We start from the raw sequence: 57,173 nt of genomic DNA, 5'->3' as shown, positions 1-57,173 counted from the left end.
AGCCGGTCTCCGGGCCTCCCCAGCCGGTATCGGGCGGTCCTCAGTCAGTCTCCGGTCCACCCCAGCCGGTGCCGGGTGGACATCAGCCGGTTTCGGGCGCTCCCTTCCCCGGCCAGAGCACTCCGACCTCCGCGACCCCGCAGCCGCAGTGGCACGGGCCGGTGAGCCCGGCCCCGCTGCAACTGCCCACCTCGGGCCCGGTCTCCGGCGCGCCGCAGGGCCCGGTCTCCGGCGCGCCCACGTCGCCGGTCTCCGGAGCGGGTGGTGACGAATTCGGTCTGGACCCGTTCACCGCACCGGTACGACGGATCCAGCCCTCGGCGCGTCCCAAACGACGCACGGGCCTCTGGGTCGGCGTCGCCGCGCTCGCACTGGTGGCGGCCGTCGGTGCCGGTGCGGCCGTTTGGGCACTCACCGGCGACGATGACCCGGAGCCGCCGCTGACGGCACCGACCGGAGTCGAGAGCTCCGGCAGCGTTCCCAATCCCACTGAGGTCAACCCGGGGATCAAGCCGTGGGCGCAGGTCGCGCCATACAGTCCGGAAGAGCGTGCGCTGGCGATCGCCGCGCCCTCGCTGGTCTTCGTGGAGGCGGTGTTCACCGGATTCGTGCGGGAGGCCAAGTCCAACGTGCCGCTGAGCGCCACGCCCGTGACGTTCAAGAGGCGGTGCAGCGGCTTCGTGGCCAACCCGGACGGCCACGTGGTGACAAACGGTCAGTGTGTGCAGCCGAGCGCAGAGGTCGCCCGTGAACGCGCTCTGTACACGCTCGGTCGCATTCTCATCGAACAGAAGAAGCTTTCCGCCGACGAGCTGGACGAATACGTACGCAGCAAGATGGGGGCCACCACCTTCACGGGCGACCAGCCAGACGAAGCCCCGGCCACGCAGGTGTTCACCCAGTTCAACATCGCACGAGGTGACCTGACCGCCAGCCCTGCGGTGCCCGCGCAACTGGTGCATGTCCTCGCGGCGGACGGCGGCAACTTGGCGCTGCTCAAGGTTGCGCAGTCCGACCTGCCCACGGCGGAGGTCGACCCGGCGGCCAGTCCCGTTCCCGGCGCCGCCCTGCTGCTGATCGGTTACCAGACGGGGGACAGCGACTTCCGGGCAGCGACCTACACCGTGGAGTCCAAGCAGGTTCAGGTGTCGAGCACCGGGAAGCAGGGCACCGTCGAGGTGGCCCGGGTCAACGAGGACCTCGGCATCTACTCACACGGTGGCATCGCGATCGATGACCAAGGGCGGGTGGTCGGAGTCATCGACAACGACCGAGCGGTCAACGGTGGTGCGAACCGAGCCGTCGTGTCGGTGTCCGCCGTGACCGGGCTACTCGCCGAGAAGGGTGTCGAAAACGAGATCGCCGACGCCGACCGGGCCTACCGGAGCGGGCTCGACGCCTTTTTCGCCGGCCGCAGTGGCGATGCGATCGCGCAGTTCAACACGGTGGCCGAGACGTCGCCGACGAATCTCGTCGCCCAGGCATACCGGCAGAACGCCATCGACCGGAGTCGACTGGAGCAGGAGTCGTCCGACTCGTCGAACCTGGTGCCGATCCTGCTGGCCGGGCTCGGCGGCGCCCTGGTGGTCGGTCTGATCGGTGCGGCGGTGCTGGTGCTGCGCCGCCGGTCCACGTACTGACCGGCAGGCGCAGCCCGGATCGTCAGCGCGTGGAGTCGTCCCGTCCCCAGGCATCACGCGGATGACGGCGGGCACGCATCGCGGCAAGCAGAGTGATCGCGACATACACGATCGACGCAGGCGCAAGCCACGGTCGAGGCAGCACGACATGCCGCAGCCAGGACGAGGGCACGGACGCTCGAATCCCATCGTGGCTGGCGCGCAGCATGTTGTTGCCGGCCCGGACCCGGGCCAGGGTACGGACCAGGTCGCCGGTGCGCCGGGGGGCCTGCACGAAACTCGTCGCGGCTACCACCTCCCGCTTCTCTGCCGAGCTGAACTGCGAGTCGAGGAAGAGGTCGTCCGCGATCTGCTCCGGGAAGCGCTCGAAGCGTTCCCGGCCTGCGGCCGAGATCGCCATCGCGCCCCTACCGAACAGCGCGTCGGCGAAGATCGGAAGCCGCGTGTTGATCGCGTAGTAGGCCCGCACCGCGAGCGGTCGATGCTCGGTCACCATGGCCCGGCGGGGCATCACCGCGAGTGGTGGCCGGTCGCTGACGGAAAGCTCCCCCGCCATCGCGCGTAGGGCGCCGGGGGAGAGGACCACGTCCGCGTCGAGGTACACCCGGGGAAACGCGCGGGCAGCGGCGTCTCCCAGGTTCAGGGCGTTGGCCTTGCCCGGCTCGGCGACCTCGATCACCCGTACGCCCGGGCGTGCCGCTGCCACCTCCGCGGTGTCGTCGGTGCAGCCGTTGGCAACCACCACGATGTCCAGCTCGCCGGGTGCGGCATCGGCGAGCAGCGCGTCGAGGCAGCCGCCGATCACCGCAGCCTCGTTGTGGGCTGCGATCACCACGCTGATCATCGGTCGCTCCTGGCTCATCGCACCAGCCTCACCCGTTATGCGAGGTGTCGCCGACTACCTCGATCGGCGGACCACCATTGGTCGGCGTGCCTGTTCGCCTGGCACACACGGCCGTTCAGCTTGCCGGAGCCGGTCGGCCGGTCGCAAGCAGGCACCAGTGGGGTCGGCTTGCCGCCGGGTGAATTGCCCATGTCTATCCCTCTTCCATAGTGCGAGTCGTGACTGTGCTGCCGATCACAGCCGTTCGGGCAATCGGCCGGGACTCCGGAGGCAGTCAACCCGCTGGTATCGTCCTCGTGTTTTCCGAGGCAGCGCGGGGGCTGACCACAGTGGGCGCTGTAGTCGTGTTCCCCAGTCCCCGTCGTCACCGCGGCGGATACTGATGGGAGACGCACCCGCATGGGAAGCTTGACCGCTCTGGCTCGCTGGCCCTGGTCCCGGCAGCCTGACCAGAACGGTGCGGTATCCGCACATCTGCGGCTGGCACGCAACCTGGCGACCGCCGCGCTGGTGCTCGTCGCGGTCAAACCGCTGGCCGACATCGGCGAGGGCCGGGGAGACGGCCTCGACCTCGGTGCGCTGCTCACTGCCCTGGGGGCGGTGCTGATGGTGGCTGCCCTCGGAGTCTTCGCGCTCGGCTCCCGAAGACTGCCGCCTCGATCGCTGTTGCTGATAGGTGCCGGAATCGGGTTGCTGCTGGTCCTGTCCGTGGCCAGCTACCTGGCGGTGGACGCTCGGGCAGACCTGTTGGCGTCCTTCGACGTCCGGCGGTACTCGATCTACGGCCCGGCGCAGGAGGCGACGAGTGCGATACCCGCCGAGGCCATGCGACTGGTCGTCGGCTTCGCGCCGCTCGCCCTGATCGGCCTGATGCTGCTGCGCCCGGACTGGTTCTCCGTACGCCGTCTCGCGCTCGTCGCCGGAGTCGTGGTGCTCGGTGCGGTCGTGCACTCCGTTCTCGCCTGGTTGCAGGTCGCTGAGGTGATCCCCTACTCCTTCCACTTTGAACTCGCGGGGTGGCAGAAGATCGGCCGCGCCTCCGGCGGTTACTTCCATCCGATGTCCCTCGGCCGATTGCTGATGTTCTCGGTCTTCCTCGTCTACGTCCTGGGCGAACGGATGGGTGTTCCTGCCGCAGTGCGGTACGGGCTGATCGGGCTCTTCTTCGCCACGGGTGTCGTCTCGCTGCACCGCTTCACCATTCTGTGTCTGGTGCTGATCGTGGCGGTGTTCGAGCTGCGGAGGGTGCGCACGCTGGTCACGGCGCGTCGCCGGGGCAACGTGAACCGCCGGGGTGCGCTGGTCGCCGGTGGTGGAGTCGTCGTCCTGGCCACCCTGGTGGGCACGCTCTGGGGAGAGGCGATCTGGCGCAGGGCCGAGGTCGTCGTCACCGAGGTCGGTTCCATGGACGTGCGGTCCGACACCTTCATGCACGGCCGGGGAGCGATCTGGAACGACGTGGCGGAGATTCTCGGACGGGCCCCGATCGACGTGTGGCTGTTCGGCTTCGGTTACGAGCCCTGGGACATGCACAACGACCTGCTGCGGCTGATGATCGTCTGGGGGCTCGTCGGGGTGGTCGTGACCGCGGCGATCCTTGTGGCGACGTACCGGATCGTCCGGGGCCGCGCGGATCGTTCGCACCGGACGGCGTTGTTGGTGCTCTTCGCCATCCTGGTCATCTTCGGTCTCACCCAGAAGCCGCTGGCGTACCCGTACTTCCTCTGGCTCTTCTTCTTCGGACAGATGGTGATACTCGCACTCGCCCCCGCTGAGCCGGACGACGCCAGAGAGGCATCGTCCGCTGTGACCGAGCCGGCGGCGGCGTGAGGCCGCCGTCGTCCGCCGAGGTGCGCGGACACGATCAGAAGCAGCAGCCCCGTGACCTCGTCCACAGGCCAGTGGAGCACGACGAGTCCGAGGACCGAGGCGAAAGCGTGGTGCGGCCCACCTTCACGGTCTGCATCGTGGTGCGCGACCGCGCCGTGTTGCTCGTCAACGCGGTGCGTAGCGTGCTCGCCAACACCTTCGAAGACTTCGAGCTGGTGGTCGTGGACGACGGCTCACGAGTACCGGTGACGACCGTGCTGGCAGAGGCGAAACTTGCCGGCGACCACCGGGTGCGGGTGGTGTCACAACCCCCGACCGGGATCGCCGAGGCACGTAACCTGGGCCTGCGCACCGCGACGGGTCGGTACCTGACCGTGCTGGACTCCGACGACGAACTGACCCCTGACGCGCTCGCCCACCTGCACCGGCTGCTCTCCGCGACCGGTGGTAGCTGGGTGTACGCCGACTACACCGAGGTCAGTCGTGGTTCCGGCCGGCTGATTCGGCTGCCTGAGTACGCCTCGCCGCAGCGGATGCTGGTCGGGGTCCTGACCCGGCCTCGGTTGCCGTTCAAGCACTCCGGCACGACCATCGACCGCCGTCTGCTGGACCGGATCGGCGGGTACGACGAGAGCTTCCGGCTCTTCGAGGACATCGAACTGATGCTGCGAGCGTTGAAGTCCGGCGTACACCCCTGTCACCTGGCCCATCCCATCGTCCGTTTCCACCGGCATGACGGCAACGTGACCAGGGGCAGACTCGCCGGTCTGGTCTTCTGGTTCCGCCTGATCGAGATGTACCGGCCGGTGCGGTGGCCGGGTGTGGGGCTGGCCTTCAAGGCTTTGCGTACGTTGAGCGAGACGGGCAAGTGGCTTGTCACCCTCGGCCGCTGATCGACTGACTGGTGAGCGACCGCGGCAGCGAGCCGCCGCCCCGAACCGTCTCGTCCGGATCCTCGTAAACCTGGGCATGTTGGGTCTGAGTCAGGTCGGTGTCACCGTCGCCGCGTTCTGCGCGCAGATCCTGCTGGCCCGCACCCTTCCGCAGAGCGCCTTCGGCACGTTCAGCGCGGCCCTGGCTGTCATGGCGTTGGCCGCACCGCTGGTGGTCTTCGGCGTCTCCGAACTGTGGTTGCAACGATTCGGGCTGGAGGGCCACGCGGCCAGGCGCTGGGTGCGACCGTCATTGCGGCTCGTCGGGAGTATCTGTGTCGGGGTGCTCGCCGCGGCGGTCCTGTGGAGCCTCGTCGGGAGCGCGGAACCCGACACGACGACGGTCCGCATGCTGCTCCCCAGTGTCATCGTCGCCCAGGTCGGACTGACCCTGGTGGCATCGGCGCAACAGCTGCGCGGTGACTACCGAGGGCTGTCGGTACTTCAGGTGGCACCGCACGTCGGACGAGTGCTGGTGGTGTTCGCCGCCTGGGCCATCGGGCTGTCAGTGGTGGATGTCGCAGCGGGTTACGCCGTCGTCGCACTGCTCACCGTGGTCGCCTGCGTCAGGGTGCTGCGACCGTTCGTCGCCGGCACGGCGCAGTTGGAGGGGCATCAGAGCACCGAGGTCACGGCGATCACCGACGTTCCGGTGAGTCGCGTGGTCGGGGCCGCCACCCCGTTCGTCCTGGGCAACGTGTTCTACCTGATGGGCATCTATCTCGGGACCGTCGTCGCAGCCGAGGTGCTGGGTACGGAGGCTGCCGCGGTGCTGGCCGTACCGATGGCGGTGCTCACTGCGGCGTATCTGGTCCCAAGGGTCGTGTACCAGCAGTACTTTCTGGCCAAGCTGCACCGGTGGGCCCATGGTGACCGGGACGCGGTGCTGCTGGCGTACCGGTTCGGCACGTCCGGCATGATCGCGCTAGGGATCCTTGTCGCGGCGCTGGTCGCGCTCGGCGGGCAGCTGCTACCGGTCCTGCTCGGGGCCGAGTACGGCGACTCGGCGGCGGTGCTGGCGCTGCTGGCCCTGGCCATACCCTTCCGGTTCGGCGGTGCCGCGGTGGCCGCCTTGCTCACCAGCGGCGGTTTGCTTCGCCGGAAGGTGGTCCAGCAAGGAATTGGCGCCCTGGTGCTGCTGGCGGCCCTCGCTGTAGCCACCCCGCTGTGGGGGTTGCGTGGCACCGCCTCCGCCACGGTGGTGGCCGAGGCGGTGCTCTGTGTGCTGTTCTGGGTCACGGTCCGGCGCCGCGTCGTGCGCGGCGCGGATCTGCCGTCGTGGCGCGATCTGCGTCAGCGTCTGACGAGGGGGATTCCGAGTGCGTCCTGAAGCCGATCTCGCTGCTCGGCGGCCACTCGTCGTCGGCTACTACGGGATGGAGAACGTCGGCGACAACGCCTTCTGTGTGGTGATCGACTGGGCCAGTCGGATCTACTGGGGTAGCGAACGACCCGTGTTCGCGGCACCACCCATGGTGGACCTGCCGCCCGAGCTCACTGGGATGAACCCACGCTGGTACCGGTCTCGCAGTGTGCCGGACCGCGTGGGGTGGGTGTTGAACAAGGCTGCGTTGTTGCGCGACTCCTCGATGGTCGTCTTCGGTGGTGGCTCGGTCTTCCGGGACATGGGGCCGCTCAGCGAGAAGCGACTGTTCACCCTCTTCTCCCGTCTCTCCGGACATCCGATGGCCGCGATCGGCGTCTCCGTCGGGCCGTTCCTGTCGCCTGCGGCGCAGCGGCGACTGCTGGAGGTGCTCCGCCAGGTCGAGTTCATCGGCGTACGCGACCAGGCGTCCGCGGAACTCCTCCGGAGTGCGGGACATCCCGGAGCGCTGGTCGCCGCCGGAGACCTCGCAGGGCTGCTGCCAGAAGCGCTCGGGGAGCGCCTGCCGCCGCAGTCTGGTCCGGTGTCGGGGTCCCGGGCGAGACTGGGCGTGACGTTGCTCGGGGTCGACTACGAGGCTGCTGCTCCGCAGGTACGGCGGCGCGAAGACGCCCTGATCGACGGGGTACGCGAACTGGTGCACAGGGAACCGGTGGACGTGACGGTATTCGTCTTCAACACTCACCCCGTACACGGGGACGAGCGGGTCAGCGAACGCCTTCGCCGTGCCCTCGACGGGCGTTGCGATGTCCGTGTGGTGACCGCCCGGGACGGCGTGCGAGCGTGCTGGGACGAGATGAAGCGCTGCGACCTCGGCCTTCATATGCGGCTGCACGGGGCCGTCTTCGCGTACCTGGCAGGCGTTCCGTTCGCTCTCGTTCCGTACCAACAGAAGTGCGATGATTTCCTGGACGACATCGGCCAGCCGGACTCGCGACGACTGGTTCGGGTGCCGGAGGATCCGGTCGAGGTGACGAAGGTGCTGGCCGACATGATCAACGATCAGGCGGTCCCACGGCTGGCTCGGGAGGAGTTCGCCGAGCGTGCGCGGTGGAACTTCACCCGGGCGCCCTGGGCGCTCGCCGGATCGGCGCGGACGTGATCGACCAGATCCCCACCCGGAGCGACGTTGCGCGGCAACCCGCGAACTCGGTGCGGCCACCTCCCGGCTGGCCCGGAACGCTCCGGCTAGCTGCCGTGCTGGTGTCACTGGCGGTGGTGATCGCAGCGCTCTTGGCGGCCGGTTTCGCGCTGGTGGTCAAGTCGCGCGGTGGTGAGGCGGCCGGAGCGGCCGACGCGCAGCCGGTGGCATCCGAGCCGGCGGCACCGGGCCGCAAGACTCTCCGGGAACTGACGCCGCCGGGAATGCGGATCGGCTCGGCAGTCGATGGTCGCAGCCTCAGCCTGGATCCGGCCTACAGTTCGCTGCTCGGTGCCGAGTTCAACGCCGTGACCACCGAGAACGCCATGAAGTGGCGGAACCTGGAGCCACTGCCCGGTGTGTACGCGTGGCCCGGCGCGGATCAGCTGATCGAGTTCGCCGAGCGCCACGGTCAGGCGGTGTACGGGCATACCCTCGTGTGGCACAGCGATGTGCCGACCTGGGTGTCGCCGGACTGGCCGGCGGAGCGGCTCCGGACGGAACTGCGGGACCACGTGACCGAGGTCGTGTCCCGTTACCGGGGCCGGGTGTGGGCCTGGGATGTCGTCAACGAGGTACTGGACGAGGACGGTTCGCTGCGGGAGACACTGTTCCTACGCAAGCTGGGTCGCAGGTACATCGCCGACGCATTCCGCTGGGCGCACGCGGCCGACCCTGGAGCGCGCCTGTTCATCAACGATTACGGCATCGAGGGGCGCACCAGGAAGGCCGACGCTCTACTTAAGCTGGTGAAGGAACTGCGCCGCGAAGGGGTGCCAGTGGACGGTGTGGGATTCCAGAGCCATATCGCCTGGGACCAGCCACCCCGCGATCTCACCGGGAACCTGCGTCGCTTCGCGGACGTGGGAGTGTCGGTGGCGATCACCGAGCTTGACGTCAGGGTCGAGCTTCCGACGACGCCAGAGAAGCTCGAGCGGCAGGCGGCGGTCTACCGGCAGGTGCTGAGGTCGTGCCTCACGGTGCCGGCGTGTGTGTCCTTCACCGTGTGGGGCTTCACCGACGCACGTAGCTGGATACCCGGCTACCACCGCGGGTATGGCGCGGCCTGCCTCTTCGATGGCAATCTCGCGCCGAAACCCGCTCACCAGGCGTTGATCGACGAACTCGGTAGGCATGCCGGCACCGACAGGGCCAGCCCTACCACCAACTGAACCTCGTCCGGAATCCAGGGCAGACGTTCCCGCCGTCCTTGCTGCCTCGCATATGAGGTCCGGTGAAAGGAAGATCGTGTCCGCGCACACTCAGATCCTGGCGACCGTCGTACCCTCGCCGAGGTTCGACCCGGACCTCGGCGTGATCACACCGCCGTCGAACGGGATGCCGCGTTCAGTGTTCGGCCGTCCGGTCGCCCCACGGGCGAAGTGGCGACGTCGGTACGCGGCCTGCCTGGTCGTACTCGACTTCGTCGCCGCGGTGGCGGCGAGTCGAACGGTTGTGGCGCTCTTCGAGGACGCTGACGCCGGGTTCTGGGACGAGCGGGTCCTCGGTGACGCGGTGACCACCTTTGCGTTGGTGGCAAACCTCGGCGTACCCCTGCTGTGGTTGACGATCCTGGCTGGCGCCGGCGCGTACGACCGGCGGGCCCTCGGCCGTGGCACCGAGGAACTCAACCGGGTGGTGCGGGCCAACATCGCCATGGCCGCCGCCGTCTCCTTCCTCGCTCTCGGCTTCAAGAAGGACGTCTCCCGGGCGACAGTCGCCGCCATCATCGTGGGTCTGCTGGTCTACACGGTGTTCGTGCGGTTCGTGGCCCGGGTCGTGTTGCGGCGGATCCGCCGGGTGCACCAGCGGGCCTCCCAGAAGGTGCTGCTGGTCGGGCGGTTGGCTGACGCGTTGGCCGTGCACGAGGTGGTCACCCGCAACGCGGGTGCGGGGCTGCGACCGGTCGCCATTCACCTGCCGCAGCATCCGCGAGCGGGCGAGCGCGTCAACGCGCCGGTGCCGGTGTACGTGGGCTGGGACCTGGTCCCGCTGGTGCAGCAGTTGCGTGCGGACACCATCGTCGTCTGTGGGCCGGCCAGCCTGGAGTCGTACGAGTTGCGCAAGCTGGCCTGGCAGCTTGAGGGGACCGGTCTCGACCTGGTGGTGGTGCCCCAGGTCACCGACGTCACCGGGCCGCGTATCCATGTCCGGCCGATCGAGGGACTGCCGCTGCTCAACGTTGAGGAACCCACCATCTCCGGGTTGTCTCTCCTGGCCAAGAGCGTCATGGATCGGGTGGCCGCGCTGGTCGGACTGATCGTGCTGAGCCCGCTTCTGGCCGGTATCGCGCTGGCTATCAAGCTGACCGACCCCGGCCCGGTGCTGTTCCGCCAGACTCGCATCGGCCATCAGGGCAAGGCATTCAAGGTGTGGAAGTTCCGCACCATGTACACCGACGCCGAGCAGCGCCTGGAAGCCCTGCGCGACCGCAACGAGAGCGACGGCCTACTGTTCAAGATCAAAGATGATCCCCGGGTCACTCCGATCGGTCGACACCTGCGCGGGCTGTCACTGGACGAGTTGCCACAACTGGTCAACGTGCTGATGGGGCAGATGTCGCTGGTGGGTCCTCGGCCACTGCCCACCGAGGACGACGACTACCAGGGCGACGTGCGCCGGCGACTGCTGGTGCGACCGGGCATCACCGGACTGTGGCAGATCTCCGGACGCTCGGATCTCAGTTGGGACGACGCCGTCCGCCTGGACCTGCACTACGTCGACAACTGGTCGCTCATCTACGACCTGGGCATCCTGTGGCGAACGGTCAGGGTGGTCCTTGCCCGGCGCGGCGCCTACTGAGCGGTGCCGGACCGAGCACGTCCGCGGCCCGCCACCCGCCTACGTGGCGGGTGGCGTGGCGTCGGACTACCTCCGATCGGCACGGGCGATGATCTCCTGGGCCGCGTCGTCGCGAACCGCCTCGTAGAGGGCGCGGGACCGTTCCAGGTCGGCGAAGACCACGCTTTCCGACCCGACCCGTCCGGTGCCCTTCGTCGGGGTGGTCAGGAAGAACAGGTTTCCGCTGCGCAGGTTGCGGTTCTCGGTGGCCATGTCCAGCAGGGAGAGATCCCGGTCGACGGACAGACTGTCCGAGGTGGCTTGTAGGAAGGAGTTGAGCTTCGCCGGGTTGGTGAGCAGGCCGCCTGAGGTGGCCTTCTCCATGATTGCCCGGATCACCTGCTGCTGGTGCCTGATGCGGGCGAAATCCCCGTCCGGGAACTGCTTGCGCTGGCGTGCGTAGTCCAGAGCCGTCGCGCCGTCCATCCGCTGTGATCCCTTCCGGAAGGTGCGGAAAGGCGGGTGGATGGATGTGAACTCCTTCTCCGAGTCGATCTCGATGCCGCCGAGGGCGTCGATGATCTCTTTGAATCCGGCGAAGTCGACCATCACCACATGGTCGACGCGTACCTTGGTGAACTGCTCCACGGTCTGCACCATCAGCGGCACGCCACCCCAGGCATAGGCCGCGTTGATCTTCGCGTCGCGACCGCCCCGGCCTTCCTTCGATCGAGGTACCGGAACCCAGGTGTCCCGGGGGATGGAGATGAGCTGTGCGCTGGAGCGGTCCTTGGGTAGATGGGCCAGGATGATCGTGTCGGCTCGGGAACCACCGGTGCTCTCCGGGTCGCGGGAGTCACTGCCCAGTACCAGGATGTTCACCGCACCGGTCGCCACGACCTCCGGCCGGGTCTCCTCCGGCACGCCGTCGAACGCGTCGACTCGCTCGATATCGGACTCCATCGAGCGTAGGTACAGCCCGGCAGCCACCGTTCCGCCGACACCGACCAGCGCAAGCACCAGCAGGCCGATCAGCGTGAACCGGAGCCACCGGCGTCGCCGCACAGGCTGCGGTGCGGTGTCCTCCGCGTTCGTCTCCGTAACCTCGGTGCCCCCCGACGGCGGGGTGTCCGCCGAGTTCCCCGCCTGCTCACCACTTGACATGCCGGTGATGCTACTGATTTCACGTTTCGGGCGTGCACCCGCAGGTCGGGCCGCACCCCACCACTGGTGTGAAGTGGACCCGCGTCGTCGCCATCACGTCTGGTTGGAAGTAGATTGCCCGATTGCGCATCAGACGAGGTATTCAACGAGTTGCCTGGTGGTGAGGCGCGAGAGTCACCCAACTGGCTCCCTGGGTCTGGTAGAACGCAGCGGTGGATGCCGTCAAGCTGCGGCGGGCGATCGCCCGCACCCGCCTCGCCTCCGTCGCCGCTTTCCCGAAGCGCCTGGTCACTGTCGCCCGGCACGACGCGAAGGTGCTGCGCACCTCGGCTCGCTGGCTGGTGGCCTCGCGGGAGCATCACAACTACACGTATGAGCTGACCAAGCTCAGTCGTAACCATCTCGCCTGGTTCGTCAGTGTGGTCTGCGAACTGCCGGTCAAGCAGGTCCGTGGGTACCTCAACGAGATCGAGTCGGACGACGCGTTGCGGGAGCACATCCGTTCGACGATCGCGGGCGCGGCCCGGCGTGGTCTGGCCGACCAGCAGGTCCGGTACGCCCGCCGCATCGGTTGGTACGCCATCGTCCGGGCTCGGCGACCGAAGCACATCGTGGAGACCGGCGTCGACAAGGGGCTGGGCAGTTGCGTACTGGCCGCCGCGCTGCTGCGCAATGCCGCCGAGGGGCACCCCGGTCGGGTCAGTTCCATCGACATCAACCCCGAGGCCGGGTATCTAGCCCGCACCGCGCCCTGGTCGGAGGTGATCGACCTGGTGATCGGCGACTCGGTCGAGTCGATCACCGCGCTGGACCGGCCGGTCGACCTGTTCCTGCACGACAGTGACCACAGCCGTGCCTACGAGCGGCGCGAGTTCGCCGCGGTCGAGCCGAAGTTGGCTCCGGGGGCGATGCTGCTCACCGACAACGTCACCCACACCAATGTGCTGGCCGAGCACGCGGAGCGCACCGGGCGGCGGTTCCTCGCCTATCGGGAGACCCCGGCGAACCACTGGTACCCCGGGGACGGCATCGGCGTGGCATGGTGACCGGGTGCGGTTGAGCGGGATCAGCACCTATCCGGTGAAGGGCTGTCACGGCCTGGTGCACGACGAGGCCGGGGTACGGCCGTGGGGCCTGGACGGGGACCGACGCTGGATGCTCGTCGACGACGAGGGAATCGGCATCACCCAGCGTGACCTCGCGTCGCTGGTCCGGGTGCACGCCCGGCCCGGCCCCGAGGGGCTGCTGTTGCACGCCGACGGCCATTCCGACCTGGTGGTGCCGGAGCCGACCGACGTCACGCCGGTGCCGGTGCGGACCTTTCGGCGGCGGGTGCTGCGGGTCGACGCGTTGCCTGCCGGTCCGGTCGCCGACGCCTGGTTCACCGACGTGCTCGGTCGGCCGGTCCGGCTGGTTCGGCTCGCCCGGCCGGCTCGGCACATCCCCCGGGGCGAGAGGGAGTACGACCCCGGTGACCAGGTCAGCTTCGCCGACGCGTACCCGGTGTTGTTGACCAACACGGCGTCGCTGGCCGCGCTCGGCGACTGGCTCGACGCGAGCGGTGCCCAGCCGGTGCCGATGACCCGCTTCCGGCCCAACCTGGTGGTCGACGGTGCTGCCGCCTGGGCGGAGGACGACTGGCCCGGACGCGGCCTACGCATCGGAGGAGTCCGGTTCCGCGCCGCCGGTCCGTCGGCACGCTGCCTGGTCATCACCACCGACCAGGAGACCGGGGTACGCGGCCGTGAGCCGTTGCGTACCCTCGCCCGGCACCGCAACATCGGTCGGAAGCTCCTGTTCGGACTCAACCTGGTGCCGCTGGAGGCGGGCCGGGTGCGGCTCGGTGACCCGGTGGAGCTGCTCGACTGACCGGGGTGGCGACGCGCCGCCGCGACGAACCTCTTCATTAGCTTTCGCTTAGCTCGCTTGTTCGGGCGGCTGACGCTCGGGCAGCATGTCTGCACGTGACCGACGGAACCGACGGCCCTGCCGCCCAGACTCCGATCCGGCGTTTTCCACCGCGTCGTTGGTTGGCTGGCGGGGCCGTCGCCGTGCTCGCCACGGTCGTCGGGCTCAGCCTCGCTCTCCAGTCCGGTGCCGCTCCGGCCTGCGCCGCACTGGTCCGTCCCGCTGTCGCGCTGCCGGCCGCCGACGTGCTGCTCGCTCCGCCGGCCGCCGGCACCCTCCACAAGGGAAAGGCGACCTTCTACGACTCGAAGGGCGCGGGCGGGAACTGCTCCTACCCCGCCGCACCGGCCGACCGGCGGTACGTCGCGCTCGGCCCCTCGGAGTACGCCGACGGTGCCGCCTGCGGCGGGTATCTCGACGTGACCGGGCCGAAGGGCACGGTGCGGGTGATGGTGATGGACCAGTGCCCCGAGTGCCCGCCCGGCCACATCGACCTGTCCCGGGAGGCTTTCGCCCGCATCGCCGACCCGGTCCAGGGTGTCGTCGACGTCAGCCACCGCTTGGTGGTCGACCCGCCGCTGTCCGGCCCGCTCACCTTCCGGATCAAGGAGGGCGCGTCGCAGTGGTGGTTCGCGGTGCTGGTCGCCGGGCACGGCAACCCGCTGCGCTCGGTCGAGGTGCGCCAGGGCAGTTCGGGTGCGTGGCGGTCAGCGGCTCGGGAGAGCTACAACTACTGGTTGATCGACTCCGGGGCCGGGCCGGGCCCGTACCAGATCCGGGTGACCGACACCCGGGGCCACCGGGTCACCGCCACCGGCATCAAGATGGCGCCGGGCCAGGTGCAGCGCAGCTCCGTCCGGATGTACGGGGGCGGTTCCAGTGGGTCGGTCGCGGCTACCAGTTCACCGTCGGCGCGTCCGTCACCGTCGGCCAGCGCGTCGACCCGTGCCTCGGCCCGGCCGACGCCGTCGGCCACGGTGACGGACGGTGCGACCGCCTCGGCCGAGCCGAGCGCGGTCGAGGCGGTCGCTGCTGCCCCCGCCCCCTCACCCGGCTGCGGCTGAGATCGTGGCCGGGCTTTCGACAACCTGGGGAGCCGGTCTGGCAGGGATTGCTGCTGGTACGGGAGAGGGGATTTGAACCCCCACGTCCTTTCGGACAATAGGACCTAAACCTATCGCGTCTGCCAAGTTCCGCCACTCCCGCTGGCCTGAGTGATTCTAGAGCGAACCCCGGCCGGGGCGAACCCGGCCTCCCTCGGGATGAGCCGGCCGTCGCGCCTTCCGGCCGAGACGACGGACGCGGCGCGACGACGACTCAGTCCAGGCCGAGGTCGCGGCGCAGCTTGGCGACGTGGCCGGTGGCCTTGACGTTGTAGAGCGCCCGTTCGATCCGGCCCTGCTCGTCGATGACGAAGGTGGAGCGGATCACGCCGGTGACGGTGCGGCCGTACATCTGCTTCTCGCCGTACGCGCCGTAGGCGGTCAACACCGTCTTGTCGGTGTCGGCGACCAGCGGAAAGGTGATCGCGTCCCGCTCGCGGAACTTCGCCAGCTTCTCCGGCTTGTCCGGCGAGATACCGACCACCTCGTATCCGGCGGCCTGCAACGAGGCCAACGAGTCGCGGAAGTCGCACGCCTGCTTGGTGCAGCCGGGAGTCATCGCGGCGGGGTAGGCGTACAGGATGATCTTGCGGCCGTGCAGGTCGGCAAGGGTGAGCTGCCCGCCGGTGTCGGTGGGCAGGCTGAATCCGGGCGCGGGGTCTCCGGGGGACAGGCGGGCGGGTGCGGTCATGACACGACCCTATCGCCGGGCGACTCCGGGTCGGTCGGCACGGCGTACCGATGTTGTTGCCAGCTCTTGGCAACAGCACAGTATGGGAAATAGGCTCACCCCTGCCGGCGGGCACGGGCTCGTCGACACGTGGGAGGTCACGTGGAAACCCTGGCGATGCACATCTCCAACGGCATCATCAACGGTCCGGTCGCCGCGGTCTTCGCGGTGATCGCCCTGGCCGCCATGGCGTACTGCGTCAGGCGGGGACGGCAGGACCTGGACGACCGGCTGGCGCCGATGGCCGGTCTGGTCGCCGCGTTCATCTTCGCCGTGCAGATGCTCAACTTTCCGATCTTCACCGCCGGGGTCAGCGGCCACCTGCTCGGCGGTGCCCTCGCCGCCATGCTGGTCGGGCCGTGGGTCGGCGCGCTCTGCGTCGCGGTGGTGCTCGTGGTGCAGGCGCTCGTCTTCGGCGACGGTGGGGTGGCCATGCTCGGGCTCAACATCACCAACATGGCCGTCATCGGCATCGTGGTGGCGTACCTGCTGATCGTCCTGCTGCTCCGGGTGCTGCCGCGCAACCCGGCCGGGTTGGCCGTCACCGCCTTCGTCTCCGCGCTGGTCAGCGTGGTCGTCGCGGCGATGGGCTTCGTGCTCCAGTACCAGCTCGGCGGCACCACCGATCTCGGCGGGAACCTGACCGGTCTGGCCTCCACCATGGCCGTGTCCCACCTGTTCATCGGCATCGGTGAAGGGCTGATCACCGCCACCACCGTGGTCACCGTGGCGAAGGTCCGACCCGATCTGGTGTATGCGCTGCGCGCCCGGAAACCGGCCGCGTCGGTGACCGTTCCGACCGTCGGAGGTGTCCGGTGAGGAAGTGGGGTTTCATCGTCGGCGGGCTCCTGGTCGCCCTGCTGCTGGCCGGTGTGGTCAGCAACTTCGCCTCGTCGCATCCGGACGGGCTGGACTCGTCGCTGCGGGAGGGCTGCACCTTCGACGCCAACGACGAGATCATCGGCGGTAGCTGCCCCGCGCAGCAGGCGCGGGAGCACGAGATCGGCGGACCGTTGGCCGACTACGGCATCGCGGGTGTGGACAACGACTTCCTCTCCACCGGGCTCTCCGGTGTCCTGGGTGTCCTGCTGACCTTCGCGGTGGCCGGTGGGGCGTTCTGGCTGGTCCGCCGCCGGGATCCGGTGTCGCAGGAGCAGACCGACACGCAACGCTTTGACCCGGCCACCACGAGCGGGGGGTAGGCGGCGGTGGGGGCCGGTCACGCCCACGTGCTGTACCGGTCGGCCGACTCGCCGGTGCACCGGCTGCCGCCGGAGGTCAAGATCGCCGCGATGGTGGCGTTCACGCTCGCCGTGGTCGCCACCCCGCGCGAGGCGCTCTGGGCCTTCGGCGCGTACGCGCTGCTGGTCGCCGCAGTCGCGGCGCTGGCCCGGGTGACCGCCCGCTGGCTGTTGCTGCGGTCGACCATCGAGCTGCCGTTCGTGCTGTTCGCCTTCGCCCTGCCCTTCCTCGGCGCGGGCGAACGGGTGGACGTGGCCGGTTGGCAGCTGTCGGTCGACGGTCTCTACGGCGCGTGGAACATCATCGCCAAGGGCACCCTCGGCGTGTGGGCGTCGCTGCTGCTGGCCGCGACGACCAGCACCCGTGACCTGATCGTCGGGCTGGACCGGCTGCGCTGCCCGCAGATCCTCACCCAGATCGCCACCTTCATGCTGCGCTACCTCGACGTGCTGGTCGGCGAGGCCCGACGGATGCGGCTCGCCCGGATCTCCCGGGGCGACGACCCGCGCTTCGTGTGGCAGTTGCGCGGCTTCGCCGCCGGCATCGGCGCGCTGTTCCTCCGCGCCTTCGAGCGCGGCGAGCGGGTCTACCTGGCGATGGTGTCGCGTGGCTACACCGGTCGGATGCCGCCGGTCTGGCAGGGCACGGCGACGGCGACGACCGGGCAGTGGCTGATCGCGGCCACCGTGCCGGTCATGGCCGCCACCGTCGCCGCCACGGCGGCCGTCCTGACATGATCGAAGCGTGCAGCCCACCCCACCGAGCCTGGACGTGCGTGGCGTCCGGTACGCCTACCCGGACGGCCATGTCGCACTGCACGGCATCGACCTGACGGTGGCCAAGGGCGAGCGGGTCGCACTGCTCGGCCCCAACGGTGCCGGCAAGACCACGCTGGTGCTGCACCTCAACGGCATCCTGACCCCCAGCGAGGGGCACGTCGTGGTCGGTGGCCTCGCCGTCGACCAGGACCGGGCGACGTTGGCGGAGATCCGCCGCCGGGTGGGCATCGTCTTCCAGGACCCCGACGACCAGCTCTTCCTGCCCACCGTCGCCGAGGACGTGGCGTTCGGGCCGGCCAACCTCGGGCTGCGCGGGCCGGAACTGGCCGCCCGGGTGGACGAGGCACTGGCCGCGGTCGGCATGTCCGGACACCGTGACCGGGCGCCGCACCACCTCTCCTTCGGCCAGCGTCGCCGGGTGGCGGTGGCCACCGTGCTCGCGATGCGCCCGGAGATCCTGGTCCTCGACGAACCGTCGTCCAACCTCGACCCGGCAGCCCGGCGGGAACTGGCCGACATCCTGCGTAGCCTGCCGGTGACCCTGCTGATGGTCACCCACGACCTGCCGTACGCGTTCGAACTCTGCGACCGCTCGGTCATCCTCGACGGCGGGCGGATCGTGGCCGACGGACCGACACCGGTCCTGCTCGACGACGAGGAGCTGCTCGCCCGTCACCGCCTCGAACTGCCCTACCCGTTCCGCCCGATCCGGGGACGAGCCCCGGCCGACGAGTAGCCCCCCACCGACGGCGCGGATCGGTAGCGGTCGTCGCTCAGGAGGTGCCGGCGGGCGCGCGCCGACCGGCGGCGTGCAGCCGCAGCAACGCGGCGGCCAGTGCCCCGGCCCCGCCCACCACGACGAGGACGACCAGGATCCGGGTGACGGTGGGCGGCCACGGCGTCGGAAGCACCGCACGGGCGAACCCGGCGACGTTCGGCACCCCGGCGAACAGGGCCAGGCAGGCACCGGCGAGCGCCACGACGAAGTCGGCGTGGGACCGCTCGGCGACCACCACCCGGGCACCGGCGACGATCGCGCCGACGCCGGTCACCAGAGTCCACAACGGTCCGGTCAGCAGCGCCGGCAGAACCGCGCCCCCCTCGGCCCCGCCGTCCAACGCCCGCCCGACGGCGAGCGCCACCGCGGCCACCCCGCCGACGGCGAGCACCCCGCCGATGGCGGCCAGCGCCCGCCGACCGGGGGCGGAGGCGGCCGGCAGCACTCCGAGCGCACCGACCGCCAGCGCCCCGACGACGGCACCCACCCACCAGGTGTACGCGTCCGGCGGCGGTACCCAGTCGAGGGTGCCCCGGATCTCCGAGGGCCCGTCCGCATGGCGGAGCGGCACCACCCAGTCGCGTACCCGGTGCTCGCGGTCGGGGGCGGCACGGACCTGGGCGGGCGGTTGTGCCTCGCGCCACAGCGCCCGCTGGTCGTGCCAACGTGCCGTCGTCCCGCTGTCCACCCGCCGCCATCGCGGCTCGGCGGCGGGATCGACCTCGGCCGGCAGGGCGGTGTCTCCGACGATCGTGCGGTTGAGGTACGTCGCCGGTGAACGGGTGTTCTCGTAGACCCCGTCCGGTCCCACCCGCAGGTACGGCTCACCCGAGTAGCCGATCACCTCTACGGGCGTGTCACCGGTGTTGGTCAGTTCCAGCCGGGCGCCCGCCTCGATCACCCGTACCCGCAGGTCGGTGCCGTCAGGGGTGACCCCGGTGACGGACACCCGGTAGTCCGTGCCGTTCGGCGCGTCCGCGCCGTGGGCGAGGGCGGGGGCGGCGGTCGCGAGGATCGCCGTGATCGTGCCGGTGAGCAGCAGCCCGGCCCGGGCGAGCGGTGTCACCTGCCGGCCGCCTCCACCGCCGCGGTGATGTTCTCCGGCGTCCAGTCCCGCACCGGCTCCCCGTCGACCAGGATGCTCGGCGTGCCGGTGATGCGGGCGCGGCTCGCCTCGTCGGTGACGTGCGCGGTCCACGACCGGTACCGTCCCTCGCGGACGCAGCTGCCGAACGCGTCGCGGTCCAGCCCGACCTCGGCACCGATGTCGATCAGCTCGTCGTTGCTGAGTCCGGCACCGCCCTCCGGTGGTTGCCGCTCGAACAGCGCCTTGCCGAACTCGGTGAATTTGCCGCCCTCGGCGGCGCAGCCGGACGCCGCCGACGACCGCGTCGAGTACTCGGTGCTGGAGTAGCGGTTGAGGTAGGCCACCGGGTGGTACACCACGCGGACCTTGCCGTCGTTGACGAGTTGCTCGATGGTGGCGCCGCTGGTCTGCTCGAACTGCTTGCAGGCCGGGCAGAGGTAGTCCTCGTAGATGTCGACGGTCACCGGCCCGGAACCGACCACGATGCCGGTGCCCGAGTCGTTGGCGCCCGGCGGGGCGGTGAAGTCGCCGGACTTCTGGCTCGACCAGACGCTCCAGCCGATCAGACCGGCGATGACCAGCACCAGCACCGCGCCCACCGAGATCCACAGAGTTCGCTTGCGGCGTCGCTCCCGGGCCAGCTGTTCCCTGACCACCCGGGCCGCGTCCTTGCGTCCCTTGCGACTACTCATCCTCGTCCTCCACCGGTTCGCCCGTCAGCGCGCCGTCAACGGAGACGGCGGTGCGGGGCCAGATCAGCAGGAACCCGGCCAATGCCAGGAAGCCGATGTCCCGGAGGATCTCCGGGAGGTAGCTGGGGGTCTCTCCGGCCGGCAGTTCGCCACCCACCCCGAAACAGCCGCAGTCGATGGCCAGCCCCCGCGACCAGGCCGAGGCGATGCCGGCGATGAAGACCAGCAGCAGCGCCGCGGAGACTCCGGCGACCAACCGGGTCGCCAGTCCGAGCACCAGCAGCACGCCCAGCGCCAACTCGACGAAGGGCAGCGCCGCGCCGACCGCCATCGCCACGTCGTACGGCAGGATCTGGTAGGCGTTCACCGCCCGACCGGAGGCGGCCAGGTCACCGACCTTCGACCAGCCGGCCCAGAGCCAGACGGCGGCCAACCCGAGCCGGACGGCGAGACCGAGCCAGGGACGCCAGGCGCGCGGGTTGCTGTTCATCCGGCCAACGCCTCACCGACCGCGTCGACGAGTTCGGCCCGAGCCCGAGCCACCCGGGAACGGATCGTGCCGACCGGCACCCCCTCCACCACGGCGGCCTCGGCGTACGACAGGCCGAGCAACTGGGTCAGCACGAACGCCGCGCGCCGCTCGGCGGTCAACCGGCGGACCAGGTCGGTGGCGCCGAGCTGACCGGCCGGGTCGGGGTGCGGCACGTCGGTGTGTGCGTGCGCGCTGAGCCGTTGGTCGAGTCGTCGGCGTCGTACCACGGTGCGGAGGTGGTCGGCGCAGGCCCGCCGGGCGATGCCGAGCAGCCAGGTGCGCGCGCTGGACCGGCCGGCGAAGCCGGGCAGCGCGCGGAACGCCCGCAGGTAGGTCTCCTGGGTGAGATCGTCGGCGCTGTCCGGATCGATCAGCGCTGCGGCGAAGCGCCACACCTCGGCCTGGGTGGCGCGCACGAAGGCGGCCTGGGCGGCCGGGTCGCCATCCCGAGCGGCCAGCGCCCACCGGGTGGCCGGGTCGACGGTCGGCTCCGCCGGAGTCGTCCGTCCCGGCTCCCCCTGTCGCGGCCCCCGGTGGCGACCGTCGGCACGGTCCGCGCCGACGGTCTCGGCGGCGGCGGAGGTGTTGCGCGGGGCGGGGATCACGACAACTGAGGTTACGCGGCGGCACGGTGAGCAGCAGGGTCCTTCGACCCTTCAATGGGGTGCACCACTCCGGGAACTTTTCCGTGCTGCCGGCCGACTATCTGCTCATGACTCCCGGCCCGGTGTTCGCGCGCTCGCGCTCGATCATGGGCAATCGCCGTCAATCGATGCATGTGACTCGCCTTGGGCGGGTGTCGTCGGCGACCATGGGCGTCATGACTGCCGTCCATCGCCGCCGTTTCGCCCGGCTGGCCGCGACCGCCGGCCTGTTGGTCACCGTCGTGGCCCTGCTGCTCGTCCCCGCCACCTCGGCCAGCGCCCACGCCGTGCTCTCCAGCAGCAGCCCGGCCGCCTCAGCCGTGGTGCCCGCCCCGCCCGCCGAGGTGGTGCTCACCTTCAGCGAGGCGGTACGCAAGGTGCCGGACCGGATCCGGGTGATCGCGCCGGACGGGTCTCGGGCGGACCGGGGTGAGCCCACCTTCGCCGGCAGCGTGGTCAACATCCCGGTCGACACCGACCGTGGCAACGGCACCTACCTGGTCACCTATCGGGTGATCTCCGCAGACAGCCACCCGGTCTCCGGCGCGTTCACCTACTCGGTGGGCGCACCCTCCGAGCCCCCGGTGGACAGCGGTGACGACGGGAAGGCCAACCCGGTGGTCGGCGCCGCGGTCAAGGTCGCCAAGTTCGTCGGCTACGCGGGGCTGCTGCTGGTCATCGGGTCCGCGCTGGTGCTCGCGCTGCTCTGGCCGCGCCGGCTGTCCCGGCGTGGACCGGCCCGGCTGGCCTGGACCGGCCTCGGGCTGGTGACGCTGGCCACGGTCGCGGCACTGCTGCTCCAGGTGCCCTACACCAACGGTGGCGGACTGTTCGACATCACCGGCGAAGGGTTGGGCCTGGTGCTCGGCAGCGCCTTCGGCGCCGCCCACCTGGTCCGTCTCGGTCTGCTGGCCGCGACGGCGTTGCTGCTCCGGCCGCTGCTGGCCGGGCCGGTCGGCCGGACGGATCTGGTGATCCTCGGTGTCCTCGCCGCCGGAGCGCTGGTCACGTGGCCGTTGTCCGGGCATCCGGCCGCCTCGCCCGCCCCGGCGGTGTCGGTGCTGGTCGACACGGTGCACCTGGGCGGCATGGCCGTCTGGCTGGGTGGGTTGATGATGCTCGCGGTGTTCCTGCTGCGCCGGGCCGACGAGCGGGAACTCGGGGCGATCCTGCCGATCTGGTCACGGTGGGCGGCCCTGGCCGTCTCCGCGCTGCTGCTTGCCGGCACCGTCCAGGCGCTGATCGAGGTGGCCACCCCGGCGGCGCTGGTGAACACCACGTACGGGCGGCTGGTCCTGGCCAAGATCGGTCTCTTCGCGCTGGTCATCGGGGTTGCCGCCTACTCTCGCCACCTGGTACGCACCCGCGTCGCGGCCAGCCGACCGGCCCCGGTACGCCGGGCGATCTGGGCCGAGCTGGCGATCACCGCGATCGTGCTGGGCGTGTCGGCGACCCTGGTCCAGACGACTCCCGCCCGAAGCGTGGCCACCGACGTGGCCGCCACCGACAGCGGTTACTTCAGCACCACGGCGACCAGCTCGCTCTACTCCATGCAGATCGAGGTGTCACCGGCACGCCGGGGCAACAACTCGGTGCACCTGTACGCGTACACGCTGGACAACCAGCCGCAGCCGGTCGTCGAGTGGCAGGTCACCGTGGCCCTGCCGGCGGCCGGGATCGAGCCCATCCAGGTGCCGCTGCTGCCGCTCACCGACAACCACGCCACCGGAGAGATCAGTCTGCCCGCAGCGGGGGAGTGGGAACTGCGGGTCACCGCACGTACCACCGAGATCGACCAGGCCACGGTGACCGCCACCGTGCCCATCCGATAAGAAAGGTTCCATCGATGCTCCGTCACCGGCGTTTCGTAGCCACCGCCGCCGCCCTGACGCTCGGCGCCGTCGCCACCGCCGTGTTCGGCTTCGTGGCCCCGGCCTCGGCACACGTCACGGTCAACCCGAGGGAGGCGCAACAGGGCGGCTACGGACGGTTCGCCTTCCGGGTACCGAACGAGAGCGACACCGCGTCGACCACCAAGCTGGAGGTCTTCCTGCCGGAGAACGCACCGGTCGGCTCGGTGTCGACCATGCCGGTGCCCGGCTGGACGGTGAACGTGGAGAAGCGACAGGTCGACCCGCCGGTGCAGGTGCACGGCAGCGAGATCACCGAGGTGGTATCGAAGATCACCTGGACCGCCGACGAGGGAGCGGCCATCGCCCCCGGCACCTTCCAGGAGTTCCCGGTCTCCCTGGGCCCGCTGCCCGAGGTCGACCAGATGGTCTTCAAGTCGTTGCAGACCTACTCCGACGGTGAGGTGGTCCGCTGGATCGACGAGCCGCAGTCCGGCGGCGAGGAGCCGGCCGCACCGGCGCCGGTGCTCACCCTCACCGCAGCCTCCGACACGCCGACGGAGGAGCCGACCGGCCAGTCCGGCGAGGCGGCCTCCGACGACGGTGACGCCGACGGCAACGGCCTGGCCGTCGGCCTCGGCATCGCCGGGTTGATCGCCGGACTCGGTGGGCTGGTGCTCGGCGGGCTGGCCTTCGCCCGTACCCGCCGCGCCGGCGGTGCGGCCACGAGCGACCCGGCGGCGACCTCCTGAGCGTCATCGCCCCGCAGGCCCGTCGGGTGATCCCGGCGGGCCTGCCCGCTTTCTGGGCCGCTGCCGTGGATATCCGCTGATCAGCAGGTCGGCGTGGGTAAGGTCGGCCGGGTATCTGGCTACAGAGGGGAACAGGGCGCATGCGTTTCGTGTGGACGCTGACCGGAATGCTGCTGCTGACCGTCGGCACCTGCGCGCTGCTCGGCGCGGCCGTGCTCGGTCTGCTGACCGGTCACGCCGACCCCGGCGGCGCGTTCACCGCCCGCTTCGAGACGGTGCAGACACCGGGCCACGCGGTGGTGGTGGGTGACCTCGACACCCTGGTACGACAGGAGGTGCCGTTCGCCCGGGGCGGGCAGGCCCGGCTGCGGCTGGACGCCCGGACGCCCGACGGACCGGCCTTCGTCGGGCTGGCCCCGGCGGAGGAGGCGCAGCAGTGGCTGACCGGCGCGCCGCACGCGGCGGTGCTGCGGGTGTCGCTGGCCCGGGGCCCGCTGCCGGTCCGGCTGGAGCAGGTCACCCCGGCCGACGGGACACCGCCGAGCGTCCCGGCCGCGCCGGTCGCGCAGACCTTCTGGGTACGCGCCGGGTACGGGGTGATCGAGTGGAGCCCCGACGAGTTGGCCGGGCAGCGGCTGAGCCTGGTGCTGATGCGGCCCGACGGCGCGGCCGGAGTCACCCTCGACCTGCGCGCGGAACTCCGTGCCGGCTGGATCGCCCCGGCCACCTGGGGCTCGCTCACCGGTGGCACGCTGCTGGTCGTCCTCGCCGCGCTGGTGCTGCTGCGGCCGATCCGCCCCCGCGAGGTGGTCTTCGTGGTCGAGCCGGACCAGGTGCCGGTGCTCGCGGGGCGACTCGGGGTCAGCTCGCTCACCGGCCTGGGCGCCCCGACGCCACCCGGCCCCCGCCGGGTTCCCGAGCGTCAACTCGTCTCGGTGGCGGCACCGGCCGCGCCGAACCGCCCCGCGATCGGCCCCCGCCCGGCCAGCCTCGCCGAGATCCCGACCCCCACGGCCCCTCGCCCGCTACGCCCTCCGACCCCACCCCGCTGACCCGGCGCGCCTGCCAGCGCGGCGGGCTGAGGCGCGGAGACGGTGCGGGCGGCCCTCCGCGCTGCCGACGCGGAGGGCCGCCCTTCACCGGGGGTATCGGTGTACGTGGGGTTTTTGGTAACCCTGGGGCTAGATTACCGTCGAATGGGAGTCTCGGGAAGTGTGTCCGACTTTGTGGGCTGCCGCCGGAGTGCCTCGGACGCGGCCCCGCACCGGCAGGACCACCAGCAACACCAGGCAGAGCCACACGTACGCGTTGCGGAGCAGGAACTCCCACGGGCTGTCGGTGGGCGACGGCTTGATGCCCCAGTCGTAGAAGGACACCACCCCGTACACGATGATCGCCGTGACGCCGACGGCGAGGGTGACCAGCCGGCGGCGTCGGCGCGCCCCCGCGACGGTGCGTGGGTCGGTGCCCAACGCCGCGTCCAGCAGGATCACCACCGCCGGGATGAACCAGTAGATGTGGTGCGTCCAGGTGATCGGGCTGATCAACGCCGCCACCAGCCCGGTCAGGGTCAGCCCGGTCAGCGCGTCCCCGGCCTGCGACGCCCGGACCGCCCGCCACAGGCCGTACCCGGTGACCACCGCGACCAGCAGCAGCCAGAGCAGCCGACTCGGCTCCTCCGGGGCGGTGAGTCGGCTCAGCAGCCCGAACAGCGACTGGTTGCCGGTGTAGTCGGTGCGGCCGACCCGATCGGTGGCCCACAACTCGTGCGTCCAGAACCGCCACGAGTCACCGGGCGCGACCGCCGCGGCGAACAGGGTCGCCCCGGCCGCCGTCGCCCCGGCCACCACCGCCGCCCGCCACCGCCGGGTGGCCAGCAGGTAGACCACGAAGATGGCCGGGAACAGCTTGAGCGCCGCCGCCAACCCGATCCCCACCCCGGCCCAACGGCTGTCCCGGGGTACGGCGAACAGCAGGTCGGCCAGGATCAACACCACCAACAGCATGTTGATCTGCCCGAAGGTGATCGTCTCCCGGGTGCTCTCCACGCCGAGTACCAGCAGCACACCCACCACGAGGGTGAACAGGTGCGGCAGGCGGTGCCGACGGATCACCGGGTCCAGCAGCCACTTCGTGGTGACCACCACGCCGAGCAGCGTCAGCCCGGTGAAGATCGCCACGGTGGCGCCCAGCTTCAACCAGGAGAACGGCAACAGCAGCAGCGCGGCGAACGGGGGATAGGTGAAGAACAACTCGCCTTGCACCCGGTCCGGCTGGGCGTAGTCGTAGAGCGGGTTGCCGGCCGCCCACCAGTCCATGGCGGCCATGTAGATCTTCAGGTCGAAGAAATTGTGAATGGTCCCGGGCAGGTAGAGGGCCGGAAGGACCGCCGCCAACGCCACCGCTCCCACGACCCGACGAGCCGTACGGCTACCCGGATCGTCCAGGTCGACGCTGGGTGGTGTGGCAGGTTCGGCGGGCACGGGGAAGACCCTAGCGCTCGGTGACCGTGGCGGCGCGCAGCCACGAGACTTGGGCTGCGCGTAGGCTGTTGCGATGGCTGATCTTCTCGTCTGGATCGACTGTGAGATGACCGGGCTCGACCTTCGGGGCGACAAGCTGATCGAGGTCGCCGCACTGGTCACCGATCCCGATCTCAACGTGCTCGGCGACGGTGTCGACGTGGTGATCCACGCCGACGACGCCGCGCTCGACGCGATGCCCGAGATCGTGCGGACGATGCACGGCAAGTCGGGACTGACAGAAGAGGTACGCCGCTCCACGGTCACCCTCGCCGAGGCCGAGGAGCGGGTGCTCGAATACGTCACCCGCCACGTCAAGGACCCGCGTACCGCCCCGCTCTGCGGCAACTCGATCGCCACCGACCGTGGCTTCATCGCCCGGGACATGCCCCGCCTCGACGCCCACCTGCACTACCGCATGATCGACGTCTCCTCGATCAAGGAGCTGTGCCGCCGCTGGTACCCCCGCGTGTACTTCGGCCAGCCGCAGAAGGGCCTGGCACACCGGGCCCTGGCCGACATCCGGGAGAGCATTCGCGAGCTGGAGTACTACCGGCGCACCATCTTCGTGCCCCTGCCCGGGCCCGACGTGGAGAGCGCCAAGGCGATCGCCGGAGAACTCTGACTGACAGGTCGTCCGGGGCCGTGCTGGCGTGCTCACGTCGCCGCGTCGCGGCCCGGCGGCAACCCGCTGGACGGGGTCGCCCGTGGTGGGGGTATGATTTCAGCGCACCCGCCCCGGGCGTTCGACCGGGCGCGGCGTCATGGTGGCTGTAGCTCAGTTGGCAGAGCACCGGGTTGTGGTCCCGGTTGTCGTGGGTTCAATTCCCATCAGTCACCCCAATGATCAGGCCCCCTCCGCGGAGGGGGCCTGAGTCGTATTCCGGCCGGTAGTGGAGGCGACGGCGGCCTCCCAACAGGGAAGACCGCCGTCGCGGGTGCTCAGGTGATCGGGGTGTCGCCCGCCGAGACGTCCGGGTCGATCTCGTCGGTCTGGTCGGCTTCCTCGGGCTCGTCGGCTTCCTCGGGCTCCGCCGGCTCGTACGGCAGGGCGCTGCCCTTGACGTACTCCTCCCAGCTGAGGTTCCAGTCGGTCCAGCCGTTGCCGTTGGCCAGCTTACGCTCGGTGCCCTTGACGATGATCGGGTCGCCGACCTTCGTGTTGTTGAACAGCCAGGCGCCGTTGGCCATGGAGACGTTCACGCAGCCGTGCGAGACGTTGGTCGTGCCCTGCTGCCCCTCCGACCAGGGCGCCGCGTGGATGAACTCGCCACCCCAGGTGAGCCGCTGCGCGTAGTCGATCTTCGTCCGGTAGCCGTCCTCGGGGCCCAGTTCGTCGTACGTGTCGAAGACGGTCTTGCGCAGCTTCTCCATCACCACCATGGTGCCGCTGGAGGACGGGGTGCTCTTCTTGCCCAGACTCACCGGGATCGTCTTGATCGTCTCGCCGTCCCGGGTCACGGTCATCCGCTTGGTCCGGTTGTCCACCGTCATGAGCAGCTTCCGCCCGATGGTGATGTCCACCGTCAGGTCGGCCCGGCCGTACCACCCGTCGCCGAGCGGCAGCCCGCCGGCCTGCACCCGGTACGACACCTTGCTACCGGCCTGCCAGAACTCCTTCGGCCGGTACCGGACCTCGGTGGGGCTGACCCAGTGCCAGATGCCCTCCTGGGCCGGCTGGGAGGTCACCGTCATCCGGCGTTGCAGCTCGGCGCGGTACTGCTCCGGAATGGCCCGACCGAACTTCACGATGAGCGGCATGGCCACCCCGACCGTCTGGTCGTCACCGAGGAAGCTGCTGATGCGTACCTGCTTGGCGGGCTTCTTCATCACGGTGAAATCGCTGGTCGCGGTCGCCGGAAGGCCGTCGTCGCCGGTCGCCGTGACGGTGGCGGTGTACGAGGTGCCGTAGGTCAACGCCTTCGACGGCAGCCAACTGCGGCCGTCGTCGGCGAGGGTGCCCTCGACCTCCTCGCCCTCGGCGTCGGTCAGCTTGACCGTGACGTCCTCGGCCTGCTCCGTGGTGAAGGCGATCGCCGCCGACGCCGGCACGTCCTTGGCGCCCGCCGCCGGCTCGCTGATGCTCACCGACGCCTTCGCGGCCGGCTGATCGGCGCCGTCCTGCCAGCCCGGCCCCTTGTCGCCACCCTTCCCGCCGCCGGTGCAGGCGGAGGTCAGCGCCAACGTCACGGCGAGCAGGCCCGCGACGATCACCCTCTGCCGGTTGCGCTGGTCCCGAACTCGCATCGTGTCCTCACAGTCGTGGTCCGCTGCCCGTCCACATCACTGACGCATCAACTCACGTACCCGTTGCGGCGAGTGAACCGAAACACGTGGAGCGGGATGTCCGGATAGTGACATACTTTGTCCGGTTATATAGCCGGACCTGCGCCACCGTCCGGAACTGGCAGCGCACTGCCCTTGACGAACTCCGACCAGCTCAGGTTCCACGCGGTCCAACCATTACCCGCCGCCAGCTTGCGCTCGGTGCCGGTGATGGTGATCGGATCGCCGATCTTCGTACGCTTGAAGAGCCAGCGCGCGTTCGCCATCGAGACGTTCACGCAGCCGTGGGAGACATTCTCCCGCCCTTGGACGTGCTCTGACCAGGGTGCCGCGTGGATGTACTCGCCACCCCAGGTGAGACGCTGGGCGAACTGGATGTCGGTGACGTACCGGTTCGCCGGGTCCGGGTCGTCCATCGTGTCGAAGACGGTGGCTTCCTTCTTCTCCATCACCACGAGCGTGCCACTGGACGACGGGGTCTTCTTCTTGCCCAGGCTGACCGGCAGCGTCTTGATCAGCTGTCCGTCCTGGTACACCCGCATCTGCTTGTCTGAGTTGGTCACCTTCATCTCGAACGCGGAGCCGATCTTCGCAGTGGCGTTGCGGTCGACGTTGCCGTACCGGCCGTTGCTCAGCGGAATGCCGGCCAGCGCGATGCGTACGGTGATCTTGGTCCCGGCCTTCCAGTACTCCGGGGCGCGGTAGTACGCCTGCGTGCCGTTGCTCACCCAGTGCCAGGCACCCGGCTGCGGCGGATCCGTCTGCACGAACATCCGCTTCTGCACCTTGGCCCGGTCCTTCTTCGGGATGCCCGGGTGGAACTCCGCCACCACCGGCATCGCCACCCCGTACGTCCGGTCGTCGAACAGGTACAACCCCGAGGTGATCATCGAATTCGGCTTGGCCATCGTGGTGAACGTGCTCGTTCCCTCGCTGACCGAGCCGTCCGGCCTCGTTGCGGACACGGTGGCGGTGTAGCGGGTCGACCACTTCAGCGGCGCCGACGGCACCCAGGACGATCCATCCGTACGCAGCTTGCCCTTGACCGACTTGCCGTCCTCGCTCTTCAGCGTGACCTGCGACACCTGACCACCGTCCGGCAGCTTCGCGCCGATCTCCACGCTGACCGGCCGGTTCTTCGCCCCGTCGGCAGGAGTCACCGCCAGCGGCGGGCCGCTCGGCACCTGCGGTGTGTCCGACGTCCCCGCATCCGTCGGGCCAGCCTGCTGGCCCGGCACGAACTCGGCCGCCGCCCGCTTCTCACCGCAACCCGACAATGCCAGCGACGCCACCAGCCCGAAGGCGCCCAACAACGCCCCGGCCCGCGCGAACCTGCCCATCCCCACCCCTGTCGTTGCGCACTTGGCGGACATCGTGCCGTATCGCTGTCGTCCGGCATCACCTCGGTCCCACCCTTTGCGAACGGTTTTCGTCAGATGTCCGGAAAGCTCGACCGAAGGGAGGACCCGGGGATCGGATTGGAACCCGGTTCAGGGTGCGTGCTAAGGTTCTCCCCGTTGTCAGCGAGCGCCGCTAGCTCAACTGGCAGAGCAGCGGACTCTTAATCCGCGGGTTCGGGGTTCGAGTCCCTGGCGGCGCACAGGCGATCAAGGCCCTGGCCTGGTGGTTCACACCGGGCCGGGGCCTTTTTCGTGTACGTGGGTGGTGGGTGGTCGCTCGGTGGGTGCTCGGGAGCCGTTGGACCGGGCCGGGGTTGCTGGGACATGTGGTTGTTCCGTGGACGACTGCCCTCATGGTCATCTCTGAGGTGGCCAGCCTGCATCGGGCCGTGGTCATTGGAGCATCCGCCAGTCCGGGCGTCGATGCGCTTCCTTTGAGCATCCACGCGGGGCCGGTCGTCGCCGATTACGCTGGCGGCGTGGGGGGACAGCCTCGGGTTCGTGTGCAGGGGGATCTCTATCACCCGGTGGTACCACCGGGTGCCGTGTACGTGGGGCGGCAGGGGTTCGGGTTGCGGCGTTCTCCTTGGGCCAATCCGTTTAGCCTGCGGAAGCATGATCGGGCGGAGGCGTTACGCCTCTATCGGCAGTGGCTTGTGGGGCAGCCGGCCCTTGTTGACCGGGCGCGTCGGGAACTCGCGGGGAAGCAGTTGGCGTGCTGGTGTCGGGTCGAGGATGCGTGCCATGCCGACGTGCTGGCCGACGTCATTAGTTGACGTGCAGCCGGTACCGGGCGGTGGGCCGTCTCGGTGCGTAGACGCCGCCGATGCTGAAGGACTGCGGTCTTGCCGCTTGGTTGCCTACGTAGAAGGCGACGTCGCGGTCGGCGGCGCAGAGCTGGGTGAGAAACCTGTTCTTCAGCTGCTCCTCGGCCTCCGGGTCGGTGAGCTGGCCCAGGCGACGTTGTAGGGCGACGAACTCCCAGTCCCAGAGTGTCTGCTGGTGACCGCGGCACTGACGGTCCGCGCAGCGGTAGCGGTAGGCGCCGGTGAAGCGTGGTGCTTGAAGCGGGCTGCGTTTCGCCGGTTCCAGTAGGTCGAGCTGGTTGAGGTAGCCAGTGATCTTCCTGCGATCCTCCGCCGACCATCCGGGATGTCGCTTGACCTGCAGAGCCGAGATGTCGGCCACGCGAATCAGTGCGATCGATCGTGCGCTCGGGTCGTCGCGGGCCTGTTTGTTGAGCCGGCACATGGAGTCTTCGACGAGTGGATCGAGGAGGTTTCGACGCGACTGCCGACTGGCGAGGTGCCGTTCGGTGGTGATGGTGTCCACGATCGGCTTCCAGCTCTCGCGTCGCTGGTCTTGCCTGGCTGGCAGTGCGTCGACGTAGATGATGTCGTACTTGTGGAACTTGCCGTCGTCGTCGAGGTCTCGATAGTGGACCGGGTAGAGGCGAATCCAGCCCGTCCAGGGTGGGTCTATGCCCAGTGCCCCGACGCAGACCGTCTCCCCGTACCGCGCGGAGGGGTTGGGTGCCGCTTTCACCGTGATCAGGAGGCGCAGTTTTGCTGGTCGTGCCAGGACTGGCTTCGGCCTCGGCTCTTCGTCGGTGCTCGGTCCCCACAACGGAAGCTGTTCCAACGGAACCACCCACATTGCTCAACGCAGCTGAACATGCACTGTTAGTTACATAGACAGTCTCACATCTGGGGATCTGGCGCTAGCCGGCCGGGGGCGAAGGCGGCTGCCCAGCCGAACGCTGGCGCGGAGAGTCCTCCTGAATTGATCACTTTCAGTAACCACTGTCTCGGTGGGTGGCGCTTCATCGCCGAGCCGGGAAGGCGTGCGTCAGGCGTTTCTGGCGATCGGTACCGCAGTGCGGTGCACTCCGTGGAGATCAACTTTTGGTGGCCCGGTTTAACCGCTTCGCTTCCTTCGTCCTCAGCTCTTCGGCTGATTCATTGAACAGTGATCTCCAAAATCGGCCCAAAACCACGGTTTGGGTATGTGGGTGCTCGCACGGCTCGCCGACGCCTGGCCCAACGGCCCACGGCGGGCGCTGTCTCCGGCCACGGCGGTCCCAACTTCCGATCTCCCGGTCAAAGCATCGATCACTCTCTGTTGCAGCTGTGGGAAACAGGATGTCGGACCGCCGGGGCTCGGAGGGATCATCAGGGGATGGGCGACCAGGGTGCCGCGCGGCGGTTGTCCCCGCGGCGGTGGCGGATCCTGTCGTACCTGGCGCAGCACGGTTCCGCGTCGACGCTGGACGTGGCGCTCGTCTGTGCGGTGTCGCGGCTGACGGCCCACCGCGACCTGGTGTGGCTGCACGAGGCGGGGCTGGTGCGCCGTGAACGCTCGCCGGAGGACCGGACCCACACCTGGTGGTACGAGGTCACGGCCGAGGGGACGGAGGTGCTCCGCCGCGCCCTGACGGCGTCGGGGCGGCCGGTTCCGCTGCGGTTGGGTCAGCGGCCCTCCGGCAGGGCGGATGCCCTGCTGTTCCTGCCGTTGATCGAGGTGTCGCGGCGCAACCCGGGGCGGTGCGAGCTGTTCCAGTGGCTGGCGACGATGGAGACCTCGTCATGGTTGCGCCAGCACGACCTCGCGCAGTTGCGGGCCGATGGCTACGGCATATGGCTGCAGGACGGGCGGTGCCTGCGGTTCCTGGTACACGTCGACCGTGGCCCGGTCGGCGACGTTGTCGCTGAGCATGAGCGGCCGGCGTCAGGGCTGGGTGGACTGTTGGCCGGCTACCGGCGTGCGGACCGGCTGGTGGCGGTCGGGGCGGTTCTGCTGATCGCGCAGGACGCCGAGCGGGAGGAACGACTGCAGGCCGACCTGTTTCGTGGGCCGCTGCCGAACGCTGTCGCCACGACCACACGGCAGCTGTTGTATCGCCACTGGCCGGACGAGCAGGTGTGGCAGGTGCCGGGCGAAGGCGGCAGGCGTTGCCTCGTCGAGGTCGGATACTGACCGCACCCCTTCGGGATGCCTTGGCCGCCGCCAGCCCTCTGGTCCTGACGAGGTCAGCGGCGTGGTGCTGGAGTCAGCGGCGTCCTGCTGCCCTGCTAGCCCTACGCTGGCGGCATGAGGGAACCAGCGCGGACCGGACCTGGTAGGTGCTGATGAACCGGCATGCAGAGGCACCTGCCGAGGCGATCCCTGACGCGATCCGGGCTGATGTGGAGACGCTGTGGCGCTACCACGACATGCGTCACGAGTTGCGCCCGTGCGACGTGGGGATCGGATTGGGCAGTCATGACCTCGGGGTGGCTGTCATCGCGACGCGCTTGTTTCACGAGGGCCTGTTCCCCAGGATCGTGTTCACCGGCGCGAACGCCCCGACGACCGTCGAGCGTTTTCCGCGTGGAGAAGCAGTGCACTACCGCGAGTACGCCATCGAGCAGGGCGTACCCGGGGAAGCGATTCTCGTGGAGCCGCGTGCCACGAACACCGCTCAGAACCTGGAGTACTCGCGTCAGCTCCTGACCGAACACCAGATTCCGGTGAAGTCGGTGCTGATCATGTCGCGGCCCTACCAACAGCGTCGGGCCTACGCCACCTGCAGGCTGATCTGGCCGGAGGTCGATGTGGTGTGCGCCTCGAATCCACTAAAACTGGACGACTACGTGCGCAGCATTGGCGACCCGCGGCGGGTGGTGGACATGCTGGTCGGCGACACGCAGCGGATCGAGGTGTACGCCGAGCGCGGGTTCGCGATCCCGCAGGAGATGCCGGACGAGGTGCGGGCGGCCTTCGAGCGCCTGGTGGCAGTCGGCTACACGAGCCGGTTGATCTGAGCCCAGCTACCAGCGCGGTCCTCCCGTCCGGACGCCCATCCGGTCGCTGAGTTCGACGGCCAGTCGTGGTGGCCGGGGGCGGGTGAGGATGTCCCGGACGAGGTCGCGGGAGAGCTGGTGGTAGCGCACCTGGTCGGGCCCGAGGGTCTCGGCGTCTAGGAGCGCAGCGAGCGCGTCGTCGATGCGGTTCCATCGGGCGAGGGCTCGGGCGGTTTCGATGGCGTGTCGAACCTGCCGCTCGACGGGCACGGTGCTGGTGTCGAGTGGGGCGCCGATGGCGATGGCGCGTTGCACGTCGCCGAGTTCCATCGCCACGGTCGTCTTGTGGATCGACACGTTGGTCGGCCCGAACGCGGTCCACACGTGGTTGCCGTCGGCGCCGAGCCGCTGTGCGGCGGTATCGGCCTCGGTGATGTGGGTGTCGGCGGAGGCGCGGTCGTCGTCTCGGGCGGCGGCGAGCGCGCAGACGAGGTGCAGGCTGCCGTAGACCGACAGCAGCTGCGGAGTCGGCCTGACGAGCCGGGGTTCCAGGAACCGCGCCGCCGTGGCGGCGAGGCCCAGGGCTTGGGCGTACTCGCCGATGGAGGCGAGCGAGTGCGCGGCGGAGCGGCTAAGTGAGCCGATGACGACGTGGTCGTGGCTGGCGTTGGCGGCGGCCAAGCCTCGGCTGGCGGCGGTCCACGCGAGGTCACCTTCGCCCAGCTTGGTGAGGAACAACGCGGCGAGCTGGTGGGCGTATGCGGTCATCGCGTGCGCGCGCTGGCCGTCGTCTCCGTCGTACGCCTCGGTGGCGGTGAGGCAGTCGTGGATGAGGTAGGGCAGTCGGCGGGCAAGGGTGCCGTACCGCGAGTGCTGGTAGGCGGTCCAGATCTCGGCGACGTCGTTCTCGATCTCGCGCAGGGCGGGTGCCTCGACGTCTCCCGTGCTGGCAAGCGCCGGCGCGAGGTGACGATAGTCGTGAAGCGCGGCCCGCAAGGCGGGGATGGTCTCGCGTCCGGAGTCGTCCGACCACTCGAACAGGCTCGGGGCGCCGATCAGGTCGCCGAGGGACACGTCGAGGGCCTTGGCGATCGCGCGTATGACCGACAGCCGGTCCAGGTCGGCCCGGTTCGTCTCGACCTTGCGTAACCACTCCTGCGTCTTGCCGACCAGACCGGCCAGAACCTCCTGGGAGAGCCCTCGCCGACGCCGGTAGAAGGCGACGCGCTGGCCGATCGTCATGTCGTCCGTCATCCCTCGCACACCATCACCCTGCCCGCTGAAGGCCGCCGGACCCGGTACGGATTTTCCCGGTCCTCCGGACGGACCGCCCCTACGTTCAGTTCACCCCGGATCACCGGCGTGTGTCGATGCCGGTGTCAGGGATGACTGACAGGGAGCTGCAGATGGAGGGATCGATGAGCGGCGCACCACACCACGGCTTGGGCCGCTGGCTCGGCCCTTCCGGGAGCGAACTGTCTCGGCGCTTTCCCCGCCTGCGTACCGCCATGAGGGCTGCGCGGGTGGGTGATCGGCGGTCTGCTCCCAGCCGCCGTGGTGCGGCGGCGGGCTCGCCATTCCCCCGGCGAGCCCGCCGCTCATCGTCCCTGGTGGGGGTGGCGGCATGACGGTGTACGTCTCGCGTAACGCCATGGCCAGCCAGTCCCGGCACCCCGAGCCCAGGTGGACGGCCTCGCCGGGGCAGGTGTGGCCTGCTGACCCGCCGCTTCTCACCTTCGTGTGGCGTCGGTTGTTCGAGCAGCAAGCCCGCGAAGGCGGTCGCCGGTGACCGGGCCGCAACGCCGTCTCGCGGCGAACCGGCTCGCGCCAGTCGAGGTGGAACACTTGCCGATGCGCCCGCTGTGGCTGTGCCGCCGGTGCGGGCAGCCGTGGCCCTGCGGCGCGGCGAAGCTCGCGCTCCTGGCCGAGTACCGCGAAGCGCCGGTGAGCCTGTTCCTCTACCTGGCCAGCTGCCTGCACGACGCGATCGACGACCTGCACCGGCTCAACCCGAGCGTCACGGGCACCGCTGCCGACATGTTCGACCGGTTCCTCGGCTGGCCCGCCGGCCACACCCACGCCTACCGCGTCAGTACCCCCACGGACTTCAGCATCGAAGAGGCCCCCTCGTGAACGGCATCGGCCTCATCAACGCCACCGGCCAGCCGGCGATCGCCGGCAGCTTCCACACCCTGGTCGTGCAGCCAACGACCTTCTGCAACCTCGACTGCACCTACTGCTACCTGCCCGACCGGAGATCCCTGCGCCTGATGAGCGGCGCGGTCGCGCAGGCCTGCGTCGAGTCGATCGCCCAGCAGAACAGCGGTCACCCCGTGAGTGTCGTGTGGCACGGGGGCGAACCCACCGCCACACCCATAGGGCTCTTCCGGGGCCTGCTGGCCCCGTTCGAGGAGCTGCGGCGTGCGGGGATGGTGCGTCACGAGATCCAAACCAACGGCACCCTGATCAACCGACAGTGGTGCGAGCTGTTCACCGCTTACGGGTTCGAGGTCGGGGTCAGCATCGACGGACCGGGCGCGTTGAACCGGAACCGCCTCGACCGGGCCGGCAACCCGACGGACGCCCGAACCCTGCGCGGCATGCAGACCCTGGCCGACGCAGGGGTGCCGTACTCGGTGATCTGTGTGGTCACCCCGGAAACCATCGACGATGCGGGAGCCCTCGTCGACTTCTTCACCGGCCTGCCCGGCTGTCAGTCGGTGGGCTTCAACATCGAAGAGCAGGAGGGCGCCGACCGGGCACCGGTGTCGGAGGATGCGGCGTACCGGTTCTGGCAGCAACTCATCAAACGTCGCGTCGGCGGCAACCCGCTGCGGATCCGCGACGTGGACCGGCTGGCCGACTATCTCGCCGCCACCCGAGCCGGACACGTAGACCACGCGCCGTACGAGCCGATTCCGACCGTCTCCTGGGACGGGCAAGTGGTCCTGCTGTCACCGGAGCTGCTCGGCATCACCGAGCCGCGATACGGCGACTTCATCGCCGGCAACGTCCTCCATCAGCCCATCACCGCCATGCTCGCCCGCGCCAGCGACCTGGAGTACGTCGCCGAATTCGTAACGGCCCTCAACGACTGCGCCGACCGCTGCGCCTTCTACGACTTCTGCCGGGGCGCCCAGGCCGGCAACCGCTACTTCGAGCACGCCACGTTTACCGCCCGAGAAACGACCTACTGCCGGACCACCCGACAGGCCCTCGTCCGCTCCGCCGCGGACCACCTCACCCCTTACGGAGGAGCACCATGACCAACGCACTCGCGGTCCTCGTTCACGCCGCACCCGAGCAACTCGCCCGCCTCGGCGTCGACCCGCAGCGGTCGATAGCGTCGATCGACGCGGCGAAGTTCGACAACCGCCCCACCTGGGACAACAAGGGTAAGTTCGACAGTCGACCCGGCTGGGACAACTGGAACAAGAAGAAGTAGCCGCCCCCACCACGGGGACGCGCGGGGTGGCGTGCCCACCCCGCGCCCGCACAGGTTGAGGACACATGCGCACCAGCACGATCGGCGACGTGAAGGTCCTGTTGCCGGACCTCGAACCGGACGACCTCGACACCACGACGGACTTGGCCGACAGCCTCACCGAGGTCCTGGTTGAGGGCGCAGCGTGGCGCGGCGTGCACCTTGAAGACCTCAGCATCCGCAGCAGCCTGATCACCGGTGTGGACCTGAGCGAGAGCACGTGGGAAGCCGGCAGCCTCTACGGCTGCGAGATCACCCGGACTGACTTCTCCGGCACGACCCTGACCGGCATCACCATCGAACGGTGCGCGATCACCGGCTCCCGGTTCACCGGCACCAGACTCACCGACGTACGCCTCAAGGACGTCCTGTTCGACGGCTGCCGCTTCGACTACGCCACCTTCCAACGCGTCACCGCCGCCAGCTCGGTCGCCTTCACCGACTGCACTCTCACCAACGGCGCGTGGTCATCCTGCCGACTACCGCGCATCGCGCTGCGGTCGTGTGACCTCGCCGGTCTGGAACTGGACTCCTGCCACCTCGACGGCACCGACCTGCGGGGCAGCCGCCTCCAGGGCCTCAAGACGCCCCTGGATAACCTGCGCGGCGTCACCCTCGGCGATGACCAACTTCCTGACCTCACCCAGCTGACCGTCGCCGCCCTCGACCTCACCGTCCGCAACGACTGAAGCAGAGGATGCATCGTGGTCGCTGAACCCACCGGCAGCCCGGACACGATCCTCGTCTGCATCCGGGGCAACTCCGGCTCGGGCAAGAGCAGCATTGCCCGCGAGCTACGACGCCGGCACGGCCGGGGCTGTGCCCTGGTCGAGCAGGACTACCTACGCCGCATCCTGCTGCGCGAACGGGACCTGCCCGGCGGCGCCGCACCCGCCCTTATCGCGCAGACGGCTCGGTTCGCTCTCGACCACGGCTACCACGTGGTCTTGGAAGGCATCATGCACACCAGCCGCTACCGCAGCTTGCTGACCGCCCTGCGGGACGACCACCGCGGCCGGTCGCTGTTCTGCTACCTCGACGTGTCCCTGCCCGAGACCCTGCGCCGGCACCTCACCCGCCCGCAGGTCAGAGAGTTCACCGCCGAGCACATGAGCGGTTGGTACGCCACCCACGACGTCCTGGGCTGGCAGGGCGAACTCGTCCTACCCGAGACCACCGGACTGAACGAGGCGGTCGACGCCATTGCGGCTGCCGCTGGGCTACCCCAGAACGGACGCGACGACGACCTGCTACTGAACCTTCCGTCCCCGTAGAGCAGCTCCGACGGCTACCGGTGTCGCCGCTCCGGCGCACCGTCCCCAACGTCGGTGAGGGCCAGGCAGCCGGCCCAGCACGGCGACTGCCACGGAATGCAGGTCGCCCTACCGTGCTCGCCTGAGCCAGCTCTCGATGACCGCAAAGTCGTGCTTGGTCATCCCGCGACGGCGATCGACCCGGTGCAGCAGGGCCGGACTTGGGTGATGAGTCGACACCCACCGCTGGTCGGCGTGGGAGATCTCGTCGTCGACCCAAACGAAAGGGCGTCCCTGCGCCCATTCGACCAGCCCACGGCTCTTCCAGTGCAGGACGCCCACCTCGTCGGAGTCGGGCCAGTCCACGACGGGCAGAGGCGGCAGCCCGAGCAGGGGTGCGAGCACGTGGTTCGCGTCGCTCATCCAGGTCGTCGCCCACACCAGATCGCACGGCAGGGCCTTCCAGCAGGCGGCCGTGTTCCGGATCGACCTTGTGCAGCAAGAGATGGGCGTCGGCCGGTAGAGCCGGCGCCTCGGGGTGGCCATGCGACATGCCCGGCCCGGCCGCCGCGGGTGTGCCGAACGGGATGAGGGTGCCGTCCACGTCGAGGAACAGCAAGGGACGCGGTGCAGGGGCGGACATGACCGCGAGAGGCTAGCCCTCACCCCGCCAACGGCTACCTCCGCGCGCTTGCCCCAAGGCCATTCGTTTCGCTGCTGCTCCCAGCGGCGGGCAGTCACGCGCCGCTGACCCCGACCCCCACCGCGGCAGGGGCGGTGCCGGGATGCCTCTCACCGGCCTTTCCGCTTCGGCGGCGCTGTGGTGACCGGCCCACGCCATCAGCACTACATACATCCACACCTCAACCAAGGAGTTCTCGTGCTTCCGTCGACACCTTCAACGACTGCCGTAGGCATTGGCAGTGACGAGTTCCGGCTTGATCCCCGTTCGGAAGTCGGGCTTGGCGTCAGCGTTGACGTCAGTCTTCAGCCGGACCCCCGAACCGACCCCCTACTTCTTCTCACACTGCAGGTCAGCTCGTCTGTCAGCGTCGTCGGCTTGTCCTGCGACAGACCCTGCCTGGTCTCGGGTCTCTCCCCCTGGGGCTGGCATTCCCTACTGGGGAAGGAGGTGGAAGCCGGTGGATGATCCGGTCCTCCGCGTCCAGTCCCAGCTGACCGGCCGTGACCGTGTGCTGTTGGGCTGGTTGTACGACCACGGCGTGTTGACGTCGTTCCAGATCGCGAATGCACTGTTCCCATCCCTCGATTTCTGCCAGCGGCGGCTGCGGACCCTGCACCGGCTGCGCCTCGTCGCCCGGTTCCGCCCCCAGCGGGCCGACGGCGGCTCGTACCCGTACCACTACGTCATCGACCAACTCGGCGCCGAGGTCGTCGCCGCCAGCCGCGACGAACGCCCACCCCGGCGGGACCACGCCCGGGTAGAGCGGCGGCGCTGGACCTCGACCCGCAGCCTCACTCACCGCCTCGGGGTGAACGGCTTCTTCACCGACCTGGCCGGACACGCCCGCACCCACCCGGGCACCGGCCTGGTGGAGTGGCTGCCGGAGGCGGTGTGCCAGCACGCCGGGACGTTCACCAGCCGGAGCGATCCGGGGCTGGTGCGGGCGTATCAGCCGCGGGTCCGCCCGGACGGCTACGGCCGGTGGGTCGAGAACGGTGTCGAGGTGCCGTTCTTCGTCGAGTACGACACCGGCGCCGAGCAGCTGTCGATCCTGGCCGGCAAGGTGGACGGCTATCAGGAGCTGTTCGGCACGCTCGAGCGGGCGTGGCCGGTGCTGTTCTGGCTGCCCTCGGCCGCCCGCGAGCGCAACCTACGCCGCGTGCTGGCCGACGTGCCGCTGTCGGTGCCGGTCGCCACCGGGGCCAGCGACCACGCCGCGACGGCCGGCCTGGGCCCAGCGGAGGCGGTGTGGGCCGTGGCCGGCGGGGAAGGGCAGCGGCTGCGGCTAGCGGATCTCGCCGGGTACTCCGTCGACGCCTCCAGCGGGGCGGGTGAGGCGGCGTGATCGGCGACGGCACGACGGCGGCGGACAGTACCTCCGCTGCGGAGCGGACAGCGAGGTTCGGCGTCTGTCACGGATCTGTCGTGAGCGGCTCGGCCGGTGCTGACAGATCCGTGAGAGCACCGGACGTCCGGCCAGACCGCGTCCCGGTCCCGCGTCCGCGGTGGGGCGTCCGCGTCCAGCGTCCGGACCCCGTCCAGATGGTTATCCGACGTCGGGTCGGTCCGCTACTCGGTCCTGCCGCCTACCGCTGGCGGACGGACCGGAACCCCGGTCCGGGTCGAGGAGGTGATCGGCCACGACAGCACCGACCTCTGACCCGGACACCAGTCCGCGCGATAACCGCGTGGAGGGCGGCGTCCAGGTCGTCATCATGCTGGCCATCGGCGGCGCAGCGGGGGCGGCCAGCTTCACCCATGTGCACAACGTCGCCGCCGCGCACGGTCAACCCGGCTGGCTGGCCTGGGCCGACGCGATCGTCCTAGAGCTGATGTCCATCGCCTCCGGCCTGGAACTCCGACGCCGTAAACGCGCCCACACCTCCACCGTGTTCCCAGCCACCGTGCTGGCCTGCGCCGTCACCCTGTCCCTGGCGGCGCAGGTCGTCGAGGCCGAACCCTCGATCATCGGCTGGGTCGCCGCCGCCGTACCCGCGCTCGGGTTCCTCGTCATGGTCAAGATCGCCCTCGGCCGAACCAGCACCGCCATGCCCGCCAACACCGGGACCGTCGGGGACCGCCGACTGGACGAGGCCGGACGGACCGGTCCGGACAGCGGACCGGACGAGACGGTGCGGTCCGCTGTCACGGCGGGGGAGCGGTCCAGCACCGGGACCGTCCGCTCACCGGATGCTCGTCGCCGGAGTGGCGGACGGGACCGGCAGCAGCGAGCGGACCGGGGACGGTCCGCGCAGCCGTCCGGCGACGTTGGCGAGCTGCTGCCGGCGGCGCGTATGGTCCGGGACCGGCTCGCCGCGGACGGGCAGACACTGACCCGGGCAGCGCTCGCTGAAGCCCTCCGCGCAGCCGGTCACACCGTGTCCAACACCCGAGTATCCAAACTCCTCAAGACTCTCAAGACCGAGCCGCCGACCGCACCCGTAACGGCCGTCGACCCGGTCGAGCCGACCAAACCGACGCCACCGCCTCTGTCACCGGAGCGCCGCAATGGCGCCCGAGCAGCCACCCCTACGCCGGTCGACCCCGGCGGGATCACCCCGCTCCTACCGCACAGCCATCCATCTCACAGCCAGGAGAAGCCTGATCATGATCAGCTCAACGAATCACGATGACGAGACCACCCGCATCACGACCGACAGCACCACCACCGTGCCCGGCGTCGGGGAGGTGTGGACGGTTGAGCGCATCCGTGCCCTCGGGGTGACCACCACCCTCGCCACCACCGCCTCGGTGCTCGGGATCAGCCGATCCCAGGCGTACCGGCTTGCCGCCACCGACCAGTTCCCTATACCGCTGATCCGGGCCGGCAGCCGCATCATCGTCCCGGTCGCCGCCCTGCTTCACCTCCTTCAACCCGACCCCGCCGCTACCGGCGGCGGGCGACTTGAAGCCGACGCGACGGTGAGCGTGGATGCGATGACCCCGCCACCAGCGGATTCCACCCGACATCGCTGGCGGCACCATACGAAGCATCCAGGAGACGATGAGTGAAGGGATCCACCTTCAAACGCTGCGGCTGCCGCGACAGCGTCACGGGCCGGCGACTGGGACGCTCCTGTCCCCAGCTTCGCCGGCCCGGCGGCGGCTGGTCCCGCACCCACGGCCACTGGCACTGGCAGATCGAGGTACCCGCCCGTGCCGACGGCACCCGCCGCCCACTGCGCCACGGCCCCTATGCCACCCAGGCTGACGCGGACGCTGTCCTGGATCGCATCCGGGCCGCGCTCGCTGTCCCCGATCCCACCGACCCGCACACGACCGTCAAGACCGGCGACTTGATTGAGGCCGCCGTCAAGACCGGCGCGCCCGTGCCCACCCCGGATCAGGTTCGACGGGCGCTGCACCTGGACATCACCCCGACCGAACTCCCGACGATGGAGGTGTATCTGACCGACTGGCTGGCGGGACGCAAGAACATCAAGGCAGGCACCCTGCGCTCCTACGAAGGGCACATCCGGCTGTACTTGATCCCGCACATCGGGCACCTGCGTATCGACCGGCTCCGGCCCGGTCACATCGACGCCATGTACGACGCCATTGCCGAACGCAACACCACCGTCGCAACCCTGCGCGCCAGCCGTGACCCCGCCAAACGCGACCAGGTCAAGAACCAGCGGATCGTCGGCCCACGGACCGTGCACCTGATCCACGCCACCCTGCGCAAGGCCCTCAACGACGCGATGCGCCGCCACCGCTACATCGACACCAACCCTGCCCTCATGGTCGAACTACCCACAGCCCGACCGCCCAAGCCCACCGTCTGGACCGACCAACGCATCCGCACCTGGCGCGACACCGGCAAGACCCCCAGCCCCGTCATGATCTGGACCCCCGAACACACCGGCAGATTCCTCGACCACACCCACGACGCCAACGACCGGCTCTACGCCCTCTACCACCTCATCACCTTCACCGGCCTACGCCGAGGCGAAGCCTGCGGCCTGCACTGGGATGACCTTGACCTCGACGCCCACACCCTCACGGTCCGCTGGCAACTCGTCCAACACGGCTGGGCCACCGCCATCGACACCCCGAAAACCACCGACAGCGAGGCTGCGGTCGCTCTCGACACCAAGACCGTGGCGGTGCTGCGAGCCCACCGTGCCCGGCAACACCGCGAACGCCTCGCGGCCGGGGCGGCTTGGACCAAGACCGGCCTGGTGTTCACCACCCCGGCGGGTGGGCGCCTTCACCCTGCCGACGTCACGGACCACTTCCACCACCTCGCCACCCAGGCCGGGCTACCACCCATCCGGCTCCACGACCTCCGCCACGGCGCCGCCACCATGGGTCTAGCCGCCGGCGTTCAAATGAAGGTCATTTCCAACCGGCTCCGTCACTCCAGCCCTCACTTCACGGCCAAGTTTTATGGCGACGTCCTCCCGGAGCTCTCTCACGCCGCCGCCGAAGCAACCGCCGCCGTCGTCCCACGGCGCGGTGGAACCGCAAGGCCGGTGTAGGTCGCAGGTTCGCCGCCTATCAGTCGCAGGGGCCAGCCGACGATGTCGTCGGCTGGTCCTACGCAGTATCAGCGTCTTGACCTCGATGAGGAGAACCGCAGATCACTCGATCCGTCGCTGATGGCTACGGAGACCCGGTGGCCAGGAGGCCGGCCGCCCGGCTGTGAACGCGGATATTGCCTCACGTTGGCATTCGAAACCGGCTCAAGCTGCGCGCCTGGCCAAGCCACTCTGCGGCCAGTTGAAACAGATGTCCCGACGTCCCTCGCCCACCCATCATCGCGCAGGCGCAATCTGCGGGATTGTCATCATCCTGGTGGCCGGCGGTGTGCTTGGTCTGGTGCTCTGCCTGCCAATCGAGCGCGCCAGCCTGGTCGGCGGCACGGCCGTCTCTGTGGTGGCCAGTGCTGCTCCGGCGTGGCTGAACCGCGGCGGGGGCGGCGTCAGGAGGCGGCCCAACGGTCGCAGGAGCTGATGATTTTGCGACGCCGCATCAGCAACTGCGAGAGCGGAGCGAGGACTGACAGGTACGGCAGCGTTGTGCTGGTCGCGCTGTTCGGCCAAGGCGCGATCCGGCGGGTCGCGTTGGAGCACGCCGCCGTTGCCGTCGACGACGATCGCCGCGTCATGATCGTGCTCTGCGACACCGATTCGGCGGCCGGGCCCACCCAGCCTGTCTACGGCCCGGGAGAAAGCCGATCGATGCTGTCGTGCCCGGCCAGTACTATGGCGCACCGTCGTGCAACCCCCACCGAGCTGAGAGGGGGGATGGATGTTCATCTCTGCCGTCTACATCCGCTTCTACCGCTCGTTCAACTACGACTACCTCCGCAAGGCTCATGAAGGCTTCGCTCCGGACCCATGGGACGTCCTCGAACCGCGCGATCTGCAGTACCCGTTCGTCCGGGTGCCGCTGGAAGACGGGATCACCACCGTGGTCGGTGCGAACGAGTCCGGTAAGAGCCAGCTCCTAGCCGCTGTCAAGCACGCTCTCACCGGCCTGGACATCGAGCGCAGCGACTTCTGTCGCTACTCGCAGTTCTTCGCCGTCGACAAGTCGATGGCCTTTCCCGACTTCGGTCTGGAGTTCAAGCACCTGGACGACGAGGACCGCGCCGCCGTGGCGAAAGCTGGCAGGATCAGCACCTCCCACGACGGTATCGACAGCTTCCTGTTGTTCCGCTTCAACGGCAAGGATCCCGTTATTTACCTGCCGGAGGCGGAGGGCTGGCAGCAGGTCGCGGTGAAGGACAAGAAGGCCCTCGACAGCGTCCTGCCTCGCTCGTTCGAGATCGACGCCAAAGTCGCGCTGCCCGAGAGCGTGCCGATCAAGTACCTGGCCGAGGCCAAGACCTCCATACAGACAGGCCCGCGCAAGGAGCGGTACGCGTTCCTCTCCATGATCATGGAGAACGCCGCCTCCCTGTTCGGTAACGCCGACGCCGTGCCCACGGCCGCCCCTCAACTGGTGAGCGCGTTCACGGCAGCGAACACCCAGACCGAGAAACACGAACGTCAACTGGCACTGGCCGACGACCTGCTCCTCAAGGTCGCGAAGATCGATCGCATCGCCTTCAAGGAACTCCTCAAGGCCGTCGAGGACGGCCGTGACGGCTTCGCCAACGGCATCGTGGAACAGATGAACCGAGCCTTGGCCGCATCGCTGAACTTCCCGAAATGGTGGTCACAGGACCACGAGTTTAAGCTGTTGCTGACCCTCCGTGACCAGGACCTGGTCTTCACCATCCGCGACCGCACTGGCACGGAGTACTCCGCTGATGAACGCAGCGGCGGACTGAAGTACTTCCTGAGCTACTTCGTGCAGTACCTTGCCCACGAGCCACCCAAATCGGGCATCCCGGAGATCCTGCTCATGGACGAGCCGGACGCCTACCTATCGAGCACCGGTCAGCAGGACCTGCTGCGCATCTTCGAGGACTTCGCCGACCCGCAGGACCCTGACCGGCAACCGTGCCAGGTGGTCTACGTGACCCATTCACCGTTCTTGATCGACAAGAACCACGGTGAACGCATCCGCGTCCTGGAGAAGGGCGAAGGCGACGAGGGCACGCGTGTGGTCCGGAACGCCGCCCGCAATCACTACGAGCCGCTGCGCTCGGCGTTCGGGAGCTTCGTCGCCGAGACCACGTTCATCAGCAACTGCAACCTGATGCTGGAAGGAACCTCCGACCAGGTCCTGCTCGCCGGTATGTCCGCCCGGCTTCGGTGGCAGAAGACCGCCGACATGGACAACCTCGACCTCAACACACTCACCCTGGTCCCCGCCGGGTCAGCCCAACACATTCCGTACATGCTGTACCTGGCCCGAGGCCGCGATGTCGACCGCCCGGCAGTCATCGTCCTGCTCGACAGCGACACCGCCGGAAACCAGGCGGTCAAGTCCCTCAAGAAGGGCCCGAACGGCAAGCCTGTCATCGACCCGGAGTTCATCCTGCAACTGGGCGACCTCCCTGCCGACACCGTCACCAGTTCGAACCCGACCGGCGTCACCGCCATCGAAGACCTCGTTCCCGCCCCTATCGGCATCGCCGCAGTCAAGCGCTACGCCGCCGAGTTCCTCGACCCGCAGCAGGCACAGAAGCTCCAGGCGCTCAAACCGAAGGACATCACCTTCGGTGACTGCGCAGGCACCCACGACGCGCTCGAAGGCGCGGCAGCAAGACTGGTCGACGGTTTCCACCTCGACAAGGTCGGCTTCGCCCGAAGCGTGCTCGACGTCGTCCGCTACGAGAACGACCTCACCCAGGCGGCAGAGAGTATGGACGCCAACTTTCGTGTCCTCTTCCGAGAACTTCGACAGCTCCAGCGGCGCGCACTGCGGGAGGCCGCCACAGAGAAGACCAGCGCGAAGATCAAGCGGCTCAAGCGCTCCTTCCTACTTGATCACCCCACCTGGGCCAGCCGCGAGGCCGCCCTCCTGCTGCTCGACGATATCGAGACCGGGCTCGACAGCTCCGTCGACGCCGAGGATCTGAAAAGCCAGATCCGCAGCGTACGCCGAGACTTCACCCTTGACGACGAGCCCACCGAACCGATCCCTGACTTCCCCGGCTTCCGGAGCGCCCTCGACAAGCTGGTATATCGCGAGATCAACGAGGCCCAAGAGGCATAGCCGAGCGCGCCCAGGTAGACGCGCGTCGACACGACCGAGCCCCGCCGGTCAGCGGCCGTTCCTCGTAGCCCTATGATCCGCACGTCCTACGGAATCCCTGCAGTTCGCCAGATGCTCCCAGACGGAACTACGTCCGGGGCATCTGCGGCGGGCGATGTCCTCCCGAGCTATCCCACGCCGCCGCCGAATCCACCGTCGCCGTCGTCCCTCGGCGTCGTGGCACGACCAAGCCGGCGTAGTCCGAGGGGCTGCTCACACATCGCCAGTAATGTTGCGTCAGCCGGCAGTGCCGCCCGCTGGCCGCACTCCAAGCCAAAGGAACAGGGCCGGACTGGCCGGCATCGGGGTGAGCCCTCGTCAGTGCCCGACGCTATCGTTAGGGCACGCAGTTCAGGCGTTGCTCACTGTGATGAATCTGTCGCTCAGCGGCATGTGAAGGATGGACGCCTCGGCATGGACAAGTCGCACTTTTGCCCCATCGCGGCTCCCGGGCAGGCTCTGCTCTCGACGTGGACAAGGGGGTGACGTGACGTTGGCTCTCAAGAAGTCGGACCTGTATAGCTCACTCTGGCGAAGCTGCGACGAGCTCCGCGGCGGCATGGACGCCAGCCAGTACAAGGACTACATCCTCACGCTGCTGTTCGTGAAGTACGTAACGGACAAGGCCAAGTCTGACCGAAGTTCGCTGATCGAGGTCCCCGCAGGAGGGTCGTTCGATGACATGGTCGCCCTCAAGGGTGACAAGGAGATCGGCGACAAGATCAACAAGATTATCGGCAGGCTCGCCGAGGCCAACGGGCTCGAGAAGGTCATCGACCTGGCCGACTTCAACGACGAGGAGAAGCTCGGCAAGGGCAAGGAGATGCAGGACCGGCTCTCCAAGCTGGTAACGATCTTCGCTGACCTGGACTTCCGAGGGAGCCGCGCCGAGGGCGATGACCTGCTCGGCGACGCCTACGAGTACCTGATGCGGCACTTCGCCACGGAGTCGGGCAAGTCGAAGGGGCAGTTCTACACCCCGGCCGAGGTCTCGCGCGTCCTCGCCAAGGTCGTCGGCATCGGACCGGACACCCGGCAGGACCACACGGTCTACGACCCCACGTGCGGGTCGGGCTCGTTGCTCCTCAAGGTGGCTGACGAGGCGCCACGGGGCATCACGATCTACGGCCAGGAGAAGGACAACGCGACCTGGGCGCTAGCCAAGATGAACATGATCCTCCATGGCAACGAAGACGCCGACATCCGCAAGGGCGACACGATCACCAACCCGCAGTTGATCACGGGCGTACAGCTGCGGACATTCGACTTCGCCGTCGCCAATCCGCCGTTCTCGATCAAGTCGTGGAGCAACGGCCTAGAGAACGAGTACGGCCGCTTCGAGTTCGGCCGGCCGCCGGCGAAGAACGGCGACTACGCCTTCCTGCTCCACATCCTCAAGTCCCTCAAGAGCAACGGCAAGGCCGCAGTCATCCTGCCGCACGGTGTGCTCTTCCGTAGTAACGCTGAGGCCGGCATTCGTAAGGAACTGTTGCGCCGTGGCTACATTAAGGCCGTCATCGGCCTGCCCGCCAACCTCTTCTACGGCACCGGCATCCCGGCTTGCATAGTCGTCCTCGACAAGGAGAATGCCCAGGCGCGGACCGGCGTCTTCATGATCGATGCATCCAAGGGATTCATCAAGGACGGCAACAAGAACCGCCTCCGAAGCCAAGACATACACAAGATCGTCGATGTCTTCAATCGGCAGATTGAGATCGAGCGCTACTCGCGCATGGTGCCGCTCCACGAGATTGCCGATCCGAAGAACGACTACAACCTCAACATCCCGCGCTACATCGATTCCTCCGAACCGGAGGACATCCAGGACCTCCACGCCCACCTGCACGGCGGCATCCCGGACCGCGACCTGGACGCGCTGAGCGGGTACTGGGAGGCGTTCCCGAGCCTTCGCGCCACGCTCTTCGAGCCAAACCGCCCCGGCTACAGCGACCTTGCGGTCGGCGTAACCGAGGTGCAGCAGACCATCCTGGACTCCGACGAGTTCCAGAAGTTCGCTACCGATGTGCGTGGCCAGGTTGACGACTGGTTCGCAGCCCACCGGCCCATCCTGCAAGCGATCGACGCCAACACCGTCCCGAAGGACCTGATCGCCCACATCAGCGACGATCTACTGGCCCGGTTCAAGGACACCCCACTGCTCGACGAGTACGACGTCTACGAGCAGCTTATGACGTACTGGCACGGCGTCATGCACGACGATGTCTTCCTCATCATGAACGATGGGTGGCTCGATGCGGCAAAACCTCGCAAGACCATCGAGGACAAGGAGCGCAAGCTTTCCGAAACCCCGGACCTAGTCGTTGGCTCAGGGCGTAGTGCCACGAAGTACAAGATGGACCTCATCCCGCCTGCGCTCGTCGTCGCCCGCTACTTTGCAAACGAGCAGGCCGAGGTCGACACGCTGAACGCGGCGGCCGAGGAAGCCGGCCGCGCCGTCGAGGAGTACGTCGAGGAGCACGCTGTCGAAGACGGCTTGCTCGCCGAGGCGATGGACGACGGCAAGATCTCAAAGGTGCTCGCTTCGACGCGGCTCAAGGTAGCCCGGCACGAAGAAGCTGACTCAGAAGAGATCAAGGCTCTCCAACACCTAATCAAGCTGTACAACGATGAAGCCATCGCCAAAAAGGCTGCCAAGGAGGCCCAGGCCGCGCTCGATCTGGCGACCCTCAAGAAGTACGGCGACCTCACGCTGCCCGAGATCAAGCAGCTTGTGCTCGACGACAAGTGGCACGCCACGGTCGCGGATCGCATTGCCCACGTGGGCAGCTCGCTGACGCTTGCCCTGGTTGCGCGGATCCAGGTACTTGGTGAACGGTACGCCGAGACCGTCAGTACGCTCGATGCCAAACTAGAGAGGCTCGAAGCGAAGGTCGCCACTCACCTGGCAGGCATGGGGGTCGAGTCATGACCTCGTTGACCACCTTGTCAACGTGGAACGAGATGGCGTTGCTCGACTTGGTGACGATCAAGAGCGGCCAAGTCGATCCCCGGGCACCTGCGTATCGGAACCTTCCGCTTATCGCACCGGACCACTTGGCTTCTCAGACGGGACGCTTGCTCAAGAAGGAGTCGGCAGCGGCGCAAGGTGCCATCAGCGGCAAGTACCTTGTGAAGCCCGGAGACGTCATCTACAGCAAGATTCGCCCATACCTGCAGAAGGCATACAAGTGCGACTTCGACGCACTCTGCAGCGCAGACATGTATCCGCTCACCCCGCGGCCAGGCGTCGACGCCTCCTTTGTTCTGCACACGATTCTTGGTAGCGACTTCACGAACTTCGCAACGAGTGTGTCTGCGAGGAGCGGGATCCCGAAGATTAACCGTGCAGAGCTGTCCGAGTACCGGCTGACCGTCCCACCCTCGCGTGAGCAGAGGGCGATCGGTCGCGCGCTAGATGACGTAGACGACTTGATTGCCACGCTGGAGCGGATGATTGCCAAGAAGCAGGCAATCAAGCATGGCATGATGCAGCAGCTCCTGACCGGCACGACCCGCCTCCCTGGTTTCACGGAACATTGGGAGCTGAGGCGACTTGGTGATCTACTGGCGTACGAGCAGCCTGGCCGTTATTTGGTGTCGAGCACCGAGTACGGTGATGTCGGTACGCCAGTTCTGACTGCCGGTAAGACCTTCGTCCTTGGCCGCACAACGGAGAGGCACGGCATTTACTACTCGGTGCCGGTAATCATCTTCGATGACTTTACTACGGCATCAAAGTTCGTCACCTTTCCGTTCAAGGCGAAGTCTTCGGCAATGAAGATCTTGAGCGCTCGCTCGGGTGTGAATCTTCGTTACATGTATGAACGGATGCAGTTGATCGACTACCCAGTCGTCGACCACAAGCGACGATGGATCGCGGAGTACAGCAAGATCGAGGTCGAAGTTCCCGACGACGCCGAGCAGCGTGCGATTGCGTCGGTCATCGATGACGCAGGCGCAGAGGTCAACGCACTGGAGGTTCGCATCGCTAAGGCTCGTGCGATAAAGGCTGGAATGATGCAGGAGCTCCTGACTGGCTCTACTCGTTTGCCAGTGGAGGCTGCGTCATGAGTAACGTCGGGCAACCTGAGCGCAAGGCTCAAGACCGCGTCATTGAGCTGTTTCGGGATTCGTTGGCTTACGAGTACCTCGGCAACTGGGAGTACCGCGACGGGAACTCGAACGTCGAGGTCGAACTGCTTGCGCAAAACCTCCGTGCTCGCGGCTACAGCGACAACCTCATCAACAAGGCGGTCGACAAACTGAAGAGCGACGCCTCGCTCGGTGGTGGCCGTGACCTGTACGAAGCGAACCGTGACGTCTACGGCCTGCTGCGCTACGGGGTGAAGGTCAAGCCCGGTGTGGGCGAGCAGACGGAGACGGTGTGGCTCATCGACTGGGCACGCCCGGAGGCCAACCACTTCGCCCTGGCCGAGGAAGTGACGGTGTTCGGGCAGCACACCAAGCGCCCTGACATCGTGCTGTACGTCAACGGCATCGCCTTCGGGACGCTTGAGCTGAAGCGCTCGAAGGTCGCGGTTTCCGAGGGCATCCGGCAGAGCTACGGGAACCAGCGTCCCGAGTTCATCCGGTCGTTCTTCACGACGGTGCAGCTCGTGATGGCTGGCAACGACGTGGAAGGGCTGCGCTACAGCGTCATCGACACGCCGGAGAAGTACTGGCTGGCGTGGCGTGAGCCGTCTGACATCGCCGACCCGCTCGATCGTTCCCTGACCCAGCTCTGCTCGAAAGAGCGTCTGCTTGAGCTGGTCCACGACTTCATGGTGTTCGACGCGGGACAGAAGAAGACCTGCCGGCACAACCAGTACTTCGGCGTCAAGGCGGCGCAGGAGCGCATCGCCAAGCGCGAGGGTGGCATCATCTGGCACACGCAGGGGTCCGGCAAGTCGCTGACCATGGTGTGGCTGGCCAAGTGGATTCGCGAGAACCAGCCGGATGGCCGCGTGCTGCTCATCACCGACCGCACCGAGCTGGACGAGCAGATCGAGAAGGTCTTCCGTGGTGTCAACGAGTCGATCTACCGGACCAAGAGCGGCGCCGACCTGCTGACCACCCTCAACACGAGCGAGGAGTGGCTGGTCTGCTCGCTGGTCCACAAGTTCCGCGGCTCGGAGGACGAGTCGGCCCGCGACCAGGCCGAGAGCGGGTTCATCCGCGAGCTGAATGCGACCGTCCCCAAGGACTTCCGCGCCAAGGGCAACCTCTTCGTCTTCGTTGACGAGGCTCACCGGACCCAGTCGGGCAAGATGCACGACGCCATGAAGGCGCTCATGCCGGGTGCCATGTTCATCGGCTTCACCGGCACGCCGCTGCTCAAGGCCGACAAGGCCACCACGATCGAAAAGTTCGGCAGCTTCATCCACACCTACAAGTTCGATGAGGGTGTGGCCGACGGCGTTGTGCTCGACCTGCGCTACGAGGCGCGCAACATCGACCAGGAGCTGACCTCACCCGAGAAGGTTGACAAGTGGTTCGAAGCCAAGACCAAGGGCATGACGGACCTATCCCGCGCTGAGCTCAAGAAGCGCTGGGGCACCATGCAGAAGGTTGTCAGCTCGGAGCCGCGTGCCCGGCAGATCGTCAACGACATCCTGCTCGATATGGAGATCAAGCCGCGCCTGTCGGATGGCCGCGGCAACGCCATTCTGGTCAGTTCGAGCATCTACCAGGCGTGCAAGTTCTACGAGCTATTCACGCAGGCCGGGTTCAAGGGCAAGTGCGCCATCGTCACGTCGTACGCGCCGCAGGCTGGCGATATCGCGAAGGAAGACTCCGGCCACGGCGCCACCGAGCGACTGCGCCAGTACGAGATCTATCGGCAGATGCTCGCCGACCACTTCAACGAGCCTGCCGACAAGGCGATGGCCAAGGTCGAGCAGTTCGAGAAGGACGTCAAGGACCGCTTTATCAACCATCCCGGTCAGATGCGCCTGCTCATTGTCGTCGACAAGCTCCTGACCGGCTTCGACGCCCCAAGCGCTACCTACCTGTATATCGACAAGAAGATGCAGGATCACGGGCTGTTCCAAGCCATCTGCCGAGTCAACCGGCTCGACGGCGATGACAAGGACTACGGCTACATCGTCGACTATCGAGACCTGTTCAACTCGCTTGAGTCCGCGATCACCGACTACACTGGTGGCGCTCTGGAAGGCTACGAGAAGAAGGACATCGAGGGCCTGCTGTCCGACCGGATCGAGAAGGCCCGCGAAGACCTCGACGAAGCTCTGGAGAAGATCCGGGCACTGTGTGAGCCGGTCGAGCCGCCGAAGAACACCTTGCAGTACCAGCAGTACTTCTGTGCCCGCGAGCAGGGCAACGCCGAGCAGCTTAAGGCCAACGAGCCCAAGCGCGTGGCGCTGTATAAGGCTGTGGCAGCCGTGACTCGCGCGTACGGCAACCTCGCCAACGAGATGAACGCCGCTGGCTACAGCGATGCCGAAGCCGCAGCGATCAAGGACGAGATCAACCACTATGCCAACGTGCGCGACGAGGTCAAGCTGGGCGCCGGCGAGAACGTCGACTTCAAGCAGTACGAGGCTGGCATGCGCCACCTGCTCGACACGTACATCAGCGCAAAACCCTCGGAGGTGGTGTCCGACTTCCAGGACGCCGGGCTTATTCAGCTGATTGTGCAGATGGGTGCCGGTGCGCTCGACAGGCTTCCCGCAGGAATCAAGAAGGACCCTGAAGCGGTAGCGGAGACGATCACCAACAACATGCGCAAGGTGATCATTGACGAGCGCGCAATGAACCCTAAGTACTACGACAAGATGTCCGAACTGCTCGACGCCATCCTCGAAGAGCGGCGTCTGGGAGCACTGAACTATAAGGACTACCTCGCCAAGCTCCTGGAGCACGCGACCAAGCTCGGCAAGGGCGAGTCCGACACCGAATACCCGGAGTGGGCCAATAACGGTGCTCGCCGAGCCCTGATCGACTTCTTCTGGCCTTCAACCGAGATCGCTGTCGAGATCGACATGACGATCCGACACACTAAGCCGGACTCGTGGGTAGGTAACCCGATCAAGGAAAAGAAGGTCAAGCGCGCAATCGCTCGGGCGCTGCCGGATGACTTCGACCGCCTTGATGAACTGTTCGAGCTGGTACGGGCACGCTATGAGTACCGCTAGCGCCCACCTGACGGTCCTTGGCATCGACGTTGAAGTCATCTACAAGGACATCAAGAACCTGCACATCGGCGTCTATCCGCCACTCGGGCGGGTCCGGGTCGCAGCTCCACACAGGCTTGACGACGAGCACGTTCGATTGGCCGTGATTCAGCGGTTGCCGTGGATCAAACACCGGCGTGAGCAGCTGCGCTCGGCCGCGCGCCAGTCCGAGCGAGAGATGGTCACAGGCGAGTCCCACTATGTTTGGGGCGTTCGCCACCGAATGAAGGTCATAGAGCGCCCAGGGCGGACGCACTTCGAGGTAGACGGCGAACGGCTGCTGCTGTACGTCCCGGAAGGCACCACAGTTGAACGACGACGTGAGTTGCTCGATCGGTGGTATCGGGAGCAGCTACGACAAGCGATTCCAAACCTCATTGCCAAGTGGGAACCGATCCTGGAAGTGTCGGTGCCGCGATGGACAATCAGGCGCATGAAGACCAAGTGGGGGTCATGCAACCGGGAGAGCGGGCACATTTGGTTCAACGTTGAGCTTGCCAAGAAGAACCCAGACTGCTTGGACTACATCGTCGTCCATGAGATGACGCATCACCTTGAACGCAACCACGGCCCGCGCTTCACCAAGCTCATGGACCGGTTCATGCCCAGCTGGCGGAGTCTTCGCGACCAGCTAAACGATGCTCCTCTAGCCGAGGAGACCTGGTGAGGTTCGGACTCGCGAAGGCGATATCGGGTGCTCGACGGGTGCAGTCGCTGAGTACGGGCTCCAGTCGGTTCACCTCACTACGCTCGACCGGATATCCCAGGTACGCCCCAGCGGCCCAGCAGTTCAACCGGCGTCAACTGACCCTCATACCCGGGAGACACAGCCGAAGCGTGGACGGTTGAAGGCGGCGAGATGAGCGGAAAGGTCCATGAGAACGCCGTCCGGGACGCTCTGGCGTCCCGGCTCGCCCTGATCGAGCCGGGACTGAAGTGCGTTGCCACGGCGTATCGGCTGCCAAGCCGGGTGGGCGCTGGCGGACGGATCGACATCCTCGCACGGGACACCACCGGCAGCTTCGTGATTATCGAGTTGAAGCGTACGGAAGCCGCCGCTGAGGTGGCGCTGCACGAGCTGCACAAGTATGTGGAGCTGACGTCCGCGTGGTTCTCGCGGCGGTGGAATGGCGCGGGCTGCATGCCGCGTTCAGCCAGGCGGCCCGGGAGTGGTCCATGGATCTACGTGGGTACCGGTTGACGCTGGACGCTGACGGAGTGACTCCGATCGGTGCTGGCCCGGTGCAGCCGCTGGCAGAGGCCATTGTTCAGGAGCTGACCCCAATTCAGCTGCTGGTACAGACGCGTACCGGCAACCTCGACGCGATCTGGCGCTGGGCCCTACGTGAGTTGCAGGCGGCCGGCGTACGCCACGTGGTCGGCTTCGAGGTCGCTCACTCGACGTACGACCCAGGCATATATCTCGTGCTCGGTCGGATGCCGCCACTCGTTTCTGATGTGGACAGCGGCGACGAGGTCGGGTGCGGCACCGCGGACGATGACGGATGGGAGGAAGAAGCACCCGACGTCTCCGACGCACCACCTGGGTACGAGGCGGAGCACCGCGCACAGGGATGGCTGTGCCGATCGTTCAACTCCTTCCAGATCCAGTTGGGGCATCCGCATGTCCTCGCGCAACTGGCAGCCGACCCGGACTGGACCGCACGCTCGGCTCGATCCTGGCGAACGTGGCAGGCCTCGACCGCATCGACGAGAACCACCTCACCAACTGGATGTATGACCACCTGAGAGTCATCACGGTGCCCTGCGACGACGCGGACACCCTCGGCAGACTCGAGGAAGCCGTACTGGGGGAGATGGACCCGGTCCTCAACCTCAAAGGCATGTCTCGGACGGCTATCCGGGCTCGCATTACGGAGCTTCGGCGCAGATACACCTGAAACTCCGTCTCCGCGGCACTGCGGCGCAGCGAGGTGTCAAGCTGAAGCTACCTAGGGTGAGTCGGCGGCGGGGTGACGCAGCTTGCGCTCCGCGGCGTCCGTCCCGGGACGAGCCCCTCAGCGAGATTTGGTTGACGCCGGGCTGATGATCAGCCTGTGACGTCTGGAAAATTCTTCGGGCCGGATTTCGTTGCGCGCCACCGACAACAGTTCGGCGACCTGCCCTCCGACCGCCGCCGGCTGACCTTTGACATCGCAGTCGAGCCGCAATTTCAGCACTGGCGGGACTGGTACGACGAGCAGCTCGCCCTGCTCCCTTCCTCTGACGCCGAGCAGCTAGCCGGCAGGCTCTGGAAGGACGAGTTCTTCTGGCCCGTCACGATGGAGTTGGCAGCGGGCGCTGCGCTGCGGTCAGCGGGATACCTCGTTGCGTACGAACGCCAGTACGGTGGCTTGACACCGGACTGGACGGTGCTATCGCCTGACGACGACCCGGTCATGTTCGTCGAGGTCCACACCGACCAGCCTCCACGAGAGACGTTCGCACGCCAACGAGCCTGGAAGGCGCTTGAACAACGCATCGCGAAGATTTCTGTCGGTGTTGTGCTCGTTCTCAAGGCCGGCAACATGCCGCCCAAGGTGCCCGACGCCGGCACGGCTAAGAAGGTCGCCCAAGAGGTACGCCAGCGCCTGCTGCAGTCCCCATCGGCCACCAGTATCACCGCCTACGGATACACCTTCCTGGTGCTCGCCGATCGCTTCGGCCCGGTTGCCTCGGCTAATGGACTATTCGCACAGTTCGCCGCACCGAGTGGAGTAGCTGGCCCTGTCGATGCCGCACGACTGACGCGGGCGGTCAACGACAAGGTGCGCAAGTACGCGGATCTGGCGGCCCGCTACGACGTTCCCCTAGTGATCGCCGCCGGCGCTCACCGCTTCACCAGGGTAGACCTGGATGACGTAGACAGGTTGATTGCCGGCGAGCCTACGATCAGCTTCCAGTTCAACATCGGCGATGCGTTCATTGGCGCGCAAAAGATCAACTTGGCCCATCCGCCGCGATGGGTCATGCCTGCTGATCTCTCCGCGTTGCTGTGGATCGACAACCAGCCGCCCTTCGCAACGAGCAATGCTCGAAACCTGTGGATGAGCGTCGGGAGGCGTACCCTCCCGACGAGTTCCAAGCCAGGAATCGAGTAGA

General features: G+C 68.0%; 52 protein-coding genes, 3 tRNA genes and 1 pseudogene (1 of these 56 running past the window's edge). 42 read left to right on the top strand and 14 right to left on the bottom strand.

Going from position 1 to position 57,173, the window contains the following annotated elements; all coding sequences use genetic code 11:
* Window positions 1–1,640 carry the 3' portion of a trypsin-like peptidase domain-containing protein gene (locus FF096_RS22430; RefSeq protein WP_155221524.1) on the top strand. Its footprint begins 427 nt before the window's first position, so 1,640 of the gene's 2,067 nt are visible here — the last part of the coding sequence; the start codon falls outside the window, past its left edge; it ends in the stop codon at window positions 1,638–1,640.
* A gap of 22 nt (window positions 1,641–1,662) precedes the next feature.
* Here FF096_RS22430 and FF096_RS22425 read toward each other — a convergent pair whose 3' ends face one another.
* Entirely contained in the window at window positions 1,663–2,502 is an 840-nt protein-coding gene (locus tag FF096_RS22425) for a glycosyltransferase family 2 protein (RefSeq protein WP_230462854.1), read from the bottom strand.
* Window positions 2,503–2,883: 381 nt separating this feature from the next.
* On the opposite strand from FF096_RS22425, the gene FF096_RS22420 reads away from it, so the two are divergent.
* The 6 genes from FF096_RS22420 to FF096_RS22395 all read left to right on the top strand — a co-directional run bounded on the left by FF096_RS22420 (window position 2,884) and on the right by FF096_RS22395 (window position 10,573).
* The gene (locus FF096_RS22420) at window positions 2,884–4,314 is read left to right on the top strand and encodes a hypothetical protein (protein ID WP_196222613.1); all 1,431 of its coding nucleotides are present in this window, start codon (window positions 2,884–2,886) and stop codon (window positions 4,312–4,314) included.
* 107 nt (window positions 4,315–4,421) lie between these two features.
* Complete coding sequence (locus tag FF096_RS22415; RefSeq protein ID WP_155221522.1) at window positions 4,422–5,207, top strand: glycosyltransferase; 786 nt, start codon at window positions 4,422–4,424, stop codon at window positions 5,205–5,207.
* 76 nt (window positions 5,208–5,283) lie between these two features.
* Window positions 5,284–6,576 carry a lipopolysaccharide biosynthesis protein gene (locus FF096_RS22410; protein ID WP_155221521.1) on the top strand — a complete coding sequence of 431 codons (1,293 nt, stop codon included), beginning with the start codon at window positions 5,284–5,286 and terminating at the stop codon, window positions 6,574–6,576.
* On the top strand, window positions 6,566–7,732 hold the full coding sequence (locus FF096_RS22405) for a polysaccharide pyruvyl transferase family protein (protein WP_155221520.1): 1,167 nt from the start codon (window positions 6,566–6,568) through the stop codon (window positions 7,730–7,732). Before FF096_RS22410 ends, FF096_RS22405 begins: the two co-directional genes overlap by 11 nt.
* A gap of 263 nt (window positions 7,733–7,995) precedes the next feature.
* A complete protein-coding gene (locus FF096_RS22400) occupies window positions 7,996–8,943 on the top strand; it encodes an endo-1,4-beta-xylanase (protein ID WP_155221519.1) in 948 nt (315 codons plus the stop codon).
* 166 nt (window positions 8,944–9,109) lie between these two features.
* On the top strand, window positions 9,110–10,573 hold the full coding sequence (locus FF096_RS22395) for a sugar transferase (RefSeq protein ID WP_230462860.1): 1,464 nt from the start codon (window positions 9,110–9,112) through the stop codon (window positions 10,571–10,573).
* Between the two features lie 66 nt (window positions 10,574–10,639).
* Here the strand turns inward: FF096_RS22395 and FF096_RS22390 are convergent, their stop codons facing one another.
* Complete coding sequence (locus FF096_RS22390) at window positions 10,640–11,716, bottom strand: LCP family protein (RefSeq protein ID WP_155221517.1); 1,077 nt, start codon at window positions 11,714–11,716, stop codon at window positions 10,640–10,642.
* 212 nt (window positions 11,717–11,928) lie between these two features.
* Here FF096_RS22390 and FF096_RS22385 point away from each other — a divergent pair, with 212 nt between their 5' ends.
* From FF096_RS22385 to FF096_RS22375, 3 genes are all read left to right on the top strand, one after another.
* The gene (locus FF096_RS22385; RefSeq protein WP_309223774.1) at window positions 11,929–12,762 is read left to right on the top strand and encodes a class I SAM-dependent methyltransferase; all 834 of its coding nucleotides are present in this window, start codon (window positions 11,929–11,931) and stop codon (window positions 12,760–12,762) included.
* 4 nt (window positions 12,763–12,766) lie between these two features.
* Window positions 12,767–13,585 carry an MOSC domain-containing protein gene (locus FF096_RS22380; protein ID WP_309223773.1) on the top strand — a complete coding sequence of 273 codons (819 nt, stop codon included), beginning with the start codon at window positions 12,767–12,769 and terminating at the stop codon, window positions 13,583–13,585.
* Window positions 13,586–13,680: 95 nt separating this feature from the next.
* Window positions 13,681–14,688, top strand: a complete 1,008-nt coding sequence (locus FF096_RS22375; RefSeq protein WP_309223772.1) for an expansin EXLX1 family cellulose-binding protein — start codon at window positions 13,681–13,683, stop codon at window positions 14,686–14,688.
* Between the two features lie 54 nt (window positions 14,689–14,742).
* On the opposite strand, the gene FF096_RS22370 is transcribed toward FF096_RS22375, so the two are convergent.
* Together FF096_RS22370 and bcp are read right to left on the bottom strand one after the other, a co-directional pair.
* Window positions 14,743–14,830 (bottom strand) — tRNA-Leu (locus FF096_RS22370).
* 111 nt (window positions 14,831–14,941) lie between these two features.
* Window positions 14,942–15,418 carry a thioredoxin-dependent thiol peroxidase gene (gene bcp, locus FF096_RS22365; RefSeq protein ID WP_155221514.1) on the bottom strand — a complete coding sequence of 159 codons (477 nt, stop codon included), beginning with the start codon at window positions 15,416–15,418 and terminating at the stop codon, window positions 14,942–14,944.
* A 141-nt stretch (window positions 15,419–15,559) separates the two neighbouring features.
* Between bcp and FF096_RS22360 the strand changes: the two genes are divergently transcribed.
* Genes FF096_RS22360 through FF096_RS22345 form a run of 4 tightly spaced genes read left to right on the top strand, consistent with a single transcriptional unit; the run spans window position 15,560 to window position 18,214 of the window.
* Entirely contained in the window at window positions 15,560–16,276 is a 717-nt protein-coding gene (locus FF096_RS22360; RefSeq protein WP_309223771.1) for an energy-coupling factor ABC transporter permease, read from the top strand.
* Window positions 16,273–16,659, top strand: a complete 387-nt coding sequence (locus FF096_RS22355) for a PDGLE domain-containing protein (RefSeq protein ID WP_309223770.1) — start codon at window positions 16,273–16,275, stop codon at window positions 16,657–16,659. Before FF096_RS22360 ends, FF096_RS22355 begins: the two co-directional genes overlap by 4 nt.
* A 6-nt stretch (window positions 16,660–16,665) precedes the next feature.
* On the top strand, window positions 16,666–17,436 hold the full coding sequence (gene cbiQ, locus FF096_RS22350; RefSeq protein WP_309223769.1) for a cobalt ECF transporter T component CbiQ: 771 nt from the start codon (window positions 16,666–16,668) through the stop codon (window positions 17,434–17,436).
* A 7-nt stretch (window positions 17,437–17,443) separates the two neighbouring features.
* Window positions 17,444–18,214 carry an ABC transporter ATP-binding protein gene (locus tag FF096_RS22345; protein WP_309223768.1) on the top strand — a complete coding sequence of 257 codons (771 nt, stop codon included), beginning with the start codon at window positions 17,444–17,446 and terminating at the stop codon, window positions 18,212–18,214.
* Between the two features lie 37 nt (window positions 18,215–18,251).
* Here the strand turns inward: FF096_RS22345 and FF096_RS22340 are convergent, their stop codons facing one another.
* From FF096_RS22340 to FF096_RS22325, 4 genes are read right to left on the bottom strand one after another with little or no spacing between them, the layout of a single operon-like run.
* Window positions 18,252–19,322 carry a hypothetical protein gene (locus FF096_RS22340; protein WP_309223767.1) on the bottom strand — a complete coding sequence of 357 codons (1,071 nt, stop codon included), beginning with the start codon at window positions 19,320–19,322 and terminating at the stop codon, window positions 18,252–18,254.
* On the bottom strand, window positions 19,319–20,035 hold the full coding sequence (locus tag FF096_RS22335) for a thioredoxin domain-containing protein (protein WP_155221513.1): 717 nt from the start codon (window positions 20,033–20,035) through the stop codon (window positions 19,319–19,321). The genes FF096_RS22340 and FF096_RS22335 overlap by 4 nt, the downstream gene beginning before the upstream one ends.
* The gene (locus FF096_RS22330; protein WP_155221512.1) at window positions 20,028–20,525 is read right to left on the bottom strand and encodes a MauE/DoxX family redox-associated membrane protein; all 498 of its coding nucleotides are present in this window, start codon (window positions 20,523–20,525) and stop codon (window positions 20,028–20,030) included. The genes FF096_RS22335 and FF096_RS22330 overlap by 8 nt, the downstream gene beginning before the upstream one ends.
* Window positions 20,522–21,025, bottom strand: a complete 504-nt coding sequence (locus FF096_RS22325; RefSeq protein WP_155221549.1) for a sigma-70 family RNA polymerase sigma factor — start codon at window positions 21,023–21,025, stop codon at window positions 20,522–20,524. The genes FF096_RS22330 and FF096_RS22325 overlap by 4 nt, the downstream gene beginning before the upstream one ends.
* Before the next feature lie 362 nt (window positions 21,026–21,387).
* Here FF096_RS22325 and FF096_RS22320 point away from each other — a divergent pair, with 362 nt between their 5' ends.
* The 3 genes from FF096_RS22320 (at window position 21,388) to FF096_RS27555 (ending at window position 24,865) form a co-directional block, all read left to right on the top strand.
* Window positions 21,388–23,043 carry a copper resistance CopC/CopD family protein gene (locus FF096_RS22320; RefSeq protein WP_375335372.1) on the top strand — a complete coding sequence of 552 codons (1,656 nt, stop codon included), beginning with the start codon at window positions 21,388–21,390 and terminating at the stop codon, window positions 23,041–23,043.
* 14 nt (window positions 23,044–23,057) lie between these two features.
* Window positions 23,058–23,813, top strand: a complete 756-nt coding sequence (locus FF096_RS22315; RefSeq protein WP_155221510.1) for a YcnI family protein — start codon at window positions 23,058–23,060, stop codon at window positions 23,811–23,813.
* A 140-nt stretch (window positions 23,814–23,953) separates the two neighbouring features.
* Window positions 23,954–24,865 carry a hypothetical protein gene (locus FF096_RS27555; protein WP_155221509.1) on the top strand — a complete coding sequence of 304 codons (912 nt, stop codon included), beginning with the start codon at window positions 23,954–23,956 and terminating at the stop codon, window positions 24,863–24,865.
* A gap of 129 nt (window positions 24,866–24,994) precedes the next feature.
* Here FF096_RS27555 and FF096_RS22305 read toward each other — a convergent pair whose 3' ends face one another.
* A complete protein-coding gene (locus FF096_RS22305; RefSeq protein ID WP_375335371.1) occupies window positions 24,995–26,296 on the bottom strand; it encodes a glycosyltransferase 87 family protein in 1,302 nt (433 codons plus the stop codon).
* A gap of 73 nt (window positions 26,297–26,369) precedes the next feature.
* Between FF096_RS22305 and orn the strand changes: the two genes are divergently transcribed.
* Complete coding sequence (gene orn, locus FF096_RS22300; protein ID WP_155221508.1) at window positions 26,370–26,960, top strand: oligoribonuclease; 591 nt, start codon at window positions 26,370–26,372, stop codon at window positions 26,958–26,960.
* A 142-nt stretch (window positions 26,961–27,102) separates the two neighbouring features.
* A tRNA-His gene (locus FF096_RS22295) sits at window positions 27,103–27,178 on the top strand.
* Between the two features lie 99 nt (window positions 27,179–27,277).
* Here FF096_RS22295 and FF096_RS22290 read toward each other — a convergent pair.
* Both FF096_RS22290 and FF096_RS22285 read right to left on the bottom strand, forming a co-directional pair.
* Window positions 27,278–28,582: an Ig-like domain-containing protein gene (locus tag FF096_RS22290; RefSeq protein ID WP_155221507.1), complete on the bottom strand. Its 1,305-nt coding sequence runs from the start codon at window positions 28,580–28,582 to the stop codon at window positions 27,278–27,280.
* A gap of 125 nt (window positions 28,583–28,707) precedes the next feature.
* Window positions 28,708–29,961 carry an Ig-like domain-containing protein gene (locus FF096_RS22285; protein ID WP_155221506.1) on the bottom strand — a complete coding sequence of 418 codons (1,254 nt, stop codon included), beginning with the start codon at window positions 29,959–29,961 and terminating at the stop codon, window positions 28,708–28,710.
* 187 nt (window positions 29,962–30,148) lie between these two features.
* On the opposite strand from FF096_RS22285, the gene FF096_RS22280 reads away from it, so the two are divergent.
* A tRNA-Lys gene (locus FF096_RS22280) sits at window positions 30,149–30,221 on the top strand.
* Between the two features lie 153 nt (window positions 30,222–30,374).
* A complete protein-coding gene (locus FF096_RS22275; RefSeq protein WP_155221505.1) occupies window positions 30,375–30,797 on the top strand; it encodes a DUF4326 domain-containing protein in 423 nt (140 codons plus the stop codon).
* Here FF096_RS22275 and FF096_RS22270 read toward each other — a convergent pair.
* Window positions 30,790–31,677: a hypothetical protein gene (locus FF096_RS22270; RefSeq protein WP_155221504.1), complete on the bottom strand. Its 888-nt coding sequence runs from the start codon at window positions 31,675–31,677 to the stop codon at window positions 30,790–30,792. The two genes, FF096_RS22275 and FF096_RS22270, sit on opposite strands and share 8 nt — an antisense overlap.
* A 522-nt stretch (window positions 31,678–32,199) precedes the next feature.
* Here FF096_RS22270 and FF096_RS22265 point away from each other — a divergent pair.
* Both FF096_RS22265 and FF096_RS22260 read left to right on the top strand, forming a co-directional pair.
* Window positions 32,200–32,997: a DeoR family transcriptional regulator gene (locus FF096_RS22265; RefSeq protein ID WP_155221503.1), complete on the top strand. Its 798-nt coding sequence runs from the start codon at window positions 32,200–32,202 to the stop codon at window positions 32,995–32,997.
* A gap of 146 nt (window positions 32,998–33,143) precedes the next feature.
* On the top strand, window positions 33,144–33,824 hold the full coding sequence (locus FF096_RS22260; RefSeq protein ID WP_309223766.1) for a YdcF family protein: 681 nt from the start codon (window positions 33,144–33,146) through the stop codon (window positions 33,822–33,824).
* 6 nt (window positions 33,825–33,830) lie between these two features.
* Here the strand turns inward: FF096_RS22260 and FF096_RS22255 are convergent, their stop codons facing one another.
* A complete protein-coding gene (locus tag FF096_RS22255) occupies window positions 33,831–35,057 on the bottom strand; it encodes a helix-turn-helix domain-containing protein (protein WP_196222612.1) in 1,227 nt (408 codons plus the stop codon).
* A 370-nt stretch (window positions 35,058–35,427) separates the two neighbouring features.
* Here FF096_RS22255 and amcA (FF096_RS26405) point away from each other — a divergent pair, with 370 nt between their 5' ends.
* The 6 genes from amcA (FF096_RS26405) to FF096_RS22230 all read left to right on the top strand — a co-directional run bounded on the left by amcA (FF096_RS26405) (window position 35,428) and on the right by FF096_RS22230 (window position 38,561).
* Complete coding sequence (amcA, locus tag FF096_RS26405; protein ID WP_196222611.1) at window positions 35,428–35,592, top strand: multiple cyclophane-containing RiPP AmcA; 165 nt, start codon at window positions 35,428–35,430, stop codon at window positions 35,590–35,592.
* On the top strand, window positions 35,589–35,936 hold the full coding sequence (locus FF096_RS22250; protein ID WP_309223765.1) for a hypothetical protein: 348 nt from the start codon (window positions 35,589–35,591) through the stop codon (window positions 35,934–35,936). The genes amcA (FF096_RS26405) and FF096_RS22250 overlap by 4 nt, the downstream gene beginning before the upstream one ends.
* On the top strand, window positions 35,933–37,069 hold the full coding sequence (amcB, locus tag FF096_RS22245; protein WP_309223764.1) for a cyclophane-forming radical SAM peptide maturase AmcB: 1,137 nt from the start codon (window positions 35,933–35,935) through the stop codon (window positions 37,067–37,069). Before FF096_RS22250 ends, amcB begins: the two co-directional genes overlap by 4 nt.
* Entirely contained in the window at window positions 37,066–37,248 is a 183-nt protein-coding gene (gene amcA, locus FF096_RS22240) for a multiple cyclophane-containing RiPP AmcA (protein WP_155221502.1), read from the top strand. The genes amcB and amcA (FF096_RS22240) overlap by 4 nt, the downstream gene beginning before the upstream one ends.
* A gap of 65 nt (window positions 37,249–37,313) precedes the next feature.
* Window positions 37,314–37,976: a pentapeptide repeat-containing protein gene (locus FF096_RS22235; RefSeq protein ID WP_155221501.1), complete on the top strand. Its 663-nt coding sequence runs from the start codon at window positions 37,314–37,316 to the stop codon at window positions 37,974–37,976.
* Window positions 37,977–37,991: 15 nt separating this feature from the next.
* A complete protein-coding gene (locus FF096_RS22230) occupies window positions 37,992–38,561 on the top strand; it encodes a kinase (RefSeq protein WP_309223763.1) in 570 nt (189 codons plus the stop codon).
* Between the two features lie 108 nt (window positions 38,562–38,669).
* On the opposite strand, the pseudogene FF096_RS27550 reads toward FF096_RS22230, so the two are convergent.
* A pseudogene (locus tag FF096_RS27550) lies at window positions 38,670–39,159 on the bottom strand (HAD domain-containing protein).
* A 523-nt stretch (window positions 39,160–39,682) separates the two neighbouring features.
* On the opposite strand from FF096_RS27550, the gene FF096_RS22220 reads away from it, so the two are divergent.
* From FF096_RS22220 to FF096_RS22165, 13 genes are all read left to right on the top strand, one after another.
* The gene (locus FF096_RS22220; RefSeq protein WP_309223762.1) at window positions 39,683–40,570 is read left to right on the top strand and encodes a replication-relaxation family protein; all 888 of its coding nucleotides are present in this window, start codon (window positions 39,683–39,685) and stop codon (window positions 40,568–40,570) included.
* A gap of 370 nt (window positions 40,571–40,940) precedes the next feature.
* On the top strand, window positions 40,941–41,858 hold the full coding sequence (locus FF096_RS22215) for a DUF2637 domain-containing protein (protein ID WP_155221542.1): 918 nt from the start codon (window positions 40,941–40,943) through the stop codon (window positions 41,856–41,858).
* Window positions 41,833–42,237, top strand: a complete 405-nt coding sequence (locus FF096_RS22210; RefSeq protein ID WP_155221500.1) for an AlpA family transcriptional regulator — start codon at window positions 41,833–41,835, stop codon at window positions 42,235–42,237. The genes FF096_RS22215 and FF096_RS22210 overlap by 26 nt, the downstream gene beginning before the upstream one ends.
* Window positions 42,234–43,706 (top strand): tyrosine-type recombinase/integrase, encoded by a 1,473-nt coding sequence (locus tag FF096_RS22205; RefSeq protein ID WP_309223761.1) that lies wholly within the window; start codon window positions 42,234–42,236, stop codon window positions 43,704–43,706. Before FF096_RS22210 ends, FF096_RS22205 begins: the two co-directional genes overlap by 4 nt.
* A gap of 772 nt (window positions 43,707–44,478) precedes the next feature.
* Entirely contained in the window at window positions 44,479–46,839 is a 2,361-nt protein-coding gene (locus FF096_RS22200; RefSeq protein ID WP_155221499.1) for an AAA family ATPase, read from the top strand.
* Window positions 46,840–47,392: 553 nt separating this feature from the next.
* Window positions 47,393–49,807, top strand: a complete 2,415-nt coding sequence (locus tag FF096_RS22195) for a type I restriction-modification system subunit M (protein WP_255456689.1) — start codon at window positions 47,393–47,395, stop codon at window positions 49,805–49,807.
* Window positions 49,804–50,949 (top strand): restriction endonuclease subunit S, encoded by a 1,146-nt coding sequence (locus FF096_RS22190; RefSeq protein ID WP_155221498.1) that lies wholly within the window; start codon window positions 49,804–49,806, stop codon window positions 50,947–50,949. The genes FF096_RS22195 and FF096_RS22190 overlap by 4 nt, the downstream gene beginning before the upstream one ends.
* Complete coding sequence (locus FF096_RS22185) at window positions 50,946–54,032, top strand: type I restriction endonuclease subunit R (RefSeq protein WP_155221497.1); 3,087 nt, start codon at window positions 50,946–50,948, stop codon at window positions 54,030–54,032. The genes FF096_RS22190 and FF096_RS22185 overlap by 4 nt, the downstream gene beginning before the upstream one ends.
* Window positions 54,019–54,738, top strand: coding sequence for a M48 family metallopeptidase (locus tag FF096_RS22180; RefSeq protein ID WP_155221496.1), 720 nt, complete (start codon window positions 54,019–54,021; stop codon window positions 54,736–54,738). Before FF096_RS22185 ends, FF096_RS22180 begins: the two co-directional genes overlap by 14 nt.
* 192 nt (window positions 54,739–54,930) lie before the next feature.
* A complete protein-coding gene (locus FF096_RS22175) occupies window positions 54,931–55,272 on the top strand; it encodes an endonuclease NucS domain-containing protein (RefSeq protein ID WP_155221495.1) in 342 nt (113 codons plus the stop codon).
* Window positions 55,248–55,820: a hypothetical protein gene (locus FF096_RS22170; protein ID WP_155221494.1), complete on the top strand. Its 573-nt coding sequence runs from the start codon at window positions 55,248–55,250 to the stop codon at window positions 55,818–55,820. Before FF096_RS22175 ends, FF096_RS22170 begins: the two co-directional genes overlap by 25 nt.
* On the top strand, window positions 55,760–55,972 hold the full coding sequence (locus FF096_RS27545; RefSeq protein WP_375335370.1) for a GIY-YIG nuclease family protein: 213 nt from the start codon (window positions 55,760–55,762) through the stop codon (window positions 55,970–55,972). The genes FF096_RS22170 and FF096_RS27545 overlap by 61 nt, the downstream gene beginning before the upstream one ends.
* Window positions 55,973–56,128: 156 nt before the next feature.
* The gene (locus FF096_RS22165; protein WP_155221493.1) at window positions 56,129–57,172 is read left to right on the top strand and encodes a hypothetical protein; all 1,044 of its coding nucleotides are present in this window, start codon (window positions 56,129–56,131) and stop codon (window positions 57,170–57,172) included.
* The last annotated feature ends 1 nt before the right edge of the window (window position 57,173 follow it).

Source organism: Micromonospora sp. CP22, from assembly GCF_009712475.1.
GTDB lineage: Bacteria > Actinomycetota > Actinomycetes > Mycobacteriales > Micromonosporaceae > Micromonospora.
This window is presented reverse-complemented; position numbering and strand designations above follow the sequence as displayed.

Excerpts from the sequence above, each read along its gene's own strand:
- FF096_RS22425 (WP_230462854.1), bottom strand. The coding sequence starts at position 2,502 with ATGAGCCAGGAGCGACCGATGATCAGCGTGGTGATCGCAGCCCACAAC.
- FF096_RS22420 (WP_196222613.1), top strand. The coding sequence starts at position 2,884 with ATGGGAAGCTTGACCGCTCTGGCTCGCTGGCCCTGGTCCCGGCAGCCT.
- FF096_RS22410 (WP_155221521.1), top strand. The coding sequence starts at position 5,284 with ATGTTGGGTCTGAGTCAGGTCGGTGTCACCGTCGCCGCGTTCTGCGCG.
- FF096_RS22400 (WP_155221519.1), top strand. The coding sequence starts at position 7,996 with ATGCGGATCGGCTCGGCAGTCGATGGTCGCAGCCTCAGCCTGGATCCG.
- FF096_RS22395 (WP_230462860.1), top strand. The coding sequence starts at position 9,110 with ATGCCGCGTTCAGTGTTCGGCCGTCCGGTCGCCCCACGGGCGAAGTGG.
- FF096_RS22390 (WP_155221517.1), bottom strand. The coding sequence starts at position 11,716 with ATGTCAAGTGGTGAGCAGGCGGGGAACTCGGCGGACACCCCGCCGTCG.
- bcp (WP_155221514.1), bottom strand. The coding sequence starts at position 15,418 with ATGACCGCACCCGCCCGCCTGTCCCCCGGAGACCCCGCGCCCGGATTC.
- FF096_RS22335 (WP_155221513.1), bottom strand. The coding sequence starts at position 20,035 with ATGAGTAGTCGCAAGGGACGCAAGGACGCGGCCCGGGTGGTCAGGGAA.
- FF096_RS22330 (WP_155221512.1), bottom strand. The coding sequence starts at position 20,525 with ATGAACAGCAACCCGCGCGCCTGGCGTCCCTGGCTCGGTCTCGCCGTC.
- FF096_RS22320 (WP_375335372.1), top strand. The coding sequence starts at position 21,388 with ATGACTGCCGTCCATCGCCGCCGTTTCGCCCGGCTGGCCGCGACCGCC.
- FF096_RS22315 (WP_155221510.1), top strand. The coding sequence starts at position 23,058 with ATGCTCCGTCACCGGCGTTTCGTAGCCACCGCCGCCGCCCTGACGCTC.
- FF096_RS27555 (WP_155221509.1), top strand. The coding sequence starts at position 23,954 with ATGCGTTTCGTGTGGACGCTGACCGGAATGCTGCTGCTGACCGTCGGC.
- orn (WP_155221508.1), top strand. The coding sequence starts at position 26,370 with ATGGCTGATCTTCTCGTCTGGATCGACTGTGAGATGACCGGGCTCGAC.
- FF096_RS22290 (WP_155221507.1), bottom strand. The coding sequence starts at position 28,582 with ATGCGAGTTCGGGACCAGCGCAACCGGCAGAGGGTGATCGTCGCGGGC.
- FF096_RS22285 (WP_155221506.1), bottom strand. The coding sequence starts at position 29,961 with ATGGGCAGGTTCGCGCGGGCCGGGGCGTTGTTGGGCGCCTTCGGGCTG.
- FF096_RS22275 (WP_155221505.1), top strand. The coding sequence starts at position 30,375 with ATGGTCATCTCTGAGGTGGCCAGCCTGCATCGGGCCGTGGTCATTGGA.
- FF096_RS22270 (WP_155221504.1), bottom strand. The coding sequence starts at position 31,677 with ATGTGGGTGGTTCCGTTGGAACAGCTTCCGTTGTGGGGACCGAGCACC.
- FF096_RS22265 (WP_155221503.1), top strand. The coding sequence starts at position 32,200 with ATGGGCGACCAGGGTGCCGCGCGGCGGTTGTCCCCGCGGCGGTGGCGG.
- FF096_RS22255 (WP_196222612.1), bottom strand. The coding sequence starts at position 35,057 with ATGACGGACGACATGACGATCGGCCAGCGCGTCGCCTTCTACCGGCGT.
- amcA (WP_196222611.1), top strand. The coding sequence starts at position 35,428 with ATGACGGTGTACGTCTCGCGTAACGCCATGGCCAGCCAGTCCCGGCAC.
- amcA (WP_155221502.1), top strand. The coding sequence starts at position 37,066 with ATGACCAACGCACTCGCGGTCCTCGTTCACGCCGCACCCGAGCAACTC.
- FF096_RS22235 (WP_155221501.1), top strand. The coding sequence starts at position 37,314 with ATGCGCACCAGCACGATCGGCGACGTGAAGGTCCTGTTGCCGGACCTC.
- FF096_RS22215 (WP_155221542.1), top strand. The coding sequence starts at position 40,941 with ATGCTGGCCATCGGCGGCGCAGCGGGGGCGGCCAGCTTCACCCATGTG.
- FF096_RS22210 (WP_155221500.1), top strand. The coding sequence starts at position 41,833 with ATGATCAGCTCAACGAATCACGATGACGAGACCACCCGCATCACGACC.
- FF096_RS22200 (WP_155221499.1), top strand. The coding sequence starts at position 44,479 with ATGTTCATCTCTGCCGTCTACATCCGCTTCTACCGCTCGTTCAACTAC.
- FF096_RS22190 (WP_155221498.1), top strand. The coding sequence starts at position 49,804 with ATGACCTCGTTGACCACCTTGTCAACGTGGAACGAGATGGCGTTGCTC.
- FF096_RS22185 (WP_155221497.1), top strand. The coding sequence starts at position 50,946 with ATGAGTAACGTCGGGCAACCTGAGCGCAAGGCTCAAGACCGCGTCATT.
- FF096_RS22180 (WP_155221496.1), top strand. The coding sequence starts at position 54,019 with ATGAGTACCGCTAGCGCCCACCTGACGGTCCTTGGCATCGACGTTGAA.
- FF096_RS22175 (WP_155221495.1), top strand. The coding sequence starts at position 54,931 with ATGAGCGGAAAGGTCCATGAGAACGCCGTCCGGGACGCTCTGGCGTCC.
- FF096_RS22170 (WP_155221494.1), top strand. The coding sequence starts at position 55,248 with ATGGATCTACGTGGGTACCGGTTGACGCTGGACGCTGACGGAGTGACT.